This is a genomic window from Halobacillus sp. B29 (assembly GCF_052246755.1).
Lineage (GTDB): Bacteria > Bacillota > Bacilli > Bacillales > Halobacillaceae > Halobacillus > Halobacillus halophilus.
Map to the genome: position 1 here is coordinate 1 of NZ_JBQQCM010000019.1, position 49,537 is coordinate 49,537.

The 49,537-nt window shown below is 36.7% G+C and carries 58 protein-coding genes; 49 read left to right on the forward strand and 9 right to left on the reverse strand.

The genetic code is table 11. The annotated features are described in order from the left end of the window. Nucleotides 1–253 precede the first annotated feature (253 nt). The 15 genes from ACTWP7_RS18665 (at nt 254) to ACTWP7_RS18735 (ending at nt 7,839) form a co-directional block, all read left to right on the forward strand. Nucleotides 254–616: a hypothetical protein gene (locus ACTWP7_RS18665; RefSeq protein ID WP_443124468.1), complete on the forward strand. Its 363-nt coding sequence runs from the start codon at nt 254–256 to the stop codon at nt 614–616. Nucleotides 617–780: 164 nt separating this feature from the next. Beyond that, nucleotides 781–975: a hypothetical protein gene (locus tag ACTWP7_RS18670; RefSeq protein ID WP_443124469.1), complete on the forward strand. Its 195-nt coding sequence runs from the start codon at nt 781–783 to the stop codon at nt 973–975. A 155-nt stretch (nt 976–1,130) separates the two neighbouring features. Continuing rightward, entirely contained in the window at nt 1,131–1,670 is a 540-nt protein-coding gene (locus ACTWP7_RS18675; protein WP_443124470.1) for a DUF5412 family protein, read from the forward strand. Between the two features lie 159 nt (nt 1,671–1,829). Continuing rightward, nucleotides 1,830–2,306, forward strand: coding sequence for a hypothetical protein (locus ACTWP7_RS18680; RefSeq protein WP_443124471.1), 477 nt, complete (start codon nt 1,830–1,832; stop codon nt 2,304–2,306). 180 nt (nt 2,307–2,486) lie between these two features. Further along, complete coding sequence (locus ACTWP7_RS18685) at nt 2,487–2,666, forward strand: hypothetical protein (protein ID WP_443124472.1); 180 nt, start codon at nt 2,487–2,489, stop codon at nt 2,664–2,666. Nucleotides 2,667–2,822: 156 nt separating this feature from the next. Next, the gene (locus ACTWP7_RS18690) at nt 2,823–3,080 is read left to right on the forward strand and encodes a hypothetical protein (RefSeq protein WP_443124520.1); all 258 of its coding nucleotides are present in this window, start codon (nt 2,823–2,825) and stop codon (nt 3,078–3,080) included. A 266-nt stretch (nt 3,081–3,346) separates the two neighbouring features. Beyond that, nucleotides 3,347–3,907 carry a hypothetical protein gene (locus ACTWP7_RS18695; RefSeq protein ID WP_443124473.1) on the forward strand — a complete coding sequence of 187 codons (561 nt, stop codon included), beginning with the start codon at nt 3,347–3,349 and terminating at the stop codon, nt 3,905–3,907. A gap of 106 nt (nt 3,908–4,013) precedes the next feature. Continuing rightward, nucleotides 4,014–4,220, forward strand: a complete 207-nt coding sequence (locus ACTWP7_RS18700; RefSeq protein WP_443124474.1) for a hypothetical protein — start codon at nt 4,014–4,016, stop codon at nt 4,218–4,220. A 361-nt stretch (nt 4,221–4,581) separates the two neighbouring features. Next, nucleotides 4,582–4,755, forward strand: coding sequence for a hypothetical protein (locus tag ACTWP7_RS18705; protein ID WP_443124475.1), 174 nt, complete (start codon nt 4,582–4,584; stop codon nt 4,753–4,755). A gap of 100 nt (nt 4,756–4,855) precedes the next feature. Continuing rightward, nucleotides 4,856–5,029, forward strand: coding sequence for a hypothetical protein (locus ACTWP7_RS18710; RefSeq protein ID WP_443124476.1), 174 nt, complete (start codon nt 4,856–4,858; stop codon nt 5,027–5,029). 133 nt (nt 5,030–5,162) lie between these two features. Further along, nucleotides 5,163–5,336 carry a hypothetical protein gene (locus tag ACTWP7_RS18715; protein WP_443124477.1) on the forward strand — a complete coding sequence of 58 codons (174 nt, stop codon included), beginning with the start codon at nt 5,163–5,165 and terminating at the stop codon, nt 5,334–5,336. Between the two features lie 653 nt (nt 5,337–5,989). Further along, on the forward strand, nt 5,990–6,175 hold the full coding sequence (locus ACTWP7_RS18720) for a hypothetical protein (RefSeq protein WP_014642764.1): 186 nt from the start codon (nt 5,990–5,992) through the stop codon (nt 6,173–6,175). A 542-nt stretch (nt 6,176–6,717) separates the two neighbouring features. Next, nucleotides 6,718–6,945, forward strand: coding sequence for a hypothetical protein (locus tag ACTWP7_RS18725; protein ID WP_443124478.1), 228 nt, complete (start codon nt 6,718–6,720; stop codon nt 6,943–6,945). Between the two features lie 34 nt (nt 6,946–6,979). Beyond that, entirely contained in the window at nt 6,980–7,219 is a 240-nt protein-coding gene (locus tag ACTWP7_RS18730) for a hypothetical protein (RefSeq protein WP_443124479.1), read from the forward strand. A gap of 116 nt (nt 7,220–7,335) precedes the next feature. Continuing rightward, complete coding sequence (locus tag ACTWP7_RS18735) at nt 7,336–7,839, forward strand: GNAT family N-acetyltransferase (RefSeq protein WP_443124480.1); 504 nt, start codon at nt 7,336–7,338, stop codon at nt 7,837–7,839. Nucleotides 7,840–7,987: 148 nt separating this feature from the next. On the opposite strand, the gene ACTWP7_RS18740 is transcribed toward ACTWP7_RS18735, so the two are convergent. Further along, entirely contained in the window at nt 7,988–8,386 is a 399-nt protein-coding gene (locus ACTWP7_RS18740; RefSeq protein WP_443124481.1) for a DUF6194 family protein, read from the reverse strand. A gap of 11 nt (nt 8,387–8,397) precedes the next feature. After that, nucleotides 8,398–8,952: a PadR family transcriptional regulator gene (locus ACTWP7_RS18745; RefSeq protein ID WP_443124482.1), complete on the reverse strand. Its 555-nt coding sequence runs from the start codon at nt 8,950–8,952 to the stop codon at nt 8,398–8,400. 230 nt (nt 8,953–9,182) lie between these two features. Here ACTWP7_RS18745 and ACTWP7_RS18750 point away from each other — a divergent pair, with 230 nt between their 5' ends. After that, nucleotides 9,183–9,434: a hypothetical protein gene (locus ACTWP7_RS18750; RefSeq protein ID WP_443124483.1), complete on the forward strand. Its 252-nt coding sequence runs from the start codon at nt 9,183–9,185 to the stop codon at nt 9,432–9,434. Between the two features lie 474 nt (nt 9,435–9,908). Here ACTWP7_RS18750 and ACTWP7_RS18755 read toward each other — a convergent pair whose 3' ends face one another. Both ACTWP7_RS18755 and ACTWP7_RS18760 read right to left on the reverse strand, forming a co-directional pair. After that, the gene (locus ACTWP7_RS18755; protein WP_443124484.1) at nt 9,909–10,895 is read right to left on the reverse strand and encodes a DNA/RNA non-specific endonuclease; all 987 of its coding nucleotides are present in this window, start codon (nt 10,893–10,895) and stop codon (nt 9,909–9,911) included. Between the two features lie 28 nt (nt 10,896–10,923). Next, complete coding sequence (locus tag ACTWP7_RS18760) at nt 10,924–11,415, reverse strand: helix-turn-helix domain-containing protein (RefSeq protein WP_443124485.1); 492 nt, start codon at nt 11,413–11,415, stop codon at nt 10,924–10,926. Nucleotides 11,416–11,477: 62 nt separating this feature from the next. On the opposite strand from ACTWP7_RS18760, the gene ACTWP7_RS18765 reads away from it, so the two are divergent. The 23 genes from ACTWP7_RS18765 to ACTWP7_RS18875 all read left to right on the forward strand — a co-directional run bounded on the left by ACTWP7_RS18765 (nt 11,478) and on the right by ACTWP7_RS18875 (nt 31,141). Beyond that, nucleotides 11,478–11,711: a helix-turn-helix transcriptional regulator gene (locus tag ACTWP7_RS18765; RefSeq protein ID WP_443124486.1), complete on the forward strand. Its 234-nt coding sequence runs from the start codon at nt 11,478–11,480 to the stop codon at nt 11,709–11,711. Further along, the gene (locus ACTWP7_RS18770; RefSeq protein WP_014644937.1) at nt 11,712–11,903 is read left to right on the forward strand and encodes a helix-turn-helix domain-containing protein; all 192 of its coding nucleotides are present in this window, start codon (nt 11,712–11,714) and stop codon (nt 11,901–11,903) included. Between the two features lie 70 nt (nt 11,904–11,973). After that, a complete protein-coding gene (locus ACTWP7_RS18775; protein WP_443124487.1) occupies nt 11,974–12,483 on the forward strand; it encodes a helix-turn-helix domain-containing protein in 510 nt (169 codons plus the stop codon). Between the two features lie 48 nt (nt 12,484–12,531). After that, a complete protein-coding gene (locus tag ACTWP7_RS18780; RefSeq protein ID WP_443124488.1) occupies nt 12,532–13,554 on the forward strand; it encodes a DnaD domain-containing protein in 1,023 nt (340 codons plus the stop codon). A gap of 9 nt (nt 13,555–13,563) precedes the next feature. Next, entirely contained in the window at nt 13,564–13,806 is a 243-nt protein-coding gene (locus tag ACTWP7_RS18785; protein WP_443124489.1) for a hypothetical protein, read from the forward strand. A 419-nt stretch (nt 13,807–14,225) separates the two neighbouring features. Then, nucleotides 14,226–14,666, forward strand: a complete 441-nt coding sequence (locus tag ACTWP7_RS18790; protein ID WP_443124490.1) for a hypothetical protein — start codon at nt 14,226–14,228, stop codon at nt 14,664–14,666. Nucleotides 14,667–14,733: 67 nt separating this feature from the next. Further along, complete coding sequence (locus ACTWP7_RS18795) at nt 14,734–14,943, forward strand: hypothetical protein (RefSeq protein ID WP_443124491.1); 210 nt, start codon at nt 14,734–14,736, stop codon at nt 14,941–14,943. Then, nucleotides 14,943–15,206 (forward strand): hypothetical protein, encoded by a 264-nt coding sequence (locus tag ACTWP7_RS18800; protein WP_008637146.1) that lies wholly within the window; start codon nt 14,943–14,945, stop codon nt 15,204–15,206. The genes ACTWP7_RS18795 and ACTWP7_RS18800 overlap by 1 nt, the downstream gene beginning before the upstream one ends. Nucleotides 15,207–15,220: 14 nt before the next feature. Beyond that, a complete protein-coding gene (locus ACTWP7_RS18805; protein ID WP_443124492.1) occupies nt 15,221–16,330 on the forward strand; it encodes a hypothetical protein in 1,110 nt (369 codons plus the stop codon). A 13-nt stretch (nt 16,331–16,343) separates the two neighbouring features. Beyond that, nucleotides 16,344–18,833 carry a VirD4-like conjugal transfer protein, CD1115 family gene (locus tag ACTWP7_RS18810; RefSeq protein WP_443124493.1) on the forward strand — a complete coding sequence of 830 codons (2,490 nt, stop codon included), beginning with the start codon at nt 16,344–16,346 and terminating at the stop codon, nt 18,831–18,833. A 30-nt stretch (nt 18,834–18,863) separates the two neighbouring features. Next, nucleotides 18,864–20,765: a pLS20_p028 family conjugation system transmembrane protein gene (locus ACTWP7_RS18815; protein ID WP_443124494.1), complete on the forward strand. Its 1,902-nt coding sequence runs from the start codon at nt 18,864–18,866 to the stop codon at nt 20,763–20,765. A 27-nt stretch (nt 20,766–20,792) separates the two neighbouring features. Beyond that, nucleotides 20,793–21,131, forward strand: a complete 339-nt coding sequence (locus ACTWP7_RS18820) for a DUF5592 family protein (RefSeq protein WP_443124495.1) — start codon at nt 20,793–20,795, stop codon at nt 21,129–21,131. Beyond that, entirely contained in the window at nt 21,128–21,787 is a 660-nt protein-coding gene (locus tag ACTWP7_RS18825; RefSeq protein WP_443124496.1) for a hypothetical protein, read from the forward strand. The genes ACTWP7_RS18820 and ACTWP7_RS18825 overlap by 4 nt, the downstream gene beginning before the upstream one ends. Nucleotides 21,788–21,790: 3 nt before the next feature. Beyond that, the gene (locus tag ACTWP7_RS18830) at nt 21,791–23,713 is read left to right on the forward strand and encodes a VirB4 family type IV secretion system protein (protein WP_443124497.1); all 1,923 of its coding nucleotides are present in this window, start codon (nt 21,791–21,793) and stop codon (nt 23,711–23,713) included. Between the two features lie 2 nt (nt 23,714–23,715). Further along, nucleotides 23,716–24,816 (forward strand): lysozyme family protein, encoded by a 1,101-nt coding sequence (locus ACTWP7_RS18835; protein ID WP_443124498.1) that lies wholly within the window; start codon nt 23,716–23,718, stop codon nt 24,814–24,816. Between the two features lie 15 nt (nt 24,817–24,831). Next, nucleotides 24,832–25,410, forward strand: a complete 579-nt coding sequence (locus tag ACTWP7_RS18840) for a hypothetical protein (RefSeq protein WP_443124499.1) — start codon at nt 24,832–24,834, stop codon at nt 25,408–25,410. After that, nucleotides 25,407–26,273, forward strand: coding sequence for a hypothetical protein (locus ACTWP7_RS18845; protein WP_443124500.1), 867 nt, complete (start codon nt 25,407–25,409; stop codon nt 26,271–26,273). The genes ACTWP7_RS18840 and ACTWP7_RS18845 overlap by 4 nt, the downstream gene beginning before the upstream one ends. Before the next feature lie 247 nt (nt 26,274–26,520). Beyond that, nucleotides 26,521–26,778 carry a hypothetical protein gene (locus tag ACTWP7_RS18850; RefSeq protein ID WP_443124501.1) on the forward strand — a complete coding sequence of 86 codons (258 nt, stop codon included), beginning with the start codon at nt 26,521–26,523 and terminating at the stop codon, nt 26,776–26,778. Then, entirely contained in the window at nt 26,775–27,938 is a 1,164-nt protein-coding gene (gene mobP2 / locus ACTWP7_RS18855; protein WP_443124502.1) for a MobP2 family relaxase, read from the forward strand. Before ACTWP7_RS18850 ends, mobP2 begins: the two co-directional genes overlap by 4 nt. A gap of 10 nt (nt 27,939–27,948) precedes the next feature. Next, nucleotides 27,949–28,377, forward strand: a complete 429-nt coding sequence (locus tag ACTWP7_RS18860) for a hypothetical protein (protein ID WP_443124503.1) — start codon at nt 27,949–27,951, stop codon at nt 28,375–28,377. 40 nt (nt 28,378–28,417) lie between these two features. Next, entirely contained in the window at nt 28,418–28,699 is a 282-nt protein-coding gene (locus ACTWP7_RS18865; RefSeq protein WP_289214785.1) for a hypothetical protein, read from the forward strand. Beyond that, the gene (locus ACTWP7_RS18870) at nt 28,686–30,176 is read left to right on the forward strand and encodes an ImmA/IrrE family metallo-endopeptidase (protein ID WP_443124504.1); all 1,491 of its coding nucleotides are present in this window, start codon (nt 28,686–28,688) and stop codon (nt 30,174–30,176) included. Before ACTWP7_RS18865 ends, ACTWP7_RS18870 begins: the two co-directional genes overlap by 14 nt. 59 nt (nt 30,177–30,235) lie before the next feature. Then, entirely contained in the window at nt 30,236–31,141 is a 906-nt protein-coding gene (locus ACTWP7_RS18875) for a toprim domain-containing protein (protein ID WP_443124505.1), read from the forward strand. A 206-nt stretch (nt 31,142–31,347) separates the two neighbouring features. Here the strand turns inward: ACTWP7_RS18875 and ACTWP7_RS18880 are convergent, their stop codons facing one another. Then, entirely contained in the window at nt 31,348–32,208 is an 861-nt protein-coding gene (locus tag ACTWP7_RS18880) for a hypothetical protein (protein WP_443124506.1), read from the reverse strand. Nucleotides 32,209–32,342: 134 nt separating this feature from the next. Between ACTWP7_RS18880 and ACTWP7_RS18885 the strand changes: the two genes are divergently transcribed. The 4 genes from ACTWP7_RS18885 to ACTWP7_RS18900 all read left to right on the forward strand — a co-directional run bounded on the left by ACTWP7_RS18885 (nt 32,343) and on the right by ACTWP7_RS18900 (nt 39,306). Then, nucleotides 32,343–34,826: a DEAD/DEAH box helicase gene (locus tag ACTWP7_RS18885; protein ID WP_443124507.1), complete on the forward strand. Its 2,484-nt coding sequence runs from the start codon at nt 32,343–32,345 to the stop codon at nt 34,824–34,826. 82 nt (nt 34,827–34,908) lie between these two features. Then, nucleotides 34,909–37,188 (forward strand): site-specific DNA-methyltransferase, encoded by a 2,280-nt coding sequence (locus ACTWP7_RS18890; protein ID WP_443124508.1) that lies wholly within the window; start codon nt 34,909–34,911, stop codon nt 37,186–37,188. Nucleotides 37,189–37,294: 106 nt separating this feature from the next. Then, the gene (locus ACTWP7_RS18895) at nt 37,295–38,773 is read left to right on the forward strand and encodes a hypothetical protein (RefSeq protein WP_443124509.1); all 1,479 of its coding nucleotides are present in this window, start codon (nt 37,295–37,297) and stop codon (nt 38,771–38,773) included. 227 nt (nt 38,774–39,000) lie between these two features. Next, the gene (locus ACTWP7_RS18900; protein ID WP_443124510.1) at nt 39,001–39,306 is read left to right on the forward strand and encodes a hypothetical protein; all 306 of its coding nucleotides are present in this window, start codon (nt 39,001–39,003) and stop codon (nt 39,304–39,306) included. Between the two features lie 137 nt (nt 39,307–39,443). On the opposite strand, the gene ACTWP7_RS18905 is transcribed toward ACTWP7_RS18900, so the two are convergent. Then, nucleotides 39,444–39,620 carry a hypothetical protein gene (locus ACTWP7_RS18905; protein ID WP_443124511.1) on the reverse strand — a complete coding sequence of 59 codons (177 nt, stop codon included), beginning with the start codon at nt 39,618–39,620 and terminating at the stop codon, nt 39,444–39,446. Between the two features lie 353 nt (nt 39,621–39,973). Between ACTWP7_RS18905 and ACTWP7_RS18910 the strand changes: the two genes are divergently transcribed. The 4 genes from ACTWP7_RS18910 (at nt 39,974) to ACTWP7_RS18925 (ending at nt 44,419) form a co-directional block, all read left to right on the forward strand. Further along, nucleotides 39,974–40,315, forward strand: a complete 342-nt coding sequence (locus ACTWP7_RS18910) for a YolD-like family protein (RefSeq protein WP_443124512.1) — start codon at nt 39,974–39,976, stop codon at nt 40,313–40,315. A 551-nt stretch (nt 40,316–40,866) separates the two neighbouring features. After that, nucleotides 40,867–41,928: a DUF6731 family protein gene (locus tag ACTWP7_RS18915; protein ID WP_443124513.1), complete on the forward strand. Its 1,062-nt coding sequence runs from the start codon at nt 40,867–40,869 to the stop codon at nt 41,926–41,928. Beyond that, nucleotides 41,925–42,641 carry a hypothetical protein gene (locus ACTWP7_RS18920; protein WP_443124514.1) on the forward strand — a complete coding sequence of 239 codons (717 nt, stop codon included), beginning with the start codon at nt 41,925–41,927 and terminating at the stop codon, nt 42,639–42,641. The genes ACTWP7_RS18915 and ACTWP7_RS18920 overlap by 4 nt, the downstream gene beginning before the upstream one ends. Nucleotides 42,642–43,645: 1,004 nt before the next feature. Beyond that, nucleotides 43,646–44,419, forward strand: coding sequence for an N-acetylmuramoyl-L-alanine amidase (locus tag ACTWP7_RS18925; RefSeq protein ID WP_443124515.1), 774 nt, complete (start codon nt 43,646–43,648; stop codon nt 44,417–44,419). A gap of 232 nt (nt 44,420–44,651) precedes the next feature. On the opposite strand, the gene ACTWP7_RS18930 is transcribed toward ACTWP7_RS18925, so the two are convergent. Together ACTWP7_RS18930 and ACTWP7_RS18935 are read right to left on the reverse strand one after the other, a co-directional pair. Next, nucleotides 44,652–44,843, reverse strand: a complete 192-nt coding sequence (locus tag ACTWP7_RS18930) for a Spo0E family sporulation regulatory protein-aspartic acid phosphatase (protein ID WP_443124516.1) — start codon at nt 44,841–44,843, stop codon at nt 44,652–44,654. Between the two features lie 165 nt (nt 44,844–45,008). Then, the gene (locus ACTWP7_RS18935) at nt 45,009–45,209 is read right to left on the reverse strand and encodes a hypothetical protein (RefSeq protein ID WP_443124517.1); all 201 of its coding nucleotides are present in this window, start codon (nt 45,207–45,209) and stop codon (nt 45,009–45,011) included. 350 nt (nt 45,210–45,559) lie between these two features. Here ACTWP7_RS18935 and ACTWP7_RS18940 point away from each other — a divergent pair, with 350 nt between their 5' ends. Next, nucleotides 45,560–45,634 (forward strand): flagellin, encoded by a 75-nt coding sequence (locus tag ACTWP7_RS18940; RefSeq protein ID WP_443124521.1) that lies wholly within the window; start codon nt 45,560–45,562, stop codon nt 45,632–45,634. Nucleotides 45,635–45,724: 90 nt separating this feature from the next. Then, nucleotides 45,725–46,813 (forward strand): NAD(P)-binding protein, encoded by a 1,089-nt coding sequence (locus ACTWP7_RS18945; RefSeq protein WP_443124518.1) that lies wholly within the window; start codon nt 45,725–45,727, stop codon nt 46,811–46,813. A gap of 624 nt (nt 46,814–47,437) precedes the next feature. Here the strand turns inward: ACTWP7_RS18945 and ACTWP7_RS18950 are convergent. After that, nucleotides 47,438–49,084, reverse strand: coding sequence for an N-acetylmuramoyl-L-alanine amidase (locus ACTWP7_RS18950; RefSeq protein ID WP_443124519.1), 1,647 nt, complete (start codon nt 49,082–49,084; stop codon nt 47,438–47,440). Between the last annotated feature and the right edge of the window lie 453 nt (nt 49,085–49,537).

Here is a 49,537-nt window from a genome sequence, read left to right on the forward strand (position 1 = left end):
AGTAGGGGGTGAACGGTTTACCAGGACGGGATCTAAGTCCCACGGGCAGGGGCGTTCTACCCTGGCTACTGTAATAATAAGACCATATTAAAAATGGTCAACCAGAAATATCTAGAATTCTGGTTAAGCTTATAATACGAAAGGGCAGGTTAGTTGAAGACTCGAATTCGAGGTATTTTTCAATTTTTGAAACTAAATTGGTTTACTATCGTACGTGTAATAAGAGGAATGATTTAATGGGGGAAATATAATTATGAAAAAAATATTTGAAAAATTAATAATTCCCTTAGTGATTGTCATTATCACATATTTTATTTCAGGGGACTCAGGCAGTTTAACTATTGTCATAATAGGTGGGCTGTCTGGCGTGGTTTTTGGTGAGTTAATATGGAATCAGCTTAAACGCAAAAAAGTACAAAAGAGTGGTCGCCAAATGAAACTATTCGAAGGCTTAAACTATAAAGAAAAAGCATTAAGGTTATTTTTTATTACTTGTATCCTTTCTTTGACCATTTTGATACCAGACTTTCCAATTTCAATTTACGTCATTGGGATTTTAGCACTTTGTTCAGGGATTGCTTACAATTCAATAAAGCATCTCAATATATCGGGCTGATTTATTGATGATCAAAAGGAATTGTTGCGCGTTCGGAATCTTATGCGTAACAAATTTTCAATTCGAGTCTTCAACTATTGGGGGCAATAGTTGCGTAGTGGCTATTGCTTATTGTGCTAACCGAGCAGGATAACACAACAGGGATTTTAAAAGGAGGGAGTTATGTGGGTAAGCATATTAAAATATTTTTTGGTACATTAGTTATTTGTTTTGTTATCTTCTTTCTGGGTAATGGATTTTTTGATGGTGGTGATTATTTAGAAACAACAATTTTATCTGTTGGTACAGTAACTGTTTTTCTTTTATCATATCTAATCGCACAATTACATTACCTTATTGATTTAGTGAAGAAGAAGTAATCACTATTCAATAAACGGGGACGTTAGTTAGAAATCTGCTTCAATATCTCGATATCAAGTCTTCCATAATAGGGGCTATTGTTCAATATCATTTACAGCAGGATGTTCGTAATTCATACAAGATAAAAGTTGAAAATCTAACAAAGGGGAGAATTATGGGGGAAAAATATAATTTATGGTCTTTTTATTTAATACTTGTTTGCTTAGGATTAGCAGCTTACTCACTGTATTCTAATATGAACAACACTTGGTTAATTGCTCCACCGAATTATATATTACTACTGATTAGTTTGATTGCCTTAACTTTAGGAGTTATCGGTTTAAAAGATAAAAGAAACTGGTGGGCAAAAACAAGAAGTTGGTTCACAATAATTATTTCAACATTGACATCTATAGGGTTATTTTTGGTAGTTTCATTCACCCTCTTCTTTTCATCAATGGGGTCGGATGAGCACATACAGACTTTTAGTTCTCCTGGGGACAAGTACAACATTGATTTCTACCGCTATGATGCGGGGGCGGCAGGTTCTTTTGGTGTAAGGGGAGAAATAAATGGTCCTCTTTGGTTTAAAAAACGGATTTATTTACAACACAATACAGAACAAGTCGAAGTGGAATGGGAAAATAATGAAAAATTATCTATAAATAATCATATTTTAAACTTAGATGAAGGTGAAACTTACGGGTATCATTAAAAGAGAACGCGAAATAATTTAGTTAAAATTAGGGATGCGTTAGTTAAGTGATTATATTTCGAATTCGAGTCTTACAGAAAATGGGGCGATTGTTAAAAGTACTCGTCCTTACAACATAAGGATAGGAGCTATAATGAAGGTAGTAGTGAGGAGATACTTATGTTATTTTTCATCCTTTTCATCCTATGTTATGGATTGGTTATTCCGGTATGTGTCCTATTACATGAAATAGGGCATGGGGTTGGTGTCGTCTCGACATCAAAATATCATGCACACGTTTATTTGGGTAATAAAAATAATAAAATTAAAGAAAATTTTAGATTTGGAAGGCTACATTTTCATATTAATTGGTCATATATAGGTTATGCAGCCTGGGATGGAAAATTAAATAAACATCAACGCGCTGTTGCATTAGCAGGTGGGCCTATTATGTCGTTAAGTCTTCTATTTATTTTTGGATTGATAGCTTTATTTACACCTCATAATTATTTACGGTTCTTTTTTTGGGGGATAACAGTATTTAATTTTATTCAATTCATTGTAACTACACTTCCTATAACCTACCCTAGGTGGATGGGAACTTATAAAGGGTATCCATCTGATGGCTTGCAACTCTTACGTTTATTAAAAAAATAACAATTGTAAATTTCCTTCTTTAAATATCGGGGGCGTTTGCTTACTGGATTGCTCACCCTATTACATAAACTTAGTTGTATTTAGATTTATAACTAACTGAGCAGTGGAATTACTAAATTTCATCAATGTTTTTATTTTCCTTTATGAATGAAATAGGGAAAACTAGAGAGGATGGTTCTCTTGAATAATAAATTACGCCAAGCTATATTTTTTACTGGAGCAATTTTAATGGCAATTGGCATAGTAATGGACTTTGTTAAAGATGCACCAGAATCTTCTCCATACTCAATACCTTTACTCATAATTGGAGGGATTTTAGTGACTGGCGCAAGACTTTATAAGTCAAGTGAGAATAAATGATTGGTTTTATGGTTTAAATATGACTTGTCACTAACATAACGGGGGCGTTAGTTCATGAATCACACAAATTATCTCGAAATCAAGTCTTATAGAAATGGGGGCAATTCGTGAACAGTAATTTACTCAGTTTCTGTTTTTGTGGTGAACAGTGATTTGGTGATTGAAAGAATGATGAGAAGGGGATGCGTTATCGAAAAAGAGAAGGATGGTAAAGTAATACTATTAACTATAGGTTGGTTGTCGGCTATATTAGCTTTTGGTTTTTTCCCAGTTTTTCTTGGAGCAATTGCTATATGTATGGGAGTTGTTTTGAGAAGGGATTATGATGTTGATAAACAAGGGACTGGTTTAATTGTGGTAGGAATTATAGGTATTATTGCTGGGACGGTCATAGGTGCTTTAGTACCCTGGTGAGCGTTTATAAGGTCCTTACACTTATTCTGGCAAACAATTCGATTAAGGATGTTACATAGACTTATCTTGAAATCAAGTCTTTCGCTAATGGGGGCTATTGTTCAATAAGAGCAATCGCTTTTTTGCTAGCGGGTAGGTTAGTTGGAGAATTGAATTCGAGACATTTGGCATTTTGAAACGAAAATCGTTTCTGTCCGTACAAAATATATGAAGTTATTTTAGGAATATATACACAAAGCAATTAACAAGGATTAGGAGTTGAGTTTTTGTTTGTAAAAATGAAGAAGATTTTTTCTGTATTAATGATAGAGTTTATAAGAATTCTGTTAGGAGTGATTTTTTCTTATCCTGAAAACAAACGTGGAAAGAGAGACGTTAACAAAGACATTGAAGAGTTATTGAAAATTGCCCAACAAAACTTAGTAAAATCTCAACGGCTAAATAAAGATTTTACTATCGGACCTGTACCAGGTCCTACGAAATCAACTAGGAAATTAATAGATGCATTTGTGAGAAATCGTTCATTGTTAGAAGAGAGTGAGCAGAAATTTTACTTGCAAGTGGCTGAGGAGTGGGCCATCAAACTTTTTAACAGCTACTATGTAACATTAGTTTGTACAGGGGTCTTTTTGATTACATATTTCAGTACTTATTTAATTTATCCATACCTTACTGGCCAGAGTAGTGTTATCTGGTTGATGACATTGATTTTAAGCTCGTTTATTGGGATTATTAGCGCTAAACGAATAAAAGGTAGAAGGAAATGGGTTTTTCTTCCTCTTAATATTTTCCTTTTTACTGCATTTTTAATAAGAGTAATAACTTAGTCATTTTTAAATGCTGTCTCGGATATTCAGAATTTACCTTGATTTCAAGTCTTCCTGAATGGGGGGGCTTTTCTTTATTAATTAATGGCCGTGGAGGTGACGATGTTTGGAGAAACAAAGCTCATCAAAATTAGATAGATGGAGAGACAAATATGGAGCATTAGTAATTGCTTTAGCTTGTCTTTATAGTGGAATTAGCAGTTGGGGACAAAATTGGATTCTTACGAGTGTTTTAGTTTTCGGCACATTTGTCTGTGGAGCGTTTGGTTTCTTTGATATAAAGAGAGCTTTTAAGGGGAAAAATTCAAGGTAATGATTTGTCGTTAATGTGATCTATCAATGTACCCTTATCGTTAAAGAAAGATGGGTTACTTTCCTTTGAAATCGAGTCTTACGTAAACGGGGGCAATATTATAATAAATAAACTCCTATAGATAGTGGTATAAAAAAGAACCTCCATCATTTGGAGGTTCCTTTGGTGTAGAATTATTTGGGGTTCTCATTATGTGTTAACTTACTAGCTCTACTAACACTAACAGCCTATCTCAGTTTCGAGTCTTTATGTATTGGGGGCGTTTCTTCAATTGAAGGATCGCCTTTTTTACATTGGTATAGTTTGGGAATGTACTCCGTTGGTAATAGGGTTCAGTAGGACAGCGAAGGGAGTGATTCTTATGAGTGACATCGTTATGTCAGTGATAATAGTCTTACTAGTTGTCGCGGGTTGGGGAGCTATTATTCTCAGGGATTTTGACATTGCAAAGGATAAAATTAAGGGTAGCTGGATCCATATTGGAGCTGCTATTATATTTGCCTTATTGCTAATCTGGATAGCAACGGGTATGTAGTTTAATTTTAATTAAGTATCTTCTATAGGAACTGCTTTTATTCTTCAAGAAAGGAGCTGTTAAGAATTAAATATAAGTAGTAGGAGGAGGGGATTGCAATATGAATAAAAGAATTAAAGATCGTATTATCTCTGCACTTGCTTATGCAGTCGCTGCTATTCTCTTCGGATACTTCATATTCGATCAAATAAACTGGTCACTTGTATTAGGATTAACGTTAGGCGGCTTCACTTTTCCTATAACAGGCAAGTTTGGGCGTAAAGACAAATCGTAAAAACCTTTCGAATTCGAGTCTTACGTAAACGGGGGCGATTGCTTAATAAGAGTAATCGTCTTTTTCTTAGCATTGTAGTTTTTAAACGTAATCTCCAGGTAATAGAGACTTAAACAGGAAATGGAGGTTCCAAATGAATGATATAGTAATGACAGTGATTATTGTGCTATTAGTTGCTGGAGGTTGGGGAGCTATTATTCTTAAAGATTTTGCTAATGTAAAAGGGAAGCCTAAAGGAAACTGGGTTCATACGGGAGCTGCTATAATATTTGCGTTATTAATCATTTGGATAGTAACTGGCATATGAATGAGAGTACTTTATTGGGCGTGAGCTTTTATTGAAAGTTTATTTATAATCTCGATTTCAAGTCTTAAAGAAACGGCGGTAATTGATTAATGAGAACTTTAACTAATTTGATTGGTTCAATTATCCTCTTCATAGGGCTAATTCTGTTCATTTTGAGTCTTAAAATAGACTGGTCTCTTTTTTATACACCATATATTTTTTTCGTTATAGGTACATCTTTGTTAGGTTACTCAGCTATAAAAACTAATGAAGAAAAAAGTGTTTTACGTAGGATAGGTTTACATAAATACGAAAAAATAGGTTGGGATGATGAAATAAAGTCGAGGTCTATTTATCAGTGCAAGAGGTGTGGATTAAAGAAGAAAGTATTTAGAGCTGTATAGAAGAAGCAGTTGGATTGGAAATCTAAACCGTGATTTATATATTATGTCTTGAATTCGAGTCTTAATGAATCGGGGGCGATTGTTCAATAAGAGCAATCGCTTTATTGTTGAGTAATCTGTATAAAGTAATGTTTCTGAGTTTTTTAGGGTCTTATTCTATTAGGTCTTTATAGCCTTTATTTTCCTTGTTATGGGATTTTAATCTAAATATGGTTTGTTTTGTAGGTCTAAGGGAACGTATTCTATAAATATACTTAGGGTGGTTATACTTTGGATAAAAGAAGTGTTGTTTTACCTATAGGGATTATTGCAACGATTATAATTTTATTTATTGGTATTACGGATTATATGGATGATGGAGGTTCTTTGCTCATTAAATGCTTAATTGCAGTGGTTGGAATATGGATTGCAGTAAAAAATACTTTTAAGCGTAGGGGTAATAAAGAGAGTGATTAGACTAAGAGTTTTGGGCGCTATCTTTTAAAAAAGAGTGGATTGAAGCTGTAGTTTCATTTTCCTATATTTTTAAGATATCTTGAAATCGAGTATTAAAGAAAAGGGGGCTATTGTTTAATATGAGCAATGGCTTTTTAATGAGGATTGACATAGACATTGAATTGAGGCAACTCGTAATAAGTTATTTTGAAACTTCGAAAAGGTCTCTTCGTAATTATATAAGAGACGGATATTAAAAATTTAGTCTTATTAAAGTAACGAATTCTAATAAGGATTGGGTGGGACCTGATTTATCCAAAATCAAGAGAACAAAAACGGTATAGGCAAACGTTAAGTATTGCGTCTTTTTTTATTTTCTTGACTGCGATTATATGGATTATTATAAGCGTATTATTGCCGTACCTATTTGGAATCCTTTATTGATATTAATGATCTTCGAAATCGAGTATTCCTGAAAAGGGGGCGATTGTTCAATAAGAGCAATCGCTTTTTTGCTAAGGGGCAGGTTAGTTGAAGACTCGAATTCGAGATAATAGCCAGTTTTGAAACGATATCTGTACTCATTCGTATATGAATTAAAGTGCTTTTTAGGAGTGGTAGTTATCTTAGACCTTGTTATATTTGGTGTAGTTGCTGTTGGGGGTGGAATAGTTGCTCTAATTGGATTTTTGGTCATTATAGGTAGAAAAATTACTGAACCCAATAAAGAATTACAGGAAAAAGTTGAGAGCCTTGAAAACGAAGTGAAAAGCCTTAAAGATAAAAGGTAACTCAGTTTCTAGTCATTTAGTATAGGGGGCAAATATGTTAAGAAAAATCCTTAAATACCTGAAAGAAAACAGTTGGAAAACAATCTGCGTAACTCAAGACACCTATGAATACGGAAGGGTGAAAGGTGCTCTTAGCGATGCTGGAATTCGTTCCAAAACTAAGTCTTCTACACCAATGGCAGGGCAAGAAAGTAGTGAATTCGGCACAACCTATGATGTGCTCGTGAAACAAAAAGATTTCCACAAAGCTAATCAGATGCTAAACAAACCTTAGTTAAAAAGGGGTTCATTACTATGGATTCTGGATAATTAATTTGTGACTACACTACGGATTACTTTGAATTCAATAATTAAGCAATCGGGGGCTAAACACAAAGAAGGGGGATTCATATGATACGTTTATTGCAATCAACGGATGCCAAAGATTATTGGGATTTAAGGTTAAATGCTTTAAGAGAAAATCCAGAAGCTTTTGCAATTAGTTACGAGGAAGCATTAAATAGAGAAAATCCAATTGAAGGAGTAGCGAAGAATCTAAATAATGAAGGAAACTTTACATATGGAGCATTTGTTGATGATGTGCTTATAGGTGTAATAACAATGTTAAAAGAGAGTCCATCAAAGCTTAGTCATAAGGCACTTATATTAGGTATGTATGTGAGGTCTGATTCAAGAGGGAATGGTGTTGGAAGGTCCTTATTGCAGGAAGCAATTAATAAAGCAAAGGACCTAAAAGAAATTGAAAGATTGAACTTAACTGTAGTGACTAGCAATCAAAAGGCAATGAAATTATACTCCAATTTAGGCTTTAGAACATATGGTACAGAAGAAGAAGCACTAAAAGTTAAGGGTCAATATTTTGATGAGGCGCATATGACTCTAAAAATATCTTGATATCGAGTCTTAAAGAAATTGGGGCTATTCTGTAATACTTAAGGAATAAAAACATCAAAAACCATAATAAAAATAAAGACAGATAAAGAAAATCCCTAGTATTAATTAGGCTAGGGATTTTCTTTAAAATGCTGCTTTTAACTAATTTTTATTGAGGTCTTACTCTTAACGATGCTTTGTTATGGGCTTCCAATATTAATTTCTTTGTTTGTTCGATATTGTCCCCATAAGGATTGAGTATACAAATGTAGTTTTGCCTTGAATAATGAGGGTGAGGTAAAAATTCATTTATCGTGGTGTAATCTGATTGTTCAGGTAATTGATCGACCAGATTTTTGTAGGAATTATTACTTATACCGATATTTAAACGAAAAATACCTTCACGGTTTAAATTAGAAACCTGATCAAATTCATTATCCTCATAACCGATAGTTGCAAAAGGAAGACGGTGATCATCGCCGACAAAATAGAAAATGTAGCCAAAGCTATCCATAGATTGAACATTTGGTAATTCTAAAATGAATTCTTCAAAACTTTTTTGATCCATGTATTTCCCTCCTATGCTCTAGGTTTAAAATTATATTTACCTTCACTAATATTCTTTATTATTCTTTCAGTGGTTGATATTTCATTATTTACATAACTGACCCACACACCTACCAATTCAGGGTGTTTTGGTGGTTCCAAAGTATTTTCGTCAGTTGGCAATCCTTTTAAAAAGTTTGATGAATCCTTTAACGTATCCAGTCGCTGTTGCAAAAGATGGATAACCTCTTCACGGTAAAGAAAATCCATAAAAGCTATTCCTGCGGACAACTGTTGTAGGTCACTGCTAGTTAGAGCTGTTTTAATTAATGATAAAAATTCAATTTCCCCCTGCTCAGTTATTGCATATTCCTTTTTTGCTGGCCCTAATTTCTTTTCGGTTTTTGAATTAACAGAATTAGTAAGATTCTTCGATTCTAGTTTTTCCAGGGCATAATAAATAGATCCGGGTTTCACATTGGTCCATGTGTCTGCATGCCATGAAGTTATATCTCTATACAACGCGTATCCATGACTGATACCTCTTTTTTTAATAGAACCTAATACTAATAGGTTAACAGTAGACATACACTCCCTCCTTCTAAAGTAATATACTATTCAAATTTGAATAGGTGTGTTGAACATTATATCTATGTTCGTTTATCTAGTCAAATTTGAATAGAGTGAATTCGAGGGACACGAATACGTCTTCTTATAACGTGATCCAGAAAAAATAGAAGTTTAATTTAAACTAGACTTTCCTTTTCTAGGTAAGAGTGCTTACATGTGGAAAAAAACTTTATTATAATGCGAATATCTTGAAATCGAGTATTCCTCAAACGGGGGCAATAATTGAAAAGCACTTTAAAGGGAAAAAGTTGCCATTGGGAGGTGTAAATATCATGTTGAAAAAATCTTTGGTTGCCTTAATTATATTTGTTGGTATAGCTTTTCCTGCTTTTTACTTCATATCAGGTGAAATAACTGGGGAAATGGTATTGACGACAGGAATAGGCTACATAGCAGCTATTATTGTCATGTCTATTTTTGCTAAAAAAAGACATACATGAAATATCGTAACTGTTATACATCTATAAAAAGAATAGTTAGAACGTTTTAATGAGACTCAATCCCTCATTATATCTAGAATTTGAGACTTAAAGAAATGGGGGCTTTAATGCAGTTAAGAATTATAATGCGTTATTAGTTACAAGATATCTTTTCATTGGGCTCTAAAGGCGCTTTTCCTACAATATAACCTTCCCATCTCCAGTTATCTGTATCATTAGTGAAGGCCATTTTTACTTTGTAGAATGGAGGGTTGTGTGGACCTTCAAAAGTGTACAAAGTAAGACTTACCATAAAAAAAGAAGATCTCTTGCCTATTTTAGGCTAGAGATCTTTTCATCTGTTTAACTAATAGGGGGCTATGGCTCAATATAGTACTTGCTTTCAAATATAGGGGGATCATTTTGGGAAGGAAAACTATGAACTTCGTAAAGCTTTTAGTGGGAGGAGTAGTAGGAATTGCAATATCTTAAGGCTTACTCTCCAACCATCCCATCGCCATCATTATCTCTCATGTAAGGATATAACCAATGATCGTCTGTTATAGGCATACTGAAACCAGCATCTTTAGCTTCTTGAATTGTTACTTGCCCATTACTATTAGTATCAATGCTAGAAACATCATCTTTATCAACAGAATTAGAGTTATCTGCTTCAGAAGATTCGTCACTACCTGTTAAACCCAACGACTCATTAACTTCATCGGGGTTTACATTTTCGAAAGTATCTACAACCTCGTTACCGTTTATCGTATAAGAATACCGATACTTGGAAGGTATTTGTGTGTTTATATCTGAGTAAGAGAGGACTGCTTCAAAATTAGTCGCACCCCCTGCTTTACTTATTGCATTCTCCATGTACGATTGGTCACCATGCCGGTTCAGTGTACTTTCTTGAGGTGTAATATTATAGGCGTTAGATACCCCTCCCAACGAGTCAGCAATAACGTGCCCCTCGTCTAACACATCACTTTCGACACCTGGAACTTTAGCCTCGTCAGAGAAGTATCTACCACTAGATAGGACAGGTTCATTGCTATCATCTTGTAGAATAATTTCATCAGCAACAACTCTCACTAATTGACTATGTTCATTAGTGAATGCCCAGTACTCTCTGTCACCAAATCCTATGTCCACTACAACGTTTGGTTCTCGATCACCGCTTAGATCACCGCCGTCCACCTCAATTAGTTGGTATTCTTCAAAGTGATCATCATGCGTTTCTGGCGGTGTTTCCTCTATTGCTGGGTCAGCGTCCGTTTTTGGTGATGTATTTTCTTCATCCGGATCATCAACAACCGTAGAGTTTACTTCTTTCTTTTCATCGTATTGGTTTGTATCGACTGCAGTTTGTTCTTGTGAAACCGTTCCTTCATCTGTCGTGGATGCATCTTCAACGTTGGTACATCCAACGATAAAGGTGGTCATTAGAATAAGGAAAGAATACTTCAGTTTCTTATTCATTGCTTATTCGCTCCCTGCAAAGACATGTTTATTTTTTATCCATTTCCTTGGACTTCTGAACTAAATATTGAAAGTAGCTTTCCAATTCCCGGATTTGCTCCGGGCTCATCGACTTCCACTTATCAATATCAAAGAAAGACATTTCATCGATTTCGTATTTATCTAAGAGTCGGTTTATTTCTTCTATTGAATCATATTCCTCATTGCCAGTCTTATTAGCAGCTTTTGATCTACCAAGTAAATAATCAGTTGATACTTCAAAGAAATCTGCCAATTTTCGAAGAGTTTCGTAATCGGGTTCGCGTCTATCTTTTTCATAGTGGGATAAAGAAGCTCTGGAAATACCCACTCTTTCTGCCAAACCTTCTTGAGTGAGGTTTCTTTTCTTCCTTAATTTAGTTATTAAATTTCCTACACTCATATCAAAACCACCATTTATGTTTATTTTATAGTTTAATAATACTATACAAAATGTAGCAATAAAATATTTGATACAAAAAGTCGCAATAACTGTTGACATGTTCCACAACGTATCATATTATATGGTTAGTTGATACATAACGTCGCAAATGGAGGTGATAAATGATGCGTACTAAAATGCGCCAGCAAAGAGAAAAATTAAATTTATCTCAACAAAAAGTAGCTGATATTGCAGGTTTAACCCGAGTGAACTACTCTAGCATTGAAAGAGGAAGAACAGAACCTAACATTGAACAGATGATAGCCATAGCAAAAGCATTAAAAGTTACACCAGATGTAAATTTTTTTGAAGATTTTTGCGACGTTCCGTATCAAAATCCCGAGGAGGTGATCTAATTGAACCGACGCACAATGACAGTCTTAGAAGCTGCTGAATATCTGGGTGTATGCAAAGACACGATCTACACGATGGTTCGAACAAGTGAGATTCCGCATTTTCGAATCCGTCGAAGAATATTTTTTTCGCAGGAAACCATCGATGCTTGGATCAGAGAGCAAGAAGTAAGTTTTGAAGACCAAGCTATATAACTAGTTTTAGCTTACTATATTTTTAACATTGTTATAGGTACACAAATTGTTACTAAAAGGACTGAGTTAATTGAAAGAAAGTAGATCTGCAAGAACATTGAAAAACTTCAGAGTTCGCAAGGAAAAATCACAAGAACAATTTTCAAGCGAGTTAATGCTATCTAGAGAATACTTGAGTAAACAAGAAACTGGAGAGCGCAAAGTTCAACCAGCCATAACAAGACAATTAATTGAAAAGTATAACGATCCATGGTTGGCCTTAGAGGCAGCAAACGAGTACATTGGCTGGGGAGTAACAAGAACAAATGCTCCGAATTCAGATATTTGTAAAGGTACTGTGCATTCAAGATTAGAAGAACACTTAACTGAAGCACTTGAATCAACTAATAAGTTCCAATTAACAGAAGAACCTAATATTGTTCAATCAATTGAAATGCAAGATATTAGAAATTCGGCTAGTAAAATTGTAGAAGTGATTTATTGGTCACTTATGTACCTAGCTCTAGTATGCGAGACATATGAGATAGGATGGATTGAGTTGTGGGAAGAATATTATTCTAAATTGAGATCAAAAGGTTAAGTCTATTATATCAATTATCTTAACTTAGCTTTTATAGGAGGGGGAAAAATGCAAGGGTGGCTGAAGCTTCATCGCAAAATCCTTCAAAGTGAGATTTTTGAAAATGAAAAGCTGTTGAAAATATTTATCTATTGCCTGACAAAATCAAGTCATAAAAATACCGAATCAAGAGTGGGTAGGCAAAAAGTTCAACTTAAACCTGGTCAATTTATATTTGGACGTAAAAAGGCTGCAGTGGAATTAAATATGAACGAGTCTACCGTTCGTGACTACTTTGAAATATTGGAAGAAGATGGAGTGATTTCTATTGACTCCACCAACAAATATAGTGTCATAACCGTTGATAACTGGGCAATTTATCAATCTAACGATGAAGAATACGACAACAAAACAACACCAGATAACCAGCAGAAGAACAACACTTCACCATCAGATAGACAGCAGAAAGACACATACAAGAATGGCAGAGAACTTAAAGAAGTTAAGAATGTAAAAGAATTCATTACTACAACAACTTCTGAACGATTGGAATGTGACAGCATTCAATTTTACCAAAATAACTTTGGTGATATACGTCCTAAAATCTCAGAAGAAATAGTGAGCTGGAGTGAAGACCTTGGAGAACCGTTAATCTTGGAAGCCATGAGGCGGTCTCTGGACCGTAATAAACCAAGTTGGGGGTATGTGAAGAGTATCCTTCAGTCTTGGATCAATAAAGGAATTCGAACAATTGAACAAGCAGAGGCAGAAGAAGTGGAATATAAAAATAAAAAGAATAGAAATGGTCCATTTACTAAAAACTCTTCCCAAAAGGAAGTGATTCCTGAATGGTTCAATGACCGCGAAGAACAAGAAAAGCAAGATATAAATAAACAACCTAGCATTGATGATACAGCTCGGACCATTGAGTTAGCGATTAAGCTAAAAAGATCGAGGGAGAATATTCTTGAATCTATTAATGATCGTTATAACCTTTCTGAAGAAGATGTAGCTTCTATTAAGGAAGGTAAATGCTCAGCTAAAGAGATATTATTAGAACAATTAAAGCTTAGAGTAGCTGGGGAGCCATAAACATGGGAGGTGGTAAGGTTGAAATCCAATAAAAAGCACTTTGCTTACTATGACATTTCTTCACAAGCTGACAATGTAAAAACCTTTGAAGGAAAAAGGTATAATGTGCATGGCATTTGGGCGGTGGATCGCCATGGTAATGCTGAAAAGATGTCCAGTATCTATTATCGAATTCGAACGGTAAAGGATGGTCAATTTAGAACCATTGCTAAACGTAAAAACCCTATGAGTGAACTAAAACCTGTTAAGTAAAGATAACGATTTTAATACGTGCTTAAATAGCACATTTAGATCCTTGAAAACTACATATCTATGCTGGGAAAAGAATGGTCACAGAATTTTTCTAGCTGTTGATGAGTGTTGGGTGCGTGTTACTCGAAACGCATCTAGTGACCGGATAAGCGTTGTATCAACGAAGGTTTTTCTATTTAAAGTGAGGGGACTACTGATGAAACTTTTAATAGTAAGACCTAGATACATAAAGTTCTTCGTATAGGCTAGAAACGTTGTGCTTTGCAGTACACTATAATTATTAGTGAATGCTGCATAGGGTTGATTGTATCTTGCCAAAAACAATCTTTATACCATTAAGATGATCTACCAAATCATGGATTTATATTTAAGTAGGTGTTAGAATCGTTATACAAATCACTTGAGAGGAGATTGATCTGATGGCAAAGCGTTGGATCGGTGGTTTGACTGGATTTGTTATAGTTTTAATCTTAGTTGGTTGCGGATCACAAGGAGCCACAGGTCAAGTCGAGTCTTTATCGCCAGACGACATGAAAGAAACTATCCAAGAAAGTGAAAAAGTTTATGTTCTGTTAACAGATGCTTCGGAGGAAGAGGAGAGAGATGAATATATCGAGGTTGTAGAAAAGAACATTGAAGAAATTAATGTAAAAGAAATGAATGCGCAAAATCCAAAAATTGTTGATGGAGATATGGATCTGAATGAAATAGGTTTAGAAGGTAGTGAATTGTTCCAATCCCTAAGTTATTATGAGGATGGACAATTACAGAATCGTATCTCTTTAAAAACACAGAAATACAAAACCCTTGAGGATAGGGAGCAAGCTATACAAAATTTCATCAACGATACTTCATCTTAATGGAAGTGATCTTTAATAGATCGCTTCTTTTTTTATGGACAAAAACCTTGAAAGGGGGTGAATGTGAATGGGCGTTACCAATCGTGAACTTAAGCAATCCAAAGACTTAGTTCAGACGCTGCTAACCATCCAGGACATTTCTTACAATGAGTGGCTTCATGAAAAACATCAAGAGTACATTCAAGAAAACCAAGATGTCGTTATGAAGTCATTGCTTCATTACAAAGAGGTGGATGAAGAAAATAAGAACAAAATATTTAATGAGGAGAGATATTAATGAAATACTTTGCAGATCATTCCATGCTTGCTGCCATTAGTAATTTACAATCTACAGGGGCCTCGATTTTATCGGCCATGCAACTATTAGGTATTGTTTCGGCTGCCATTGCTTTTGGTATCGGAGCCTATCACCTTATCTGGGGTGGAGTGAGAGGTCGTCAGAGCTCTATTGTTTGGTTTATCGGCGGTGCTGTTGGGCTTGTCGTTCTAATGGGAGCTACGGCTATCGCTGAATACATTGACAGTCAGGTGATCTTTTAAAGGAGTGGAGGACCATGAGGGTATTATTCACATCAAAAGTGGAGGGTGAAATTTCTAGCTTTCACCCTTACTCCTTTCAAGAAGTTGTCGTTCTAACGGCAGAATTGGATGCTAAATTAAAAAAGAAAAATGCTGAGCCAATGATGCTTGATTTTATGATTTTTAATGAAGAAGGAGATAAGTTGTACAACGGCTCCTATGAAGTGGGAGGAGAAGGAACATCAAATATTTATGACCATGTCTGTCAAAAGCTTTTAGACTTACTTATGAAAAATAAAAATGAAGAAACAAAAAGGGATGTTTTTCTTCAACAATTAACTTCTCACACCCCAGCATCTTATCAAATAGATCTGACAGATGTATGGAAAGACAAAGAAGGACAAAAGTCGAGTTGGAAGCAGCTTGGTAAGCGTGGCAGAGTTTTTGTGAGTGTGCTCAGCACCACGTTATTGGTAGCCATAGTTACATCCATCACTCTGTTTATACTCTTAAACAATCAAGGCAGGGATCTAAAAGTCACATCTCAAGAGATGGAAAAATTGGAGAATGTCAAAATGGCTTACGAAGGGTATTGGACGGGTGAGCAGGAACAAGCTGTTCAACAATTATTAGGAATGGAAAATTTATCGAAATCGGAGCGCCAAACATTGCTTCATTTTCTGGTGGACCTTAAAAAGTATGATCGAGCTTTGCAGTATGTAGGAAAGGAAAATACTTCGTCTCTAGCTGCGCAAGTCATGGAAGTTCATGGTCTGGAAGAATTGAGTTCCTTTCATGAATCTTATCCGAGTCCTTTAGGTGAATTTAAATTAGCTTTTCATCATGGGGAATACAAACAGGCGGTAGATATTCGAGATATGCCGATGTCTCCTAAACTGTATAAACAAAAGGGAATCGCCTATCTGAGACTTGAGCAATTAGAAAATGCCAAAAAAATGGCCAGTGAAGCGAAAAACGATAAACTGAATAAAAAGATTAATGAATATCAAGAAATTGAGAAGCAGTTGACGAAGATTAACAGTCAAATAGAATCAGAGAAAAAGTCAGAAGATCAAAATGAATCTAAAATTGATTCGCTTAAAGAACAACAAGAAGATCTGGAGAGTCAAAAGAACAGTATATAAGAGGGTGATTCATTTGAAATCAGTCATTGCTAAGAAACAGGTGCTTATTGTATTAAGCATCTGTTTTTTTATAGCCACAATGCTGGTCAGTACTTTTCTATGGAATCTAGGACAAGCCATGTGGGAAAGCTTAAAGACGTTCCCGGAATTCAGTAACCCCATAGAGTTTAAGGTTTCGTATTGGACAGATTTTCATTTCAAGGAGCAATCACTCTACTACGGAATAGCTGCTTTGATTGGTTTTGTCGGCATAGCTCATATGATTTACAAACTTAGAAGTAACTTTAAACCCGTTGGTACGGACGAAAAGGGTTCCCAGCGATTTGCCACAAGAAAAGAAATTCAACAACAGTACAAAGCTATTCCTGACCGAAAGCAATCTTATGAAGGTCAAGGTGGTCCTGTATTATCGAGAAAGGGCGACAAAGCTTTTATTGATCCATCGCCAGTCAATAATTTAATTATCGGTACGACAAGAAGTGGTAAGGGGCAAACGTATGTGATTCCAACCATCGATGCCTACTCTCGTGCTGAACATCAGCCTTCTTTAATCATCAATGACCCTAAAGGAGAATTATTTGCTTCTAGCCGAGAGACATTGGAGAAAAGAGGGTATGAGGTAGAGGTATTAAACTTAATGAATCCTATGCAAAGCATGAGCTTTAATTTGCTGGAGTTGGTTAAACAATCGTATAAGGATGGGGATTATTCTACAGCTCAGACGCTTTGCGAAACCATTACTCATATGCTTTACCATAATCCGAATGCTAAAGAACCCATGTGGGATGATTCAGCTAAATCCCTTGTGAATGCCATGATCCTTGCCGTTACAGAGAAGAGTATAACGGAAGAAACAGAAGAAAAAATTACGATGTACACGGTCGCTAATATGCTTTCCGAGTTAGGAACTAGAAATGAGGTTGATGAAGATGGCCAAGAATATAATGCATTGGATCAGTTCTTCCAAGAGTTACCTCAATCCCATGTAGCCAAAGGTCAATATGCAACGAGTAATTTTTCCAAAGGGAATACTCGATCTAGCATTTTTACGACAGCTATGAATGGATTGACGAAATTTACAATGAGTGAAACGGCAAAGATGACAGCTAAAAACTCTCTAGATTTAAAAAGAGTGGGCTTCGGTCAGAGTATTAAGGGGCGAGGTCATCCTTTTTCCAGAATAAAGGTTTTCTTTCCCGATGGAACAACCGAGACCAATCAATCAGGAGAAAGTGGGACGTGGACCATTAACTTTAACACTCCATTAGACGCCGGAGATCAAGTAGTGGTGTCCCAAGAAGCCACACCTATCTCTTCGGAAGATGAAGAAGTTCTAAAGGATAGCTCGACCATTCGGATTGATGAAGTGGATGAGGGAAACGGCAAGGTTTCCTTCACTTATCTTTCTGAGAGCACCACTAACGAAGTGAAAGAAATTATGTACTCAAATAAGCCTATTGCTGTGTTTATGGTTACACCTGATTATGATACTTCTACTCATGCTATCCCGTCGATTTTCGTTAGCCAATTGTATTATGTACTATCCAAAAATGCAGCTATTGCCAAAGGACAAAAATGCTTACGTGAAGTGGTCTTCATGTTAGATGAGTTTGGCAATATGCCCGCAATAGCCGATATGGATAACAAAATCACGGTATGTTTGGGAAGGAACATTCGTTTTCACTTAGTGGTTCAATCCTATGCTCAATTAAAGGATTTGTATGGAGAAGATGGGCAAGCGACCATTCGTGGAAACTGTGGGAATGAAATTTATATTTTGAGTGCTGACTATGATTCAGCCTCCTATTTTTCTTCAAAGTTAGGAAAGAAAACATTGAATACACAAACTCGGTCTGGATCTACTTTCTCCTTGGATAAGTCGAAGACGGAAAGTACGGAAGGAAGAGATCTTTTAACGGCCAATGAGCTGCAGGAATTAGAGGAAGGAGATACGGTCGTACGTCGTGTGTTATTACGACGTGACAAGAGAGGGCGAAAGATTCGTGCTTTTCCTATTTATAATACAGGAAAGTACAGTATGAAATATGCTCATACGTATCTCAGTTCAGAATTCCGTCCAGGGCGGTCGATTACGGAAGAAGAAATTTTGACTCCGCACCGCCATGTTCATCCATCAGACTTAGTGATCGACTTCCAAATTGATGAATCTAATAAACAAAAGACAGACGAGGTAGCAGAAGAAATGGAAAGTCTTTCACAAAATGGGCCATTCAGTGCTGCAGAACCCTCAACGGAATGGTGGCAGAAGGAAAAAGTCGGAGATTTCTTTGATAAAAGTACATTTGCCCTGATTCATCAGCAAATTGCGCCTCTTTTAGAACACAGTGAAGAAGAAATGAATGAGGAACCTATGGAAGCTTTTCTTTATAACTTAAAGCTTCTGGGCGATCATGAAGAAATTAACCGCCAAGTGTATAGTCACATACGCAAACAAGTAGATAAGTTAATTGAAGAACAGGAATCACCCGTGGTGCAAGAATGAAAAGGGAAAAATCTTTAAGGTGGTGATGGAATGTCCGATGAAGAGTTGTTAGAGATATTGTTAAGGTTTTCGGACGTCTTATCGACCAATAATATTTTCACCTCTGGGTTAAGGATTATGGGGTGGGGAACGATACTATTCTTGAAAATGATTGTCGATGGCCTAGAAGGCATGGTCAATAAGGTTTTAATCTTAACGGATTTCTTTTCGAGCGATCCTGTGATTAACTTTCTCGAAACCATACAGCCTGTTCTCTATATTCTGTTAGCCATTTCGTTGGGAATGATCGGCTTTAGATTAGTTTTTAATAAAGAAAAGAACCGATCTGATGTACCCATGAACCTATTTATATCCATCATGACGATTACTCTATTGTCATTTGGAATGGGGAAAGTGAATGACTTTACTGGCGATGCCATGGATGTAGCAAATGTACAGACCGATTCTTTTACCACCTCTGATCGAGTAATGGAAGACTATATTACTGATATAGTCGTTTATGAAGAATCCGACTGGACAAATCCGAATGTAGAAGAACAACATCACGTAAGTCCAGCCTCAATTGATAAAATATCTATTAATGAAACGATTGACGATAGCTTTGAAAAATCAAATGGGGATAGCCTATCGAATAAAGGCCAAAAAATTGTAATGAACAAAGTAGGATTAGAATCAAATGGTGAAGAAGGACTTGTTGATTTAGGAAAAAGTGGTCTGTTTGATTTCCTTCCAGAAAATTATTACCGGTGGCATGTCGATTGGTTTACGGCTATTGTAACCCTTTCTGTTATGGCTTTTACCATGATATTAATATCCATTAAAGTGGCCAAGCTCTGTTTTGAGCTTGGCTTTAATCATATCGTGGCCTTAATCATGGCCTATGCGGATATTTCCACGGGTCAGCGCTTGAAAGCGATCCTAAAGAATATTGGAAGCATTTTTGCTTCTCTTATCATGATTTTCTTAAGTTTACGTGTGTATATGTATTACACAACCTTTATAGATAATAACCTTGAAGGACTTGGGTACTTGATTGCTTTGATTGCCGGAAGTTTGGCTGTCATAGATGGTCCTAATATTGTACAGAAGCTCTTTGGCATTGATGCTGGATTGAAAAACGCCTGGCATGTTGCTATGGGTGGTTACCTAGCCTCTAAAACCCTTGGACCTCCGGTGAAGAAAGCTGCAGGAGCTATTACAAGCGGTGGAACATCAGCTTTAATGAATACGGGTGCCGGGACAGCTGGTGCGGTCGCTGGTATCTATGGGCGCAAGGATGAGGGAAAATCTAAGACAAATGAAAAAAGTGATCCATCATCAACCCAAGGAAATAGAAGTCAAGGAAGCCAGAAAAAACAAGAGCCAAGTCCAATGACATCCAATCAGGAAGGGCCAAAAGGTTCGTTGGGAGGAAAAGAGACGAGAAGTCCAGAGGCAGGAAATCGTTCATCCACCTATGAAACACAGGGTCAGTCCCATCCTTCTTCTCAGAAAGGGTCCTCTATGAATACTACAAAAGAAGATCCCACAGGAGGATTGGACGTACCGTCTTCCAACCAAAGCAATGAGCAACCTATAGCTACTCAACCTAAGAAAGATAAAAAACAAGTGAATGATATAGGTAGTAGTGAAACAGGAAGGGGTCGTTTAGGGGACAAGGATAATGAACCTAAGGAAAAGACAGATCAAATAGCAGCAAGCACGAAACCAGAAACCTCAGATGTGAAAACGCCAGAAAATACAGAGGATATTCCTATGCCTAATCAATATAGGACAGAGCAACGAACCGTTGGAGGATATATGAAAGATCGATTGGGTGAGCGATTAAACAATAATCCTAAGGTTCAAAATGCAAAACGAACGTATAACTTATCTCGAAATACTACCGAGAACTGGATAAATAAAATCAAGAAACGCGGGCCTGAGAAATAACTTCGTCCGCGTTTTGTTTATGAAGGAGTGATTTTGTTGCAATACAAGATTCCATCCGAAATAGGAAGTGAGTTGAAGATCAACCGTCTATTTTACCTTACAGACTTACTAGTTGTACTCATCCTAGGCGGCATAGGCTTTACCTTCCGATATGTTGTTCATTCTTCTTTCGTTTGGTACTATGCGATCTTCTGGATTGCATTGATGGTTGCTTGGTTGATCCGACCTAAAACGAACCCAAAGTTGCGTATGGCCAAAGCGTTGTTCTTAGCTGTCACGAGAGACCGAGTGGCTTATTGTGCCATCGATAAAAAAGAAAGCGATTATTCAAAAGATGAAGAGCTACGAGGGGAGGACTTTAAATGAAAAACAAGAAGAAAAACAACCCTTTCTTCAAAGAAAACAGTTCCGAAAAAATGGCTCTTTTTGATGAACGAAAAACTACTGATAAAAACAATAAGCAGAAGAGGTCGAAAGTTAAAAAGAAAAAGAGAGAGGTGGCCATTCCATCCATAGCTGAGATTATTCCCATTCAGGACATGACGAAGGAAGGATCCTTTCAATTAAAAGGAGATGAGGGCTATATGGACGTGGTGCAACTTCAGAGTAAGGATATTTATTCTCCATCTACCCAGGAAACCGAATACGACATCATGAAGATGGCCAAGTTCTTACAATCATATACGCCTGATATCAAGATCGTCTCCATGAATTTTCCGGTTAATATGAAAAAGCAACTGGATGCGATTAATTACAAGATTGCTCAAAACAAAGCGCCTCTCTATGAGCGCTTTTTAATTCGAAAACGAGAGGAACTTCAATTTTTGGAGACCTACCGGACGAATAGAGAGTTTTATCTATTTATTTACGCGACCAGCCCTAAACAGCTTGCTGAATACAGAAACAATTGTCGGCGCTATCTCGGGCGAGTCGCACCGATTATGGAGTTAACGGATGAAAAGAAGCTCGATTTGCTCTATAAGCTTTATAATCAAAATTCCAAATTAGAAAAGAGGGGTTAAATTTTGTTCTCATTTCTAAAAAAGAAAAGTGATACCGATGAAACTCAAGAAAAAGGCTATAATCCTTTTTTGCTTGCTCACATTCAACCACAAGGAGGGGTGAAGTTCCAAGAATCCTTTATTCGTAAAGGAGATGGTTATGAAGTTTGTGTCCATGTGTATGCCTTCCCTAAAAACGTTGCGGACTTTTGGCTAGAACCTATTTTCAATATGGAGAATGTCATTACAACGATGGATATTGTCTCGGATGATCGTTACAAAGTCCGAGATGGTTTAAACAAAGGGATGGCTGAACAGAGTTCCCGAATGATTAATGAAAAAGATAATGCCGGCATTATTGAAGCGCAAAATAACTACGATGATTTGCGGCAGCTATACAATCAGGTATCTGAAGAAGGAGAAATCATTAAACGTGTTCATCTTAGGCATTATGTAAGTGCGCCAACAAGAGAAGAGCTGGAAGATAAAGTGAAAGTGGTCTTATCGACTTTACAGGATGAGAATTTCAGAGGATCTATTTTCTTAAATGAACAGGAGTTTGAATGGAAATCACTACTCACCAATTATACCGAACAATCGACTTATCGAAACAAGAGGGAAGGTCATCCGATACCCGCCTTAGGGTTAGCTGGTGGCTTTCCTTTTCATTTTACTAGCTTAAACGATCCCTTTGGTACCTTCTATGGCACGACACTGACAGGAGGAAACGTTGTCTTTGATCTTTTTCATAGAGATCAGCAGCGTAAGAGCTATAACGGAGTCATGGTGGGAGCGATGGGAGCAGGAAAGTCCACCACACTTAAGAAAATTATGCTGGATAACGCGATTAAAGGATATAAGGTTCGGACGTTTGATGTAACCGGAGAATTTGTAGAGTTAACGGAAGCTTTAGGCGGGAAACAAATTGCGTTAGACGGGTCAGACGGGGTCATCAACCCTTTACAGGTGTATCGAACGGCAGAGGACGAATATACATCGTTTACTCAGCACTTATCTAAGTTGACGACTTTCTATAAATTCTTAGCCCCTGAAGCGAATGATAGTGAATTGAAAGAATATGAAAATCTATTAAGAAAGCTCTATGAAAAACTTGGCTTATGGAACGATAATTCAAAATCAAATATAACTGAACTTTCTGTTGAGGAGTACCCTATCTTTACCGATTTTCTTGCCTTTATCGAAGAACAACTCTATGAAAATATCAAGGAAGGAAAGCAAAGGGAGAAGCTGAGTCAGGAAAGGAAACGACGTCTGGAGAGCATCGAATTAAACATTAGAAACCTTGTAGAAACCTACGCGCATCTTTTCAATGGCGTATCAACCATTGAACACTTTGATGAGCAACAGGTTGTTACGTTTACCTTGAGGGGCCTATCTCAAATGAGAGCAGAGGTTTTCCAAGCGCAATTGTTTAACGTACTCAATCTCTTATGGGACTCCATGCTAACGAATGGGTCTCCTCAGTTTGATGCTTATAATCGAGGCGAATTGGCTTTTGAAGATGCTGTACGATATCTGATTTTAATGGATGAAGCTCACCATATCATAAACACAAAGAAGAAGAGTGAGAGTGCTCTCGATTTTCTTACAAAGTTTAGCCGAGAAGCCAGGAAGTATTTTGGAGCTCTTCTCTATGCCAGTCACACGATTCGCGATTTTGTTCCTGAGGGTTCGGATCAAAGTATGGTAGAGGAGATCAAGAAGCTTTTTGAACTGACCCAATACAAAATTATTATGCAGCAGGATAGTAATAACTTAGAGATGATGCAGCAAATTTTCATGGGGCAATTAAGCCAAAGTGAGTTAAAAGATATCCCTTATCTACAAACAGGGGAAACCATGTTAAGCATCCGTGCGGTGGAAAACATTCGCTTCAAGGTGGAGGTATCGGACGAAGAGTTAGCGTTGTTTGGAGGAGGTGCATAAGGATGCCTTGGTCCCTTCTCCTTGGGTTGGTTCCTCGGAAAGTATGGCTATGGTTGATTGGTATTTTAGTAGCTCTCTTCCTGCTACAAATGCTCTTGTATGCATCCGTCATTACAGGGGTGATCGGTTATCAAAAATCTTCCTCTAGTGAGGAAGTGAGGTCCGTTGATGTGGTAAATGGAACAGCGCAAGTTTCAGCTGCATTAGAAGAGTATCGTCCTCTATTTGAAGAGTATGCCGAACAGTATGGAGTGTCCAAGTATGTGGAGCTTCTCTTGGCCAAAACCATGCAGGAATCGGGTGGACGTGTAGATGATGTCATGCAAGCAAGCGAGTCTCTTGGTCTACCTCCAAACACGATTGAAGATCCCGAAAGAAGTATCAAGGTTGGTATCCGATACTTCTCGGAGATGCTGGAAAAAGCCGGGGGAGATATTAAGCTGACCCTTCAAGCTTATAACTTCGGTGGAGGCTTTATTGATTACGCAAACGAACACAACAATGGGGAGTACAGCAAGGAGTTAGCCATCGAATTTTCAAGAATGAAATACCAGGAATTGAAACACACAGGCATGTATTCCTGCATTCGACCGGAGTCGGCAGAAACGGGGGCTTGTTATGGCGATATTGGTTACGTTGAGGCTGTTTTAAGTTACCTTAAAGGCGGAATTATTGAAGCCGATTTACAACCAACGGGAGAGTGGGTGATGCCCATTGAAGGCGCTCTTACCCAAACATCTGATTACGGTATGCGCTCCGATCCCTTTGATGGAACGCCGGATATGCATAGAGGAATTGACTTTGCCTGTACGAATGCCGTAACACCTATTCAAAGCGTCGATAACGGCCAAGTGGTAGAGGTGGTAAGAAAAAATTCCGGTTACGGAAATAATGTTCTTGTGAAACATGAAGAGGGACTTTATAGTCACTATGCTCATTTGTATGCGTTAAGTGTACAAAACGGAGAGATGATCCAAAAAGGTTCAGAAGTAGGCAAGTGTGGTACGACAGGAAACTCTACAGGTCCCCATCTTCATTTCGAAGTCATGACCAAAAACCAGTATCGTTCGGACGTGGACCCTGCACCTTATCTTGGACTTTAAAAAAGGGGGTTAGTGATGAAAAGACGTGTTCTTTTTGGCGTGTTTGTCGCTCTGTTAATCATTCTCACATCGATGAATATATATGCTGCACTAACGATAGCGAATGACGATCTACAGAAGGAAGTGCAACAATTAGAAGAGAAAAACGCAACGATTATGGAAGAAAAAACGGAATTAAAGAAGACGTTACAAAAACAGAAACCTGCGGACATTCAAGCGAGATATAACGCTTTAGTGAACCAGGTTACTACGTTTATAAAGGTATCCTTTCAACAGGATAAAGAGACCTATCAAGAAAGAAAAGGGAAAGCAAAAGAGGTGATGAGCAACGATTTAGCTGCAACCTTCTTTCCTACAGATACCTATAAAGGAGACAGGAAAACGGAAGTAGAGGAAGTAGAAATATATATCAAAACAGGTAATCTCACAAACAATCAAGCAAGCGTGTTCGTTCAATTTAAACACACGCTTTTTTCTTTGCAGAGTGATCAAAAACAGGTGTCTCCCGTGTTCCTCCATATAAAAGTTCATAGGGAAGATGGCCATTGGAAGATAACAGATTTCCAAGACGTAGAAGAGGGAGGTTATTCATGAAAAAACAAACGAAACACATCACGGAAGGGACCTCAAAAAAATATCTTATGGGATTAAGCGTCATGGCTATGGCGCTTCTTTTTTTCTTGTTTTCTGGTTTTATCTTTGGTGATGAAGAGCAGAGTAAAGTTCAGCAAACGCCTGTCAATCAACCTCTGAACTTACAAGGATCAGGCGAACTGACCATAAAGGAATGGGTTTATAATCCAACGAAAAACCTGATGGTTGTCACCTTGAACCTTAATAAATCAACTACTTTATTAGATGAAAAATTAAGCTTCACGGCTCAGGAAAAAGAGCATCCCAAACGTGATCTACCAACACACGTAGAGTATAACGATGAAAGCAGGTACGTCATAAGCATCCAACAGGTAAGTCCTTCCTTTGATGTTATGGCCTTAGATGTAAACAAGGAAAATACCAATACGCTTTTAACAAAAGGGAATGCTCAAAATTCCCTGAAAGGAGGTGAGGAAAAGAAAGAACTGGCACGGATTTATACCGATCAGCGTGAAGTGGAAATGGACAAGCAATTAAGCATTTTAACAGAGCAAAAGTATGAAGTGGCTGCTGTATCTGAGGAAATCGAAGAGGCGAAAGAAACAAGGAAAGAGAAGAAGAAACGCATCCAATCCATTGATGAACGGATCAAAGAAATTGATCAAAAAACCGTTGAATTAGAATCAGAGCTTCTCTACGAAACAGAGGAAGAGAAAAAGCAAACAGAGGCTCGAATTCATCATCTGGAAAATGAAAAAGAGCAGATCAATCAAGAGGCAGCCGAGCATGAATTGGCCATTCAAACCATTAAGGAAAAGATTAAGATGTTAGAAGAAAAACGGGAGATGTTATCAAACGAATAAGGGGCAGAGATTTCGCTAGAGTCAACACAGTGTCCACACACCTCCTGTGCAGGGACCACACATCAAGGTGAATATGCGAATAAACGTTCCGGATTTAGCCACACAGCGACCGCACATCTGGAGATTTTCTTGTTCCCTCGTTTTGCCCGGCTCTGCCGGGATTCACACGCCAAGTGGGAACAAAAACCCCTTATGCTCTTCTCTTTATTCACTAGTTTTAGGAACTTCATCAAAGGGAGTGATGGTAATGGAAGTAAGAATTCGCTATATGGATCCGAAAACTGTTCAACGAATTGACGAACTTGCGGATGAAAAAGGATTAAGTCGGCAAGAGTTTTTACATGCTCAGTTACATCAATTGGCTGTCTTTCGAGAAGAGAATAATCGTGAACAAAGACTCCAGCAATTAGTCGATCGCAACATTCAAACAATGGCTCATTGTTATACAGCCATTCGAGAAATAAATGATCTCTTGCAGATTGAAGAACCAGGTGAGGAAGCATGAGTGAAACCATAACGCCTGGAGTGGTTTTAAAAACAAAATTCGTGACAGCGAATAAGAAAGGATTTCAAGATTATGTGCAATACGTGGACCGAGAAGAAGCGAAAGGAAAGGGGGATGCTCATCGGTCCATGTTTAGTTTATATAATCACTATATGGACGACCCAGATAAAACATCTGCTTTGTTTACTCAGCAGTCGGACCATTTATCGGTGGAAGGAAAGCAGGGCATTAAATCTTTGTTTGAACAAGCTCAAAAGAAGAACAGTATCATGTGGCAGGACGTCATTACATTTGATAATGATTGGCTTCAAAATCAAGGTGTTTATGATTCAAGGACACACACCATAGATGAAGATGCTTTGAAACAAGTGACACGGAAATCCATGCAGGCCATGATGAAAAAAGAAGGATTACAAGAGAGTGCTGTTTGGTCGGCGGCCATTCACTATAACACTGACAACATTCATATTCATGTGGCCACCGTCGAACCCAACCCGACTCGTGACCGTGGAAAGCGAAAGCCGAAAACGTTAGACGCAATGAAAAGTGAAGTCGTGAATGGATTGTTAGATCGAACACAGGAACGAGATCAAATCAACTCGTTGATCCGTGACCATATGGTGAATGCAAAGAAAGAGAATAGCAGCATGAAATGGAGCAATAGAGAAATAAAACCTCTGTTCCTCGACGTGTATAATCACTTGCCTAAGGATAAGCGACAGTGGCACTATGGCTATCAAACGCTGAACCATCTTCGACCAAAGATTGATGAACTAACGACAAGATATTTAAATAAGTATCATGGCAAAGATATGAAGCAGCTGCATGAAAAATTGGACAAGGAAGTAAATGAATTGAAGCAAGCCTATGGGGATGGACCTAAGGATAAGCGACGCTATAAGCATTACAAACAAAGCAAGCTGGATGACCTCTATAAACGAATGGGAAATGCATTTTTACAAGAAATGAAACGGTACGATCAACAGCGTTTTCCTAGGCAAACTTCTAATACAAATGGCCCTTATAAGTCCATGCCTTCAGGTATTCAATTACAACGTTCTTTAAGAAGCATTCAACGTTCATGGGGACAAACATATGATCAGTTTATCAATGACTTGGATCATCAGAAGTTGGAACGAAAAATCGAAAGAGAAGGGTAGGGATATATAAATGGGAAGGCGACAAAATATCACGCTTCATGAAGAAACGATAGCGTTAATCAAAGAGTATCAGGAACAGCATCATATTCGTTATCCTGGCGAAGCCTTAGATAGAATGATTGAAGAGTGGGAAACGCAGAAGGCAACAGACCATTCTCAAGAATATCTCATGAGTTTGATGGCTGAACGTTTTCAAGACATATTTTCTGAAGAGATGAAACGGTTGAGGTTAGCAGCCAATCGAAGCGATAAAAATACGCAAGTCCTTCTTGAGTTAATGAACGGTTTTGCGATGGATCAAAACTTAGAAAGCTGTGTGACGACACCGATCTTTGAGAGTCAAGCGATGAAGGACGCGAAACAAGCGGTAGAAGAAAAAATCAGTCATCAGCGTCAGAAGAGAATAAGCGTGAAAGAGACACAACCAGCATCAAGCTAATGGTATGAATAAGGAATTATAAATCAAAGGAGTGGAAGGAATGCTTTTGTTTAATAGCAATTATGAGGTGGGTGTATTTAAGCGATTAAGTGAAAATAATGAGCTCGTGATGGACGTGGGAAGTGAGGAATACATCTTAAAATTGAATGATGAAGAAATGGAGGATCTGGAACAGCATTTAGTGAATCAAGAGAACTTACTCATTCCCTTTCATATGAAAACTAAGGAACTGATATTAAACACAAAACCCAATTACGATGAGGAAGAAATGGAAGAACTCATGAACATCAGTGAGGGAGCTGAGGGACATGGCGAAGACTAAACAATCATATAAACAGAAGTCACCGGAAAAGGTCAAAGAGGAGATCAATCGACTGACAAAGGGAATGGAAGAAAGTATAAATAATCATTTTCATTCTCCTGAACAAATGAAAGAGTATCTAGACTTTATGGGGAAGTTCCATCGATATTCTCCACGTAATACAGCACTCATTGATTCACAATTTCCAGGTGCTGAAGCTGTAGGTTCTTATGCCTTTTGGAAAGACAAAGGGTTCCCTGTAAACAAAGGAGAGAAAAGTCTAAAGGTTCTTGTACCTAACCGATTAGGCCAGCAGTTTCAAGATGAAGAGGGCGAATGGAAACCTTTGAAATATGCAACGAAAAAAGAAAAGCAACAAGTCAAAGACGGTCAACTCGATAAACGAGAAGGCCGTCTTGTTTATTCTACCGGAAGTGTGTTCGATGCTTCTCAGACAACAGCAACTCAAAAAGATCTGCCTCAAATCTTTCCTAACAAATGGATTGATGGAGAGGTTGAAAACTACAGTCAGCTTCGAAAAGGAATGGAGGCTATAGCCGATAAAAATAATATTCAAATTGTAGATCCTTATGAAGAGTTAGGAGCAGCTAAAGGCGTAAGTTACACCGGGCGAAATGAAGTAGCTCTGAATCCGCGTAACTCGGAGCGACAAGATACAAAGACACTGTTGCATGAACTGACTCATGCCAAGCTTCATACAAAGGAAAATATCAATGACTACACCAAACCAGAGAAAGAATTTCAGGCGGAAATGACAGCTTATACCGTTGCTTCTTATTTCAATATTGATACCAGCGACTACTCGTTAGATTATCTTCATCACTGGACCAAGGACCATGAATTTAAAGACCATGAAAGCCTATTACAAGAAGTCCAGTCTACAGCTAAAGAATTCATAACGACCATTGAAGAATCATTGGACCAAGAAAAGGAAGGGGAGAAAACAATGAGTATTAAAGAACAAAAACATGAAGTGGAAGAGAAACAAGAAATGGAGATGTTACCTTCAGAAAAGCTTCGGGATATGTACCGAAGCCAGGTGAGCAAGGCTGAGAAGGATGACGGGCCATTTGTTAAGGAGGAAAAGGCTGAAGAGGAATATTCTCATCAAGACTTCAAAGATGCATATAAAAAAGAGCTTATGAACTTTATTGAACCAACAGTCGGAAAAGAATTGGATAAAGAAGAAAATATTGACCGGCAAGAACGTTTAAATCAGATGCGTGCTTTTCAAGAGACTCACAGCAAAGAAGATGTGTACCAGCTTAAAAAAGAATCTCTTCAGGAATTAAAAGAACTACCATTGACCGATCGTGGTGAAGAGCGACTATCTCAAATCGAAAGTAAGTTGGACCGAGAGTTCCATGAAGAGAAAGAAAAAGACAGCACCACTTCAGAAATGAAGAATGGAAAGGGTAATAATGAGGCTTTTCAGCAGAAGGAAAAGCCAAAAGAAAAAATAGAGGTTGAACGCTAGGCAGGGGGTTTTCTCCCTGTTTTTTTCTATATCTAATTTTAGAGAGGAGGAAGTGCTGCATGGCCAAACATGTAAGCGCGGACCAAGTGGAAGTTGCCCGTAATGTGGATCTCATAGACTATCTTGAGCGTAAAGGAGAACCATTGAAGAGAGAGGGAAGATACTACCGACACCAAGTACATGACAGCTTAGTGATTAAAGACCAAATGTATGCCTGGAACTCTAGAGACGAAAAAGGAGCTGGAGTTATTAACTTTGCCAAAATGTTTTATGGTATGAGCTTTCCGGAGGCTGTTCTCGATCTAAATGCGCAAGGTTATAAGGTTAAAAACACTGTCCATGAGGAAAAACCGAAGGAGCCTTATCAATATCCTTTTCACTATGAAGTGAACGATAGGACAAAGGCTAAAGATTATCTTACAAAGGAACGGAAAATACATCCTAAGATTGTTGATTGGCTTAATAATAAAGATTTAATCGCACAGGATAAGCTCGGAAATGTGGTGTTTAAGTGGGAACAGCAGGGAGAGATTGTTGGTGCGGATCGACAAGGAACCTCTCCTATGAAGGATGGGCGAATGTTTAAAGGTATTGATAGGAATAGCCATGGTTCGGCTGGATTTTCGGTTGATATAGGTAAACCAAATTCCATTTATCTCTTTGAGAGCCCGATTGATGCACTGTCTTATTGGACTATTAAGAAAGGGAAGTTACAAGATACTCGCTTAGTTTCCATGTCTGGGCTTAAGCGACAGACTATGATTGATGAAATTAAACGAATGGGAAAGGAAGGTCATCAGGTTAAGCAAATAACGTTTTGTACGGATAATGATAAGGCTGGACGAGAGTTTGCTAATAAGTATCAGCGGCTAATGAGTAAAGAAGTATCTAAAATTGATTTACCTACGAATAAAGACTGGAATATAGAGAGCAGGAAACAGAACGAGGTATTAATAGAAAGATAGAGCGCACAACCATATGCAAGATAAATGGTGGAAATTTTTATAATACACTTTTATTATAATTTTCATCTAAGGAACACGACTAAAGTCGTGTTCCGATAATATCTATAGTTACACTGGATCTACTTATCTATCATTCTATAAACTTTAATATCACAAGGAAATCATATCGTTTAAGGGAAAAGACCGACGCTTAGCCAGTTAATACTCTATGATTTATTTGTGGCCATTAGGTAATATTTATTTAGAAGGAACCTAAAATCCCCCATCTTTGATAATGGTAAATAAATTTTCTTATCAGAACCAATCTTATATCCCTTTTCATTGTAATCACCTTGGGATCCAACTCTCTTATAAAAAATAGGGTTATGGTCCATACGGTGATAAACTCCTCTAGCATTCATATAGAATACACCTTTTAAACAAGGAGTGTCGTACCAATACACATAATCAGTTTTGTTCAAGCCATTCTCCTCAACTAGCTTTCGTTGTTCAAGAAGCTTAAGCTTTTTATTTTCCGAACCTATATCAAGCGTTAGTGAATGAGAATAACAATTGTATTCTTCATGAACAAAATCTTTAATTTTCAGGTAAGGTCTAAATATGCATTTGAATTCCAAGTAGGAAAAAGGTTCACTCTCTCCTTCTCTAGTTAATTTAAGATCAGGCATGTGTTTATTTGTTGTATCAGCCCTTTGACATTTTATTTTAATATGTGAACCAGAACTCCGTAACTTTCCATTTAAAGTACTCTCCAAGAACTTTTGAAATACAGTTTCTAATTCATTGCCTAGCTTAAGGTCTTCAGATTTATCTATTAGCTTGCCTTCCCCGAGGAAAAATTCATGGCAGTCTCGACACATTGAATTGTTTGGTTTTTGTGAGAGGTCAAATTCATCCTTACCTTTTTGGTCAATATATAACTGTTGGTAAAAATATTCCGAGTGCTTGGTATTCATAAATATCTCTTTGTGAGCTTGCGGAACTTTGACTCCGTTTTCCACAGCAAATTTTAATAAATCTTTATTATATACTGTACTTTTTAAAGCATTCTTCTTATCATAATACATAACACACCTCATAAAGATAAAATTTCCAATACGTAAGGATATTGTTACATAAAAAGCCTTAAAATGGAATTTGAAATTAGTTATTTATTCTCAGTAAAGCTAATAAAAATGGAGAGCTGGAGGATTTCGTAGATATGAATATTGAGCTTAAGGATTTTCAAAAAGAATACACCTCGGAACTTTTAGGTAACTTAGAACGATCAAGAAAAGATGTAAAAGAGTATAGTGAAAACCATGCAGTATTACTTTCATCTCCTACTGGATCTGGTAAGACAGTAATGATAACAAAGCTAATAGAAGATGTTTTTAAAGGAACAGAAAAGTTTGAACCAGAACCTTCATCTGTTTTTTTATGGCTATCCGATCAACCGGAACTGAACGTACAATCTAAAAATAAAATAAAAGAGGTTTCTGATACATTAAACGAAAGAAACTTAGAAATAATTACTTCAGATTTTAATCAAGAATATTTTGATGGAGGTAAGGTGTACTTCCTTAACACCCAGAAGATAGGAAAAGATAAAAATTTGACCGTAAAAGGTGATGGTCGTGAATATACTATCTGGGAGACTATACAAAACACTAGCGATAAAGTTAATGAAAACTTTTATGTGATTATAGATGAAGCTCATAGAGGTATGAATGTAAATCAAAGGGAAGCCCAAACAGCTCAATCCATAATACAGAAATTTTTAGTTGGCTCGGAGGAAATGAAACCCTCAAAACTTATTATTGGCGTCTCAGCTACTTCCGACAGATTTGAAAATTTAGTTAACGGTACAGATAGAGTACTAAGGACCGTTAGAGTTGACGTTAATAAGGTGAGAGAATCTGGGTTATTAAAGGACCGATTAGTAGTTTATCACCCGGATGAAGAACAGCCTTCAGATTGGTCTCTATTACATACAGGTGCTTTGAAGTGGAATGAAATGTGCGAAGAATGGAAGAGGTATTCAGTTGAACAGGATAGTAATTACATTGAGCCAATTATGGTTATACAAGTGGAAGATGGCAATGAAGACACGTTAACTAAAACAAATCTGTCTTCTGTTATTAATACATTAGAAGAAGCACTGGGACCGATAGATGAAGAATCTATTGCTCATTGTTTTCAAGAAGAAAAAGATTTTGAAGTAAACAGTAAAAAAATCAAGAAAATTGATCCTTCCAATATTAATAGTAATCCTGATGTTAAATTCGTTCTATTTAAAATGGCTTTAACAACTGGTTGGAACTGCCCAAGAGCAGAAGTTATGATGTCTTTTCGTAGGGCACAGGATTCGACATTGATAGCTCAATTAATTGGAAGGATGGTGCGTACACCATTAGCTAGGAGAATTGAAGGTAACGAAATGCTTAATGAAGTATCTTTATACTTGCCGCATTATAATAGCGAGACATTAAGTTACGTTATAAATAAATTGAAAGGTGACTCTGACACGAGTGTCGCTACTGATATACAACAAGATTCTAATTTGAGCACATGGTCATTACCAAGTAGCTTGGAAAAATCATATTCAGCGATGAATAAGTTACCTTCATATAGGAAGAGTAAAAAGTTAACTGACCTTAAACGACTTTTTACTTTTTGTAATTTATTATCGATAAAACATGATCTTCATAAAGAAGCACTCCCAAATTCTAAGCAAATTATAGTAGATACATTAATAGAAGAGAGAAATAGACTGCTCAAAGATAGTGAACAGTTTGCCAACGCCTTAAATGATGCTGCTCAAATAAATGTAAGTCCAGTAGTTATAGAAAACGGAGAATACACCGTCACTACAAAGGATTCAATAAAGATTGGTTTGAGTGAAGCGAATATAGATGATTTATATAAAAAAGCTAAGCTACGTTTCCAAACAGAGGTATGTGTTGAATACCTTAGACAAAATTACGATGAAAATGAACCTTTTAAATCTAAGTTAGAGCTATTCCTATTATCACAAACTAAGACAGTTTGGAGTAAATTGGAGCAAGTGGCAAAGACAAGAATAACTGAACTCAAAACCATTAATCATACTGCTATAAACTCCCTATCTTCTTCTCAATTAAATGAGTATAATAAGATATATTCAGCTGCAAGAAATGAGGAGGCACAGTACACTTTATTGCCTAAAAAAATCATTTTACCTAAAGTTGATGTAATAGTAAGGTACGAGAAACATTTGTTTTCAGATGAAAGTGAGTCATTTGATACAGACTTGAATACATGGGAACATGAGTTGGTTATGGAAGAATTACAAGACGCAGAAGTGATGGCATGGTTAAGAAACTTTGATCGGAAACCATGGGCTTTAGGTGTTCCATACCAAAAAGATACGGAAACAGAAATAATGTACCCTGACTTTCTAGTTACCAGGAAAATTAATGGCGGATATATTACTGATATCCTTGAGCCCCACCATGAAAATTTAAGTGACAGTTTGGCTAAAGCAAAAGGGTTAGCTGACTATGCAAATAGACACGGAGCTCAATTTGGACGTATTCAACTTATCAGACAAATAGATGGGAATTTAAAGCGTTTAGAATTAAATGATTTTGAAATAAGGCAAAAAGTCATGAGGCTTATGAGTCATGAAGAGTTAAATAGACTCTTCTCAATAACCTCTGTGTAAAAAGAAATGAAGCGGGTGAAAGTAAACCTCTGCTTCATTTTGTACATATGGACAAGTCCTTTGAAATTATAAGGAGGAAATTATGGCTGTTGTAGATCAACTGATAGATGAAATATCTAATAAAGAAATAAGAGATAAAATTCGACAAGAGGTTAAAACCTTAAGAAAGGATAAGCAATTCGGACTAGTATTTGAAGAACATATACCAGAACATATTGTCTTGTATAATACTCGAGTAAAAAAAGGTGCTCGTGTTATACACAAAAAAACAAATGAGAAGTACAAAGTTTCTAGAATAGAAAATAATAAAGCCAGATGTATTAGTAAAGACGGAGAAGAAAAGTCATTCGATCTTAATGAATTAAATGTTATTAAGTTGTTTGGCGAAGCAATATATCCAGCTTTAACACCTGTAGAACAAGTGCAAAAAGATATTAACAAACCGTACCATGCACTTATTGAAGCCGATAATTATCATGCTCTTCAGGTGCTGGAATATTTATATGAAGGTAAAGTAGATTGCATTTATATAGATCCTCCTTATAATACGGGAGCTCGTGATTGGAAGTATAACAATAACTATGTAGATGAGAATGATGGATATAAACATAGCAAATGGTTATCGTTTATGAAAAAAAGGTTACTTATCTCAAAACGCTTATTGTCTGATGATGGAACTATGGTTATAGCTGTTGATGATAATGAAATGGCTCATATAGTTTGTTTATTAGAGGAAATAATGCCTGAATATGAGTTGACAGTTGTAACTGTTGTCCATAACCCTCGGGGAAATGTAACTAAAAATTTCTCGCAGGTTCATGAATATGCAATTTATCTTACTCCAAAAGGTATTTCTACTATTTCTAGAATGTCTGTTGAAAATGACAAACCTAGAAAACTTCGAAGATGGGGTGACTATTCTGAAAGAGAAGAAAGACGTTCAATGTTCTATCCAATCTATATTAAAGATGGAAAGATAACAAGAATAGGTGAGCAGCCTTCAGATGATTACCACCCGGGAAGTAGAAACATAGCCCTGGATAATGGAGAGATTGAAGTATGGCCTATAGATCAAAATGATATTGAAAGAAGATGGAATTATAGTCGTGATACTATTGAACATCATCTTGATAGAATTATACCGCTCTATAAAGATGGACAATTCGATTTATTTCTTACTGCCGAACTTTCACCTCCTAAAACCTTTATGGCTAGTCCAGATCTCGATGCGGGCGGAGCTTATGGGAGTACGCTAGTAGAAAATATAACAAATAAGAAATTCCCATATCCAAAATCATTATATGCAGTATTAAAATGTATTGAACCAGTAGTAGTATCGAAACCAGATGCTCTGGTTTTAGATTTTTTTGCGGGTAGCGGAACCACTTTTCATGCACTTTCAATCATCAATTCAATACACGGTGGTAACAGAAAGTCGGTAATGGTAACTAATAATGAAGTTCACCCAGAGTCAACTGCAAAGTCAATGATTAAAAGCGGTATAATGCCTGGTATGTCAGATTTTGAGAAGCATGGTATTTGCCAAGCAATTACATTTCCAAGATGTAAGAATGCAATAAATGGATTTAGAGAAGATAATACTTTAATACCAGGTGAGTTGACAGTAGGAAAGAAAGAGCGAAAAGAGCAAAGAAGAACAGTAAGGCCGTTGGGATTTACTACCCCAGAACAAATGACTAAGCTGGTTAATAGAAAACAACTAGCAGCCGCTTTAGGGCTAACCCAAAGTAAGATGAAAAAAGATAGTAATTGGTATTTAGAAGACTCAGATAAAGTATCAGTTTTATTTAATCCAGAAAGAATAAGTGATTATTGTGAAGCCGTTAAGGAAAATGAGGAAAATGTAGATACTATTTACGTCCTCATGCCAGATGGTGCTGCATTTAGAGCTGTAAAAGAGGAGCTTCTGGCTAATTTACCGAAAATATTTATTAATAAAGAGAAAAAAGTTCCAGTTTCTGATGGGTTGAACGAAAACATTCAATACTTCCGTTTGAACTTCCTTGACTCAATTAGTGTAGAGTTAGGAAGAGAATTCGAAAATATGTTACCCTTCTTCTGGATGATGTCAGGAATGGTTGGAGAACTACCTATTAACGATTCATCTGAGAAATATTTTATTCCAGATGGTAGTAGATTTGCTGTTCTAAAAGATGAAGTATATTTTAATGAGTTTAAAAACGTACTAAAGAAACACGAAGCTATTGATTATCTTTTTCTAGTAACCGATTCAGAAGAAGCTTTCATTTCAATGAAAGAAGAATTATCTGGTTATAAAGTTATTCAACTCTACAAGCATTACTTAGAGAATTTCAGCATAAATACACAAAAGAATATATAAAAAACCATTACAAGAGTCGTTATGCTATTGAGTTAAATCAATTGCATAACGGCTTATTACTTTACAAAGGTATGTGAAATTTAAATGGTAAAAAGGAATGAAGCATATGAGCTCCAAAAGAATAAAATGGACGCCAGATAAAGTTATAAAAGAAATTGTGAAGCTAGATGACAAGGGTGAAGGATTGTACGTAAGGAATGTAACTAAAGTTAACTTAGCTCTTTTAAAAGCAGGGAGGAGACATTTCGGAAATTGGGAGAATGCAATAACTAATGCAGGGTATGATTATGAAGAGGTTAAGAAGAGAGGTAAAAGGGAAGGGGCTCAAAAAATCTCTAAAGGGAGACAAAAACGGTTTAACAGTACGGAGTATCTTGAGGCTCAAAAAAGTGAAGCAATTTTATCCCTTATACAAATACACAAAGAAAATAATAACTTAACATACTCATTTCTTTATGAAAACCATGGATCATTATTAGCAATGCTGTATAAACATTTTAATTCTATAGAAAATGCTATGGAAGCAGCAGGTATCGATTATGCAAATATAAAAAAAGTAACATCTAGACGAAAGTGGACTGATGATAGTATTAAGAAAGAAATATTGAAACTATTAGAAAATGATGAACCGCTATACGTATCCTATATAATAAATCAGCATAGACAACTGTATAGAGCATGTGTAGAATATTTAGGTTCTTGGGGAAATGCTTTAGATATGATAGGGGTAGATTATCCACGAATTAAAGAAATAAAAAGACAAGAAACAATCGAAAATTCAACTTTATATTCAAAAACTTATGTTCTGAAAAATTTATATGAAATAAAGGAAAAAGGACTACCATTATCTAGAAAAACAATTAGAGAACATACAAGTGGACTTGAGGATGCTTGTTATAATCGATATGGAAGTTTAAAGGTGGCAATTGAAGCTGCTGGGTACAACTATGAAGATGAACTAGAAGTAGCGGAGCAAATATGGCTTGTCAAACAAAGAGAAGTTCAAATGAAATGGACGATAGAAAGTGTGTTAGCAGAAATACAACAGCTGTATGAACAAGAAATTCCTTTGTACAAATCACATATACAAAGTTATAATCAGTCTTTATATGATGGTGCTATCAATCGAATCGGTTCATGGAGTAAAGCCATAGAAAAGGCTGGTTTAGACTATGATAAAGTACGAGAGGATTCAAGAGATGCTTCATATTGTGGTTATCTTTTTGAAGATTTGTTAGATGAACTGTTAATTGAAACTGGAATATCATATTCGAAATACGATCACGAAAAATACAATCCTGATTACACTTTGAGGAATGGTGTATGGATGGATGCCAAGTTGAGCCAGTGGACTGTCTACGCTTCTAATACCATTGATAGATACAAATACCATTGCAGATACCTAATTATTATTTATATGAGAGGACGAAGAGGAGAAATCTCAGATCAAATCATAAAATCTAATGTAAGATTAATTAGTGTACATAAATATATTAAACAATTGTCCCAGCATCGACAGCAATACTATCTCACTGAAATTAATAAAATAGAGAGCCACCTGGAAAAAATAGAAGATTGGATATAACCAATTAACTTGATAGCCATAAAATACGTTATACGTAAGTATTAAGGTTGTGTCTATTACTTTTTTATTTCTAAGAAATTTATGAAATTCTATGTAAACCAAAGCATTTTAAAGTTTTGTCAATAACTGCTTTAGGACCTTATTGTATTAATTGTACGATTTTGCTCTTTTACGTTTTTAGGTGGTAAGGTATATGATTACCTCATAATCAAATTTGAGGTGATTTAATGAAAAAAGAACCGACATATCAAGAATGGGCATTTAAACTGATTCCATCCAGTTACGGAGAGTTAAAAGGCAACAAGAGATACTATCGTGTGTTTTTTGGGACAGTACATTGGCATACAGCTGATCCAGAGAACATTCATAAGGCATGTACAGTATTCGTTCAGTATGGTAATAATCCAGACTTTGAGCAGGCAAGGAAAAAAGGGGAAATAAGAGAGAATTATCCTTGTCATATTCTTGATGAAGATTTGGATGTGGTTATAGATGGAATTAAGGTATTAAGAAAAAAATTTGAAAATAATTAAGCAGTTTAATCGGCAAACCGAACGTAGTATAAGAAGAATGTATAACTGCAACCTCCGTTACTGTCCTAAATTTAGGATTTATAGGATTTCCGGAATATAGAAAGAACAAGCCCTGGCCAAGAGCCTGGGCTTGTTCTTTAATGTTTAATAGGAGTCTCATATACGCTTAAGTTCGATTCTAACTCTCTTATTTTAAGCTCTTGCTTCTTTAAATAAGAAAAGATGTCGACTAGAACGTTGTCCATCCCTTCAGATACTTCCTCTTTTGCTAATTCTTCCTGCCACTCCAAAAGTTTAGAAATCACGCTTTCCAATCGTAAAACCTCCCCGATTTTGTATCAATTCCATAATTCGACATATATCTTTAAAACCCTTCACAAAATTTGTAAGTTTACTTTTCTTTACTTTGTGATATTATAAGAACAAATGTTCGTGTTAGGAGTGACCACAGTGGAGGGTATGTTGAATCGGTCAGAGTCCGATAAGAAAAAAGTTGAACTAATTTATATGTCGAAAAAGGGAAATTTTTCTCAGCGTGTTATCTGTGTTGTTTCTATTAAAAGAGACGTAGTTCTTGCATACTGTTATACGAAGAAGACAGTTCGATCGTTTAGAAAGGAAAATATCCTGTCAGTTCATCCTTATAAAGAAAGGAATAGTGTCATCAATGGATAATCGAAATCGGGATCGAGGTACAATTAAGTGGACATCTCTAATGTTGCCTGAGCATGTTGAGATGGTGAAGCAGGTGTGGAAAGAGGATGAACGCATTGAAAAACCTATTTTGGATGAACAGCAAATGGAGGAAATGGGGTTTAAACTTCAGCGGGCAGTAAGTGACGGTCTACCAATACAAATCAGATATCATAATGGTTTTAATTATAGTGAAGAAAAGGTCAAGGTATTGCAGATTGACCTCAACGTACGAAAAGTGAAATGTATAACCGTTAGGGAGAAATTACATACCTCCATTAATATTGACCAAATCATGGACGTAACGATTATATGAGCTTCTTAAGGAAGAGCCAATAATTGTTCATAATAATGTAGAAGCTCGACATGAAAATAGATATGGGGAAGAATTTTATTACCATTGCCCCATATTAACCCTAGGGGATATTGAGGTGATACTTACGACTGGATATTGACTGGATTTTCTTTTTTAATACAGATATCTTATTTAATCGTTTTTACACCTTATCTTTTATTCTTCAGTTAATTCAGGGAATGGGCGGCATTATCTACATTGCTTCAAATACATTACTAAATTCGTAACGTCATTCTCTTTTATATGCAGCAATTGGTAAGTTAATCTTCCAGTCGTTCAATTCTGCTTTATAGAACACCGCATAACCACACATATCTAAAAATACCTCCACTAACTCTTCATCCATGTTGCCTTGATGTTTTTGTATTATTTCAGCCCATTCTTTTAATTTCTTTATCACATCCTACACATTTACTTTAACCTTATTTCTACAAAAATTGCTAATTCCACCATAAATAGGAGGTTTATAGAATCATAGTGTCGAATTGTAACGGTTGAAAGGGTGTGACTTAATGTCTAGAACAGTTAAATTTTACCAAGTAGCAATATATGAGAATGAAGAAAAAACAAATATACCTGTGGGTAAATTTTTAGATTTGGCTGGGTTAGCTGACTGGGTTGACAGGCTAAGGAGAATAGATGGTTACCCCACCGCAATAAAAAAGATTGACTTACATTCAAAGAATCCAAATTATAGGATATTACCATTTGTGAAATATCGACAAGATTATAAGCCGTATCTTGGGGACATACAGTCGCCACAAGAGTTAGATGAAGTTAAAAAAGACATAATTGAGATGGTAACAATAGTTCATGACGAAAACACCGATGTGTTTGCTATCGAAGGCAGTATGCATGGAGTGAAACAGAGCGGTATAGAAAAATATCTAAACACATTTCTTCCAAAAGATGAAAATGGTTACCCGGAATTCCAAATTGTATTGAGCCCTATCATGTCCTATAAGGGAATGGAAGATCTTAAAAGCTCTTCCCAGATTAGATCTATTGAGTTAACTTTGTCTCTTAGTGAATATCACATGGGTCATTTTGAAGATTCAATGAATGAAGACGAAAAACCAGCAAACAAAGTGCTTTCTTCTTTAAGGAAGATTGGCTCTGCCAAGGAAGAGCTGGAGGCAAATAAAGTTAGAATGGTTTTCGGCGTTGATAATGGTAAACATAATACTATGAGGCTAGATGCAGCCCTTGCAATGTTAGAGATGCTTCAAATGAATATGAATTCGGTGGATACATTGAAAGTTCGCTATCGAGATTCTGAAACGGGAGAATTGGACAACGCAGATTTAAAAAATAACGGTGGGCCATTGAAAGACAAAATTTTTGAAAACAATCCTGCTTCTTATCCTGGATGGCAATTAGTAGGTGCAGAAATAATAAACACTATACACTCTAACCTTGGAACTTTAAATAAAGCATATACCAGTTTTACTAAAGATAAAGTAAGGTATAGTGTGGCCGACAATAGGCGATTTCTTGATACTCGTTTAATCGTAAAAGTTGAAGATAAGTATAAGGTAATTGAAGATGAACCGGGAGGGAGCAGTGATGAGTGAATCAAAGTACTAGCAAACAGACAAATTTCGGTGATAAAGTTAAAAATGGTCTTTTGGTAGCATCTGACTCTTTATTTGAACTAATTTTACCAAAAGTATTTTTGGGGCTAATCGTTGTTTCGTTTTTTTATTTTTTAATTATCAATATTCCGTTTTTTGATGTAGAAAGTATGGCTAAGTTATCAGAGTTTGAAGAAGAGTTAAGCTCAATACTTTTTAATGAAAACAAGTCTTCATTACTAATTAATATATCAGTGGTGTTAATCGGGTTCTTTATTACGGTGATGTCTGTACTAGGTACAAATTATTCTAAAGCAGTGTCTAAATTGGTGGAAGATAATGTTTCTGATAGGTTTATAAGTTATTCTGCCTGGGCTTTAACTTACGCATTTACCTTTTTAATATTATCAATACTAAATACTGACTTTAGTGAAGAAGGAGTTACTTTAATATATTCCTTCTTATTTTGTGCTCTACTTGCTAACGCTATAAGGTTTACTTTGATAGTAATAGAAATATTTCGTAAAAACATTTCAGGCTCATGTGATGAAGTTAGAGAGCAAGATCAAAAAGAAAAGGAATTGATAGGACTGCTCCGTGAAATCAAAGAACATTTGGAATACCAGGGTGAAGATGAAGAAAAATACAAAGAAGAATTAAGAAGAAAGATTACAGAACAAGAGAAAAAAGAAGGTATGGATAATAATGAGTAATCTAACTAAATTAACTTGTGCTTTATTTGCCCTGACATCAAGTGCAAGAAACTTTGACATCTGTTAATTACAGATGTCTTTTTTATGGAGATGATTACATGGATATTCAGAAGATTTCTAGGCTTGCTCGCAAAAACAGGCTTGTTAAATTCTATCAAAGAAAACCAATGAGCTCTTAGTGCGAGCTTCCTGAACTAGGGCGTTACTTTGACCTTATTAAACACTTCAGAATTTGATGGCAACTTTCCAGAAAATAATGTTTTTTCAGGGCTAAACATTCAAAGAAATAACTTTTACACTAATAAAAAGGTGAATGATGATTTACTTCTTTAGCTTGAAGGAGAAGCCATGAATTTCCTTCACATATGGAATCATATCTAGTCATCCCCCTATCTTCTAAGGACTTTATCAAATGACATACTTTTTGACATACTTTTCTACAGCCTTGTTTATCTTCTTTTATTATTGAAGTTGGTTACGGACCTTGTAAACATTGTTTTTATCCATCTGGTTAGATGTTATTTTCTTTTATTGAATTAGATGAATCCATGGGCGGCATGATGTAAGGTTTAGCTGCCCTCAAACTTTCTCATGAGTTCAAATAATTTCAGAAAGCGTTATCATTTTGAAAATTATCTTTGTGAGGGGTATCAGAATTTATAAAGCTATAAAAGGTAGTGACTCTTTGGTGTCTCGAGTTTGCTTTTCTGTGGCAATATTCATCCGAAGAAATACATTTTGAGCACTATGATATGAATGAATGTTTCAGAAAGAATAAATTAGATGATATAATAATTAACTTCTTGCTTTTCTTATTTTTCTAAGCAAGGATAGAGCCCCACCTTTCGCCAAAGGTGGGGATTTTTTAGGTTAGTATTATATAAGAAAGTATATATTTCTTCTAAAATGGGTGAAAGATAGAGTAAACGTCCACACCTTTTCTTTTCCGGTGCATTTAATATAAGAGGTTATAAAATAACCAAATTTAAATAGGAGTGTTAATATTGGCTAGATTAATAGCATTAGACGATGGTCATGGTTTGGAAACTCCAGGTAAGCGTACACCTTATATACCGGAAATTGGTAGGTCAATCCACGAGAATGAATTTAACCGAGCAGTCGTACACTATTTGAAAATAGAACTCGAAAGATGTGGTTTTGATACGTTATTAGTAGCTCCTACAGATGCAGACACACCTCTTAAACAAAGGACAGATTTAGCAAATAGTAGAAACGCTGATGCTTATGTTTCTGTACATTACAATGCTTTTGATGGAACATTTAGTGGTGATAATCCGAGTGGTATAGAAATTTATGTCTATAATGGAGACCTAAATAGAGAATCTGGAAAACTTGCTAATGCAGTAGCAAAATACCTGAGACAAGGCACTACTCAAGCATTTCGTGGCATTAAAGAAGAAAACTTTCATGTACTAAGAGAAACTAATATGATTTCAATTTTGACAGAGAATGGATTCATGGATAACAAAAGAGAAGCACTGCTCATGATCGATAGAGATTTTCAAATGGAAGTAGCTGTTGAGCACGCCAAAGGGATATGTGAATACTTTAACGTAGCGTACGTTCCTCCGGTAGTTCCAGGAGACACAGGGTTTAAGGATGTGCCCAATGATTTATACTCAGCACCCGCCATTAAAAGAGCTAAGGAACTTGGCTTGATGGAAGGCTATCCAAATGGTAATTTTGGTCCTAATGATAGCTTGAAGCGCGGCGACTTTGCTATTGTGTTAATGAGATTGTATGACTTGCTAAAGTAAGTAAAAGTAAGAATGGTTTTTAATTTATTTACGTTTATCTACGCCTTATCTTCAATTAAGAAGGGGGCGTTTTTAGTTGAAAATAGGAATAATAGTAACAGAAATGTTGGTGAAAAAAGTTCAGTTTTTATGTAGAAATTTGTTTTTTATTGGTTTACAATGGAAAATGAGGTTTGGTTTTCCAATACTTAATAAACAGTCACGGCCTGTACCCTGCTCTAAGAGTGGGGACTTAATCTTGGTTTCCCTCACTTTCCCAGAGTGAAGGTTTTTCTTTACGCAGCTTTTCCAGTTTGTTTAATAAGCAATCTAGTTTTTGAGAAATAATTAAAACATCCTGAAAATCTAAATTATTCATATAAGCACTATACATCTTTTCTCTTGTTTTTTCTATTTGCTCTTCCAAGAGCTTCTTATCGGACATTATCCACCTCCAATCAAAAATCTACAAATACAGATTTAGATCAACTATACCATGTAAGATTTTGTTGGCTATGGACATTTAATCCTCACTTCAATGTGATGAAAAAGAATTATGCTTATGGAATTTGTGAATTTTTCAATTTTTCAATAAGTTTAATGCCTTAGATCATAACCTTCCATCCTTAATTCCCTTCTCAAGTCTTCGTAAGCCTGAGTTTTCAACCATATCTCCCAGTTCATTTATGTACCTTTTCTGATTAATGAGGAGCTTACTCATGATAACGAAAATTTCTAAAACCTTCAGATCCAGATTGTGCTTCTTCAATTCTGCTTCCCATTGACTGATATGTTGTTTTAAATCCTTCATTAAAATCACTCCTTTACTATGTTATCGTTAGTTGTTTTGTTTTTGGTGTCACTTTTTTCTGAAAATGTTTAAATATTTTTTGGTGATGGCACAGAACGAATGTTTGTGTTAATTGGAGAGGATACCTGTTGTTTTTTTCCGGTTAAAATACTGCACAGAATTGCCAAAACTCCATAGAATGTTAATACATAAATCTGGATTCATAGAATCCCTCTCCCCACTCTTGCTAGGTGGGGGGAGGGATTCTTTTCTATATTTCCATGTCAGGTGAGTTGATTGTTGGACCTCGGTCAAAATTAATCCGCATGTAACTAGCCAAAGAAATGATGAACTAAATAAAATCATCTACTTTGGCTCAAGCTTCCCAAACAATGCTTGCGAAGGCAAATCAGTGGCCACAAGGAGTTCTTCAACTTCTACATTAATTGGCCAAAACTTACTCACTTTACTTTTGAATGAGTAGAAAGGTTTGTTTTTTCTTATACTAAGTGAATAAAACCAAGAGGAGGAAGATTATGAAAATTGCAATTATGGGGGCCGGATTGTCTGGCCTTTCCTGTGCTTTGACTTTAGAGAAGTATGGGTATCAAGCAGATATATTTGAAAGACGAGCAATGGTAGGCGATCGTTTTGTCATTGCAGAGGCCATGTTTTCTATCTTTCATACTCCCTATGATGATGCAGTTAAATACTTAGCTGAAACCCACGAAATTTACCTTAAGCCTACGACGAATATTCAAAAAGTGCACATTTACTCTGAGAATGAGCATTCTTTTATAGACGGACATCTAGGGTTTACGAATATGCGAGGCAAGCATCCAGAAGCGTATGAGAAGCAACTTGCTAATCAGCTAAAAGGAGAAATTCAATTTAATAAAAATATATCCTATAAAGATATTTACAAAGAGTATACACATGTGGTTCTTGCTACAGGTGATGTGTTAGATACCGAAAAATTCCAACCATATGATGTGGCTTTCAAGGCTAGTTTTAAAGGTGCAGTAATTGAAGGAGATTTTAATCAAACCGAGGCTCACACTTTTTTTAATAACAATTTTGCACCTAAAGGAATGGCGTATGTACTGCCACACTCTGATAGGGAAGCCTCTCTTGTATTAGTTTATCCTCAATATCACGAAAATGAGACACTAGATAAAAATGAGCTATGGAAAAAGTGTTTTGCTGAATGCTGCAGGAGACTGGACCAAGATTTTAAAGTGCTAAGTGAGTATTCCATTAAAGATTATCGAATTGGTAAAATTCAAACACCGAGGATAGGGAATACGTTTTTTGTGGGCAATTGTTGGGGCGCTATCACACCGGTGTTTGGTTTTGGACAATTTGAATCTATGTTGACAGGGATTTATGCAGCTCATGATATTGTCGGTATCGGCAATTATGAAAATTTGGTCCAACCATTATCTACAAGTTATCACGACTCTCTTACCCTGCGAAGAACATTGGAAAGGTTTGATAACAAAACGCTTGATCTTTTAACCAAGTCAATGCGTAATGAGTTAGTTGATAGCTTTGTGACAAGTAAAAGATTCAATGCCATGAAATTATTGAGCCGTATTATTCATCCATATCCTCGTAAATCATGATAAAAAGTGTTTTTCCCTGCCAAAAGCAAACCAGATGCCACAAGTAGTTCTTCAACATCTACGTAAATAGCCAAACCCCACTCAATCAAAGAGTGGGTTATTTCGTGCAATTTATCTTCTCCATATTATAATTAAGAAACCCGTAATAACCATCAAAACCTCACTTGGGGTAGAAATGGGGCTTAATTTTATTACTATTGCCCTATTTCTATTCGTAGAGAAGGTTCTTAATCTTATAAAGGGTTGATATAATAAGGTGGGACTAGACTACATATTGACTGGATTTTGACTGGTTTTTAAAATCGACTACTAAAAATCAACAGACCTTTCAAGAGTTTATAAACTTTTGAGTGGCCTTTCTTTTATTGTAAGAGATGCATGTGGTAAAGGGCTGATTTTGAAATAATTGCTATTAAGTGACAGGACGATTATCTCGAAACTGAGTCTTCAAGATAAGGGCAGGTTTGTGGAAGACTCGATTTCGAGATAACTACATAAAATAACTGCTTCACTTCTTTTCTGGTATTATTTGGATTATTGACGAAATCGTTGAAATACTTACAGGAATGGAGGTAAAGTGGTTGAAAAAAGCCAGAACCTCTTTATGAGGATCTGGCTTTTCACTTATTCCAACTCCTTCAAAACACCACTCAACAATTCCAGTTGTTTGTTCATCTCTGCGAGCGTATAATTAATATTACGCTCATGAAGAGCCAAAATCTGCTGCCCATAGGTGTCACCTGGAACGGCCCATTTGCCGTTCAGTCCCACCCATGTCGTAGCACTGCCTCGAGTTACTAAGTCGAAGCGTGGATCGACTTTTTTAAAACCAGTAGGAATCTGTTCTGTGCTTGCGTACGCATACAAATGCTGAATATGAGCATGGACGCCTTCTTCTGGTGTTGAAAAAGTAGCACCAGGGTTGCCGGGACCAGTGGCTCCAATACCGGCATAGTTATTTTGTTCAGGGCTGACAAGGCCAGTGAATCGAAAGTAGTTGGTTTCACTGATGGCCTGGGCATAGGCGGTATCTCCACGGATTCCGTAAGCTTCTCCATATTTGATATAATAACCCACGAGGTTAGGAGCGTCTGGGTTGACAGTTTTGACGAAATCGTTGAGCTGACAGGCATTCAAATACATGTCTCCGAGAATGGTATAGCCGTCTTCGGGCTCTAATTGTGGGTCTGGATCAGAGGTTTCACCTCGGATGATGAACGCATCCGCGATGCCGATCTGCCTCAAGCGCTGGACTAATTCCAGGGCATTTTCTTCTTCGGCAAAGGCTCCGGCTTGCACGCGGTAATAAAGAACGTCTGAAATCGTCGTAGGGACGATAAAGGAATTGATCCCTTCATCAGCAAGTGCCTCTACATGTTCTTCGGCATTTTCACGATTTCGGAATGAACCTGCGATGACGCGGTACAATGGATCCGCTGGCGGCTCTGGTTCAGGCATTGGCGCTTCGACGCCTTTGATGATGAACGCGTCGGTGATTCCGACTCGCTGCAATCGTTCCACTTGTTCTTTGGCATTGTCTTCATTCGAATACGCACCAGCCTGCACTCTGTAATACATGGCGCCGGAAACCATTGCCGGCACGACGAAGGAGGCGATGCCTTCCTGTGCGAGGTCTTCGACACGTTGGTCAGCATTCTCTCGTTTCTGGAACGAACCGGCGATAACTCTGTATAACTCTCCTGGTGTAGGTGTAGGTTGGGATTTTTCTGGTAGATTCAGCGCATCGGCGACGCCTGTAGCGATACCACGGCTAACATCGTTGATAAAGGCTGAACTTTTCAATAAAGCAAGATCATTCGGGTTGTCTACACACAAAACTTCTAATAGAAGCGCACTCATATCCGTTTCCCTTAAGACGCGAAAATTCTCACGCTTTTGTCCGCGGTTTCTGACGTTGTATTTCGAAATGGCATTGAAGGTCGAGTTTTGGATGATATTTTGATAGGCTCTTGTATCTGGAGCGAGTGGACCGTTATAAATACAACTTTCGAAGCCGCTCCCGCCTGCAGCATTATTGTGAATTGATAAGAAATAGTCTGCACTGATTTGGTTGGCCAGTTGGGTACGCGCAGTGAGGGATAATGTGACATCCGTAGTCCGAGTCATGACGACATCTACTTCGTAATTTTGTGAAAGGATGCTTCTGACATTTAAGGCGATCATCAGGTTAAAGGTCTTCTCCTGGTTTCCTTGATAGGTGGCACCCAGATCCGATCCTCCATGTCCTGGATCTATAACAACAGTTTTCATGAAAGTATCTCCTTTCTGGATTTCCCTATAATTTATGAAATTTTAAGACAAACTGTATAGACGAATGGTTGTCATTTCCATATTTCTCTTAAGTTCTCAATGTTTTTATTATGTAATTTCAGATGCTCGAATGAAAGCGGGATTTTCTTTCAATTAAACTTAATGCAGCAGAATAAAGAATAGTTGTAACGCTAAGCGAAAGATATCTAGTACTGAGTCTTAAAGTAAAGGGGGGCTTTAGTTTAATAAGCAAATATATATAAAGGGGACTTCCATAAAATTGGAAGTCCTCTTTTGTAGGTAATATCAACACTAAACTTTAACAGAGAGACGTTCATGCTAATTTTTTCGCACCATGACATATGAAAATGGCTTCCAAACGGGTATTAGAAGAGTACAGTCAGCGACTTCTACCAAAGGTCGAGAAGGCGTGATGTCTTAGAACTCGTAACA

Excerpts from the sequence above, each read along its gene's own strand:
- ACTWP7_RS18665 (WP_443124468.1), top strand. The coding sequence starts at position 254 with ATGAAAAAAATATTTGAAAAATTAATAATTCCCTTAGTGATTGTCATT.
- ACTWP7_RS18675 (WP_443124470.1), top strand. The coding sequence starts at position 1,131 with ATGGGGGAAAAATATAATTTATGGTCTTTTTATTTAATACTTGTTTGC.
- ACTWP7_RS18680 (WP_443124471.1), top strand. The coding sequence starts at position 1,830 with ATGTTATTTTTCATCCTTTTCATCCTATGTTATGGATTGGTTATTCCG.
- ACTWP7_RS18705 (WP_443124475.1), top strand. The coding sequence starts at position 4,582 with ATGAGTGACATCGTTATGTCAGTGATAATAGTCTTACTAGTTGTCGCG.
- ACTWP7_RS18710 (WP_443124476.1), top strand. The coding sequence starts at position 4,856 with ATGAATAAAAGAATTAAAGATCGTATTATCTCTGCACTTGCTTATGCA.
- ACTWP7_RS18715 (WP_443124477.1), top strand. The coding sequence starts at position 5,163 with ATGAATGATATAGTAATGACAGTGATTATTGTGCTATTAGTTGCTGGA.
- ACTWP7_RS18730 (WP_443124479.1), top strand. The coding sequence starts at position 6,980 with ATGTTAAGAAAAATCCTTAAATACCTGAAAGAAAACAGTTGGAAAACA.
- ACTWP7_RS18735 (WP_443124480.1), top strand. The coding sequence starts at position 7,336 with ATGATACGTTTATTGCAATCAACGGATGCCAAAGATTATTGGGATTTA.
- ACTWP7_RS18740 (WP_443124481.1), bottom strand. The coding sequence starts at position 8,386 with ATGGATCAAAAAAGTTTTGAAGAATTCATTTTAGAATTACCAAATGTT.
- ACTWP7_RS18745 (WP_443124482.1), bottom strand. The coding sequence starts at position 8,952 with ATGTCTACTGTTAACCTATTAGTATTAGGTTCTATTAAAAAAAGAGGT.
- ACTWP7_RS18755 (WP_443124484.1), bottom strand. The coding sequence starts at position 10,895 with ATGAATAAGAAACTGAAGTATTCTTTCCTTATTCTAATGACCACCTTT.
- ACTWP7_RS18760 (WP_443124485.1), bottom strand. The coding sequence starts at position 11,415 with ATGTCAACAGTTATTGCGACTTTTTGTATCAAATATTTTATTGCTACA.
- ACTWP7_RS18765 (WP_443124486.1), top strand. The coding sequence starts at position 11,478 with ATGATGCGTACTAAAATGCGCCAGCAAAGAGAAAAATTAAATTTATCT.
- ACTWP7_RS18780 (WP_443124488.1), top strand. The coding sequence starts at position 12,532 with ATGCAAGGGTGGCTGAAGCTTCATCGCAAAATCCTTCAAAGTGAGATT.
- ACTWP7_RS18790 (WP_443124490.1), top strand. The coding sequence starts at position 14,226 with ATGGCAAAGCGTTGGATCGGTGGTTTGACTGGATTTGTTATAGTTTTA.
- ACTWP7_RS18795 (WP_443124491.1), top strand. The coding sequence starts at position 14,734 with ATGGGCGTTACCAATCGTGAACTTAAGCAATCCAAAGACTTAGTTCAG.
- ACTWP7_RS18800 (WP_008637146.1), top strand. The coding sequence starts at position 14,943 with ATGAAATACTTTGCAGATCATTCCATGCTTGCTGCCATTAGTAATTTA.
- ACTWP7_RS18805 (WP_443124492.1), top strand. The coding sequence starts at position 15,221 with ATGAGGGTATTATTCACATCAAAAGTGGAGGGTGAAATTTCTAGCTTT.
- ACTWP7_RS18815 (WP_443124494.1), top strand. The coding sequence starts at position 18,864 with ATGTCCGATGAAGAGTTGTTAGAGATATTGTTAAGGTTTTCGGACGTC.
- ACTWP7_RS18825 (WP_443124496.1), top strand. The coding sequence starts at position 21,128 with ATGAAAAACAAGAAGAAAAACAACCCTTTCTTCAAAGAAAACAGTTCC.
- ACTWP7_RS18835 (WP_443124498.1), top strand. The coding sequence starts at position 23,716 with ATGCCTTGGTCCCTTCTCCTTGGGTTGGTTCCTCGGAAAGTATGGCTA.
- ACTWP7_RS18840 (WP_443124499.1), top strand. The coding sequence starts at position 24,832 with ATGAAAAGACGTGTTCTTTTTGGCGTGTTTGTCGCTCTGTTAATCATT.
- ACTWP7_RS18845 (WP_443124500.1), top strand. The coding sequence starts at position 25,407 with ATGAAAAAACAAACGAAACACATCACGGAAGGGACCTCAAAAAAATAT.
- ACTWP7_RS18850 (WP_443124501.1), top strand. The coding sequence starts at position 26,521 with ATGGAAGTAAGAATTCGCTATATGGATCCGAAAACTGTTCAACGAATT.
- mobP2 (WP_443124502.1), top strand. The coding sequence starts at position 26,775 with ATGAGTGAAACCATAACGCCTGGAGTGGTTTTAAAAACAAAATTCGTG.
- ACTWP7_RS18860 (WP_443124503.1), top strand. The coding sequence starts at position 27,949 with ATGGGAAGGCGACAAAATATCACGCTTCATGAAGAAACGATAGCGTTA.
- ACTWP7_RS18865 (WP_289214785.1), top strand. The coding sequence starts at position 28,418 with ATGCTTTTGTTTAATAGCAATTATGAGGTGGGTGTATTTAAGCGATTA.
- ACTWP7_RS18870 (WP_443124504.1), top strand. The coding sequence starts at position 28,686 with ATGGCGAAGACTAAACAATCATATAAACAGAAGTCACCGGAAAAGGTC.
- ACTWP7_RS18875 (WP_443124505.1), top strand. The coding sequence starts at position 30,236 with ATGGCCAAACATGTAAGCGCGGACCAAGTGGAAGTTGCCCGTAATGTG.
- ACTWP7_RS18880 (WP_443124506.1), bottom strand. The coding sequence starts at position 32,208 with ATGTATTATGATAAGAAGAATGCTTTAAAAAGTACAGTATATAATAAA.
- ACTWP7_RS18885 (WP_443124507.1), top strand. The coding sequence starts at position 32,343 with ATGAATATTGAGCTTAAGGATTTTCAAAAAGAATACACCTCGGAACTT.
- ACTWP7_RS18890 (WP_443124508.1), top strand. The coding sequence starts at position 34,909 with ATGGCTGTTGTAGATCAACTGATAGATGAAATATCTAATAAAGAAATA.
- ACTWP7_RS18895 (WP_443124509.1), top strand. The coding sequence starts at position 37,295 with ATGAGCTCCAAAAGAATAAAATGGACGCCAGATAAAGTTATAAAAGAA.
- ACTWP7_RS18900 (WP_443124510.1), top strand. The coding sequence starts at position 39,001 with ATGAAAAAAGAACCGACATATCAAGAATGGGCATTTAAACTGATTCCA.
- ACTWP7_RS18910 (WP_443124512.1), top strand. The coding sequence starts at position 39,974 with ATGGATAATCGAAATCGGGATCGAGGTACAATTAAGTGGACATCTCTA.
- ACTWP7_RS18915 (WP_443124513.1), top strand. The coding sequence starts at position 40,867 with ATGTCTAGAACAGTTAAATTTTACCAAGTAGCAATATATGAGAATGAA.
- ACTWP7_RS18930 (WP_443124516.1), bottom strand. The coding sequence starts at position 44,843 with ATGTCCGATAAGAAGCTCTTGGAAGAGCAAATAGAAAAAACAAGAGAA.
- ACTWP7_RS18935 (WP_443124517.1), bottom strand. The coding sequence starts at position 45,209 with ATGAAGGATTTAAAACAACATATCAGTCAATGGGAAGCAGAATTGAAG.
- ACTWP7_RS18945 (WP_443124518.1), top strand. The coding sequence starts at position 45,725 with ATGAAAATTGCAATTATGGGGGCCGGATTGTCTGGCCTTTCCTGTGCT.
- ACTWP7_RS18950 (WP_443124519.1), bottom strand. The coding sequence starts at position 49,084 with ATGAAAACTGTTGTTATAGATCCAGGACATGGAGGATCGGATCTGGGT.